Below are 56,177 nucleotides of genomic sequence, written 5' to 3' on the forward strand. Positions count from 1 at the left end.
CGCGGGCACCGGGCAGAATGCGCGCAAGATGTCGCTGCGCTCGTACGTCCTCGCGGCCCGCCTCGAGGAGGTCGCCGAATCGGCCTCGGTGCGGCTGCGGCGCATGTCCGGTGGCCGCTACGAGTTCGTGCACTCCGATGCGGCAGGCACGCACGGCAAGCGCGGTGGCCTCGGGCTCGACATCCACGACGAATACACCGGTGTGGTGCGGTCCACGAAGACCCTCTCGGGCGGCGAGTCGTTCCAGGCGTCGCTGGCGCTGGCGCTCGGGCTCGCAGATGTCGTCGCCGCCGAATCCGGGGGACTGGTGCTCGACACGATGTTCATCGACGAGGGGTTCGGCACGCTCGACGCCGACGCGCTCGACGCGGTGATGGGCGTGCTCGACGAACTGCGCGCCGGCGGCCGGGTGGTCGGCGTGGTCAGCCACGTCGACGAAATGCGTCAGCGTATCCCCAGCCGCCTGCACGTCGTGCGCGGCCGCGCCGGGTCCACGGTGGAGATCGCCGGCTGAGCCCGGCCGATCAGGCCGGGCCGGGCTCAGCCGGTGCCGGTGGCAGTGCCGGGGTCTCCTCGGTCGTCTCGAGTTCGTCCGTCGCAGCGCTGCGCTCGTCGATCTGCTCGCCGACGTAACGCAGCACCACCGCGGCGACGGCCGCGACGGGGACGGCGAGGAACGCGCCGATGATGCCGAACAGCGACGATCCTGCGGTGACGGCGAGCAGCACGACCACCGCATGCAGATGCATGCTGCGCGACTGCAGCACGGGCTGGAGCACGTTCCCCTCGAGCTGCTGCACCGCGATGATGATGACGAGAACGATGATCGCGGTGGTCAGCCCGTTCGCGACGAGCGCCACGAGGACGGCGAGCGCTCCGGCGACGAAGGCACCGACGATCGGGATGAACCCACCGATGAAGGTGAGGATCGCCAGCACCGGCGCCAGCGGCACCCCGAGGATGACCAGGCCCAGACCGATGAAGAACGCGTCGATGAAGCTGACGAGCGCCTGCGTGCGGATGAACCCGCCGAGGGTGTTCCACATCCGGATCAGCACCTCTTCCAGGTGCCGCCCGGCACGACCGCCACCGACGGCGTGCACCCACGGGATGAATCGCGGCCCGTCCTTGATGAAGAAGAACACCAGGACGAGGACCAGGCCGATCGTCACCAGCAGGGAACCGGCCGTGCTGACGCCGGTGAACACGCCGCTGGCGATGGTGGCGCCGCTCTCCTGGACCTTGTCGATCACGACCTGGGTCGCGTTCTCGAGCTGCTCGTCCTTCAGGTTGAACGGGGGGCCCTGCACCCAGTCCAGCACCTTGTTGATGCCGTCGGTGGTCTTGTTCGCGAGTTCCGGTGCCTGCGCCACCACCGACGGGACGATGCCCGCGATGATGCCGCCGACGATCGCGAAGAACAGGAACAGCGTCAGGCCGGCGGAGGCCGCGGGCGGCACGCCGCGCTTCATCATGCCGCGGGTGGGCGGCCACAGCATGGTGGCGACGACGATCGCCAGTGCCACGGGCAGGACGATCACCCACATCTTCTCGATGATCCAGCCGATGACCAGCGCGCCCGCCGCGATCACGACCAGCGCCGCCGACCACTTCGCCAGCGCCAGCCCGCCGGAGGCGATCAGCGTGGTGCGGTCCGGTTTCGGTGCCGGTGGCTTGCGCTCGGTGCTCTGCACATCGCTCAACGGACGGTCCTTCCGATGCTCTCGACGCCGCGGATCGGGCTCCGTCTGCAATCTACGGGAACGGCGGCTCGGGGGGCGGTTCACCGGCGCGAAACCCACGGATCGTGGCAGGCTTTCGGCCATGAAGAAGTTCACCGCCGTGCTGGCCGCGAGTGCCGCGGCTGTCGTGCTCGTGTCCTGCAGTTCCGGTGACGACGCGTCGAACGAGTCCGATGCGGCGCGCACAACGATCGGCGGGGCCGCCTCGAGCCTCGCCTCGGCCGCGTCGAGCGTCGCCGAGCGGGCGCGCGGCGCCTTCGACGAGGCGAAGCTCGCGACGTTCGTGGCCGCGTTCCGCACCGGCTACCCCAACCTCGCCGCCGACCGCGACGACGCCTCCATCGAGGCGATCGTCATCGAGACGTGCCCGCTGATCGACTCCGGCGCGAGCGATCAGGAGGTGATCGCCAAGGTCGGCGAGCTGGCGCAGAACGGGGACACCGCGCCCACCGAGGAGCAGGCCGGCCGGATCTCGCAACTCGTCCGTGTCGCCTGCTGACGACCGGGGCATCGGGTCGAGCTCCGCGACGCGATGGCAGTCCGAGCGTAGCGCCGACGACTCCCGCGCCTACATCGAGCGGTTCGCCGAACTCGCGCACGCGGGGACGGATCTGCACGGCGAGGCCCGGTTCGTCGACGTGCTCGTCCCGCGTGGCGCGCGGATCCTCGACGCCGGCTGCGGCACCGGCCGCGTCGGGCTCGAGCTGGCCCGGCGGGGCCATCGGGTGACCGCGGTCGATCTCGACCCGGTGCTCGTGGAGGCGGCCCGGTCGCACCCGGAGCTGACCGTGCATCTCGCCGACCTGGCGCAGCTGGATCTGCCGGGCCCGAGGTTCGATGCGGTGGTTTCGGCCGGCAACGTGATGGTGTTCCTCGCGCCCGGATCCGAGCGGTCCGTGCTCGGGCGGATCGCCGCGCACCTGCGCCCGGGCGGGGTGTTCGTCGCCGGGTTCACCACCGGCGCGGCATACCGTCCGTCGCAGTTCGCCGCCGACCTCGCGGCCGCCGGCCTGGTACTCGAGCAGCGTTTCGCCACCTGGGACCTGCGGCCGTGGCACGACGACGCCGACTGGCTGGTGGCCGTCGCGCGCCGTGCGGATGACGGGGGCGTGACCGCGACCCCGTAGAATATCGATTCCGTGAGCCTAACCCTCGGAATCGTCGGTCTTCCCAACGTCGGAAAGTCGACGCTGTTCAACGCGCTGACCAAGAACGAAGTGCTTGCCGCGAACTACCCGTTCGCCACCATCGAGCCGAACGTCGGCGTCGTCGAGCTGCCCGATCCGCGGCTGGAGCGGCTCGCCGAGATCTTCGGGTCGCAGCGCATCCTGCCCGCGACCGTGTCGTTCGTCGATATCGCCGGCATCGTCAAGGGCGCCTCCGAGGGCGCCGGGCTCGGCAACAAGTTCCTCGCCAACATCCGCGAGGCCGACGCCATCTGCCAGGTCGTGCGGGTGTTCGCCGACGACGACGTCGTCCACGTCGACGGCCGCGTCGACCCGCTCGCGGACATCGAGATCATCGAGACGGAGCTGATCCTCGCCGACCTGCAGACCCTGGAGAAGGCCCTGCCGCGCCTCGAGAAGGAGGCGAAGAAGAACAAGGAACTCAAGCCGCAGTTCGACGAGGCCGTCAAGGCTCAGGGCGTGCTCAACGAGGGCAAGACTCTGTTCGCGGCGAAGGACTCGCTCGACTTCGGTCTGCTGCGCGAGCTGAACATGATGACGACCAAGCCGTTCCTCTACGTGTTCAACGCGGACGAATCGGTGCTCACCGACGAGGCGAAGCAGCAGGAGCTCCGTGCGGCCGTCGCGCCGGCCGACTGCGTGTTCCTCGACGCGAAGGTCGAATCCGAGCTGATCGAGCTCGAGGCCGACGAGGCCCAGGAACTGCTCGAGTCCATCGGACAGACCGAGCCGGGCCTGCACTCGCTCGCCCGCGTCGGCTTCCACACTCTCGGCCTGCAGACCTACCTCACCGCCGGTCCGAAAGAGGCCCGGGCCTGGACCATCCCGCAGGGCGCGACCGCCCCGCAGGCCGCCGGTGTCATCCACTCCGACTTCGAGCGGGGCTTCATCAAAGCCGAGGTCGTCTCCTTCGAGGACCTCGACTCGGCCGGATCGATGGCCGAGGCGAAGGCTCGCGGCAAGGTCCGCATGGAGGGCAAGGACTACGTCATGGCGGACGGAGACGTCGTGGAGTTCCGCTTCAATGTGTAGAACCGCAGGTAACTGGCCTAATTCCGGTCCTCGGTACGCAGTGGGTACGCAGTAGCCTGAGCGGAGGCGGCGAACAGCGCGTCCGCCGCCTTCCTCGTCCGGTCGTTTGCGTCCGGCCATAGGTGGCTGTACGTGTTCAGCGTGACGGTGGCGGAATGGTGCCCCAATGCCTTCTGCACGGTCACCACATCGCACCCCGCTGCGATGAGTCCGGAGGCGTAGAAGTGCCGAAGGTCGTGCATCCGCAGCGCCGGCAAACCTGCTCCCTCTCTTGCCTTGCGCCAGCGGTAGCCGACGCTGTTCTGATGCCACGGATGCACTCCCGTACCGGGGAACAGCCACCGCGCCGGATCGGTGCCGGGCCGCCAATGCGCGATGTGCTGCGCCACCACCTCGAGGAGTCCGTCAGGTGCCGGGATGGCACGTTCGGACCCGTACTTCGGTGCCCGAATCTCGACAGCGTGCCCGTTCACGCGCTGTACCTGTCGCTGTACCCGTAGCTCTCGCCGGAGGAAGTCGACGTCCCCGACTTGCAGAGCCGCGGCCTCACCGAGCCGGAGGCCGGCGAACGCACACAGTGCCACGAACGCCCGGAAGTCATCCTCGGCATGTTCCATGAGCGCACCGACTTGCTCTGCTGTCGGAATGGTCATTGCCGCTTCGGCACGACGGACACGGGGGAGTGTGACCGCTTCGGCCGGATCGTGGGCGAGCATCCTGTCACGGATCGCTGCCCGGAGTACGGCCCGGACGTTGTTGAACCGGGTCCGGATTGTCGACGCCTGTAGGCCGGAGTCGAGCATGACCCGGACCCACGTCTCGACGTGCGACGGCCGAAGGTCTGCGAGCGCCACCCCGGAGAATGTGACGCTATTCGCTGCGAGGTTCATCGCGCGCACTGTCCCCGGCACCCAAACCTGTCGCGTGGACCATTCGCGGTAGTAGGAGCCGAACGTGACCTTGCCTTTGACCGGGTCTATGTAGGACCCGGTGACTTGTGATGCTGTGATCGTGTCGAGCCAGCTTTGAGCGTCGACTTTCCGATCGAACCGTCTGCTGTGTTCTCGGTTCTCGTCATCGACGTACCGGGCTCGCCACCGTTTGCCTGTGCCTGCCAGCCTGGACGGGCTTCCGTCGCGCTTCTTCCACAGGTCCTCGACGCCGGCGCGGCGGTTACGCTTCGGCCTCGTCATCGCTGTACTTCCAGTCGAGTTCTCGCGCACGGGACGGATGGCGCAGTTTACCGGCCAACTTGAGCGCCGCATCGTATGTGTCTTCCACGAACGCTGCGAAATCGTCCGCGACTAGGAGGTCTTTGAGATGTTCTTTTGACTCTTCGGGCGCAGAGAAGATGAGGTTGTCGATATCAACCTCACGCTCGCGTCCTTCCTCAAGGATCGGGATGAGGTTGTCCAGCCAGACTCGAGCCCGATTCCCGACCCATCGCATTCGATGATCTTCTGTCTCCCACATCTCATCGACGGGTAGGCCGAATGCGTCGGCTATCGCCTGGGCCTCGTCGAGCCGTATTGCTCGAGGCTTCTCCACGTCGCGCAGTTCGATCTTCGCTATGGCGGACGGGTGGAGCGAAATGCCTACCGTCTGAATGCGTTTCGCAAGATCTGCCTGTGTCCAACCACGCGCCTCGCGTTCGAGTCGGACACGTCTGCCGAACCGGTCCTCCGCGCTCTCTCTTCCCATAGGAGAAAACGGTATCACCTCCCCAAGGTTGCCAACAGCCGCAAAGTGTGCTTATGCTCTTTGAGGAAGATGAACTTCCCCAAGGAGGAAATCATGGAACGCACACACAGTGCCGTAGCCGCCGAGCCCGAAGAGTTCTGGCAAGCGAAGCAAGTCGCCCAGCACACCGGGATACCTGAAGGGACCATCCGCTACTGGGTTCACGTCGGCTACGGACCAAAGAGCTTCAAACTCGGTCGCCGGCGGGTCTGGCGTAGAAGCGTCGTCGAAGCGTGGCTTGCCGAACAGGAAAGCGCTGCCTGATGTCCGGCTACTTCGGTTCGGAGCCAACGTGTCGGCGCTGTGACTACCCGCGGCGCCTACACCACCTGCTCAACGTCGAACACGACTACGAATCGCAGAACAACGAGAACGCCCCCGGAGCGGCTGGCACCGACTCCGAGGGCACGAACCGCACCAACCCCCAGGAAGGAACAGATTCTTTGAACATTCTCCCAGACGCAGCCGAGTTAGTCGAAGCTGCCGCCGCGAACCACTGCACGGTCACCGCCGAGCAAGCCGAGAAGATCCGCGGCCGACTGTTCGAGGTCGCCGACAACGGATACAGCCGGGCCCAGCTCCTCGAGTTCGCCCTCTTCGGCGCCCAGTACGAGCACGAGACGAGCATCGCCGCAGCGGCCGCAGCGCAAGTCGACGAAATCCCCACTCCGCCCGGATTCGACGGACTCACACCTGACGAGTGGTTCCCCGACAACAACGGCCGCATCGTCCGATTCTGGGATCGCTACATCGACAATCCCGCCGGCGCCGTGAGACTCGTCGTCACCGACGAAATCACCGATGGGCGAATCGTCCGCACCGGCCCCGTCGCCCACGTCTCGACTGACGCCGAGTTGAACCGCGACGGAATCTGCTCCCTGATCGACGCACTCACCACCGCGGCACGCCTGCTCGCCGATCTTGGGGAGGCGAAGTGAGCACCCTCGAGCTGGTCCTCATCGTCACCCTGTTCACCGAGAACATTGCCCTGTTGCTCGCACCGATGTGGGACACACCCCACCGCGACCGCGACTCATTCGGCGAAGCGGCACAGCACTCGATGAGGAGGCTCCGCTGATCTTCTGACGCGCTCAAAGGAACCCGCACGGAACCTCACTGAACGCAGATCGGGCCGGAAGCTACCGGCTCCCGGCCCGATCACCCACAGAAAGGGTGCTCAATGCCCCTCAACAGTAATGCATCTGGGACCGATAAGGCGCTCGCCGGCGCCCACCGCGACGCGATGACCCTCGCCCGCCAGTGGGTCGCTGGACTCACCGAGGGGGCGACCTTCACCGCGGCACAGATGGGACCGAATCTGCCCGACTACGCCGACGACAAGCCCTGTCGCCGTGGTGCCCTCATTCGTGAGTTGAACCGCCGCGGGTACATCGAGTTCCACGGTTACGGTCCTCGTGCCGCTGATGACGATTGGGACGCTCCGGCGCGTGTGTGGCGCCGCACCGGCAAGGCATTCGAGGAGTCTGCGGCGTGAAGTCATTTCATCGCGTTACGGACGCCTTCAGATCGCACGGTCTGAATGTCAGGTTCGTCAGCGACACCAAAGCTCACGCGCAGGCACCCGGGCATTCGGATGCTGACGAATCCGTCTATCTGACATGGCAGGACGGCCGGACCGGCATTCACTGTTTCTCTGCACCGGGAACCGAGAAGGAAATCCTGGAGTCGGTCGGTCTCACCTGGGCCGACCGATGGGATGAGCCGATCACCACTTACCGGTACCCTGACGGCCGAAACGTCGTCCGGGAACCCCGCAAGGATCGAGTGAGCCCGAAGGGCAAGGTCTCGAAAGCCATCAGGCAGGACGGCAACACGAAAGGTTCGGCGCTGTACCGGGCCGACAAGATCGCAGCACTACCCCCCGGCACTGTCGTCGACCTTTGCGAAGGCGAGCCGGACGTACATGCCGCACTTGCTGCCGGGGCGCATGCCACCACGAACGCCAACGGCGCATGCAATCTCCACAAGGCCGACCTCACGCCCTTGTACGGGAAGGTGGTCAGGGTCCACCAGGACAACGACGATGCGGGCCGTCAACGTACCGCGCAGGCCGTAGAACTGCTGTCTCGGCACGCCGAGGTCATCGTTGTGCAGGCGAAGGCAGGGAATGACCTGTCCGACCACCTTGCCGCCGGATACGGACTCGACGAATTGGTGCCCGTCGACATGCCCGGTGCCGAGCCGCGACTGAGGGTATGGAAGGCAACCGAACTCGAAGCGGCTCGCCGCGTCGAATGGCTCGCCAAACAACGCATCGTCGCCGGCGCCGTGAACTACATGCTCGGACCCGAAGGCATCGGCAAGAGCCTGTTCCTGGTCTGGCTGATCGCACTCATCACCACCGGCAAACCGTTCCCCGCGTTCGGTATCCCCGCCCGTGATCCGCGGTACGTCGTGCTGGTCCTCACCGAGGACGACTGGAGCACGATTGCCCGCCCGCGCCTTGAGGTGGCCGGGGCCGACCTGAACTATATCCGCGTAATCTGCGCCGAAAGGGACGGCTCCGGCTCCCCGGTATTCCCGCGAGATATGGATCTAGTGGAGCAGGCTGCGACCGATGCCGCCGTGGTGATCGTCGACGCCTGGGCCGACACCCTGCCCGGCAGCCTGTCGGTCAAAGACCCCCAGCAGGCCCGGCAAGCGCTGCATCCGTGGAAGGAACTCGGTACCCGCACCGGGGCCGCGGTGCTGCTGTCAGGCCACACGAACCGGGAGAAGGGCGGCAACGTCCGCAACTCCTACGGATTGACCGGAGAGCTGCGGAAGAAGGCCCGACTGACCATCCTTGCCCAGCCAGACCCCGAGGACGAGACAGTGATGGTGATCGGGCCGGAGAAGACGAACCTGGCACCCCAGGTGCCGGCATCGAAGTTCCGCATCGAATCCGTGCCGGTGTTCGAGCCGACCGAGGACAGCGACGGCACCGTGCCGCGCCTGATGTGGATCGGCGATGCGGAGCAGTCGGCTCGGGAGATGTTCGCTGATGCGGCCGAGTCCGACATGGGCGAGGACGGCACCGACCGGGGGACGGCCGAAGAATGGCTGCGACGGTATCTCACCGACAAACCCGGCGCGGACTCTGCCGAAGTGAAGAAGGCCGCGAAGGCGGCCGATATTGCGGAGCGAACCTTGCAGCGGGCTCGGAAGAAACTCGGTATCAAACCCCGCCTCGAAGGCAGTCCGCCTCGCAGCTATTGGGAGCTTCCATCTGTGCCACTACAGGCCCATGCCCCAGAAGGTGGCACAGATGGCAAAGATGGCAAAGACGCAGGTCAGGCATCTGTGCCATCCCCTCAGAGTGGCAACTATGCCATCTGTGCCACCCCAGGAGAGATAGGGGCGAACGCTGGCGCAGATGCGTCAGTGGTCACCCACGTCCGCCCCTCGGCTGCCCTGAGGGAGCGAGCCGAGGCGCTCGAGAGGTTCTGCCCGGAGTGCGGAGAACTCCTGCCCGCCGGAATCGTCCGCCACCTCGAGTGTGTCCTCGCGAAGACCAGGAGGGGCGCATGAGTCGCAAACACCCCGCCGCCCAGCTCGCCGCGAAAGTGGTCGACGGTCGCCTGTTCGGCGCCGCCTGCGTCGGTCGGCACGCCCTGTTCGACGCCGAGATCCCCGGCGAAACCTGGGAACAACGCGCCGCCCGAATCACCATCGCCGCACAAATCTGCTCCACCTGCCGAGTCCGCCGCCCCTGCCGCGACGTAGCCGACGAACTCGGCACCTACGCAGAAGGCGTGTGGGCAGGCCGAGACACCAAGGAGACCCCGTGAAGCTGCACGCCCGGAACGTGAGCCCGCGCATCACCGTCGACCTCGGTGCCCGCCGCCCCGTCCTGCTCCGCATCGCAGGACTGTTCCTAGCGATGAGCCCCGAGGAAGCCCTCACCCTCGCCGACCAGCTGCACGACGCAGCAATGGAACCCGAAACCATGCCCCAGGAAGGAACCCCATGGAACCCGACGACCGCGACTTCCTCGCAGACCTGTTCCGAGACGACCATCCCCGCGACGTCGTGCCCGGATCCGGCCTGACCCGAGAAGATGTGCTCCGTATGGACGCGATGACCGGCAGGGCCGTCACCGCCACCTACCCCGGCCAAGTCCTCACCGACCTCGACGGTGTCCCGATCGGAGTCGAACCGAGCCGCACCGAGCAAATCACCTTCGGGGGAGTGGCATTGACCCTCCGTCAGCTCGCCGAACTCGACCTCACCCCCGAGGACGTGCCCAACGTCCGCATCCTGCCCGACCCCAAGTGAAAGGAACCATCATGACCGAACAGCAGACCGACCAGAACACCGACGACACCGCCGAGGTTGTCGACCAGACCGACACCCCCGAAACCGAAACCACCGAACCGGCTCCCGAGGTCGACGAAGGCAAAGAAGCCGCGAAGTACCGCCGGCGGCTCCGCGAAACCGAGAAGGAACGCGACGCCCTGCTCGAACAGGTCGAAAACCTCCGGCGCGCAGCGATCGACAGCGAAGTCGCAAGCAAGCACCGCATCCCCACCGAGGGCTTCTGGGCAACCGGTGTCACCGTCGATCAGCTCCTCACCGACGACGGCACCATCGACCCCGCGAAGGTCGCCGCCACCGTCGATGACGCCGTGACCCGACTCGGTGTCAGCCACCCCAGGAACGGCAACATCGTTCCCCGCGAAGGCAACAACCCGCGGGTCCGTGCCAGCGACCGATGGACGAACGCCTTCACCGCGAAGTAATTGGTACCCCGGCCCGGTATACTTGCCTTGAACGCAGGTACCGGGCCGGGAGCCCGACCCGCGGACACGGAAGCCCCAGGAGGGCCGATCGGACAGGCCAGGTGCCGCCCGAGCGAAATCACCATCATCGCCGGCGGCTTTCATGCTGCCTGAACCGAAGGAATCCATCATGGCTACTGAAACCACACTCACCAGCGCCAAGGCCTGGTCCCCGGATATCACCGCGTTCGCCGCGTCCGAAGTCATCCCCGACGCCCTGGTCCTCCAGACCTCCACCGTCACCGGCCGCATCGAAGGCGACGAACCCGCCGTGCGTGTCGCCTACGTCGACGACGCCGCGGCCCAGTTCGTCGCCGAAGGCACCGAGATCCCCGAGGATGATCCGGCGCTGTCCGAAGTCCTCGTGCACACCGGCAAGGTCGCCCAGCTCGTGCGCCTCTCCCGGGAGCAGTACAGCCAGACCGGCACCGCACAGATGCTGTCCGAGAGTGTCCGCCGTGCTGTCATCAAGAAGGCCAATGAGGCGTACATCGCGCAGGCCGCCCCGGTCGCTCCCGCGGTCACCCCGCCCGCCGGACTGCTCAACGTCACCGGCATCGAAGCGGGCGGTGCAGTCGCCGGGGACCTCGACGCCCTGGTCGACCTGATTGCCACCCTCGAGGGCAACGGCGCCACCCCCACGCACATCCTCCTCGCGCCCGACGCGTGGGCTTCGCTGCGGAAGTTCAAGACCGCCACCGGGTCGGCACAGACCCTCCTCGGGGCCGGAACCACCGACGCCACCAAGAGCCTGCTGGACCTGCCCGTGCTCGTCTCGTCCGCGATGACCGCCGGTACCGGACTGGTCATCGACAAGAGTGCAGTGGTCTCGGCAGTCGGTGAGGTACAGCTCGCCGTGTCCGATCAGGTGTATTTCAACAGCGACAGCATCGGGCTGCGCTGCACGTTCCGGTTCGGCGCCAACCTCGTGCGCCCCGACCGGGTCGGTACCTTCACCGTCACCAACCCCGCCTGACAGGAGGGCACACGATGGCCGCGGTCACCCTCAGCATCGACGACCTGACACCATTCGCCCCGGATATCGACCCGGGCAAAGCAACCGCGATGATCGAGGACGCACTCGCAGTCGCGGCCATCGTGGCGCCCTGCATCCTCGAGGACACCTTCACCGCCGCCGGCGCCGCCAAAGCAATCATCCGCGGCGCACTCCTCCGCTGGCACGACGCCGGCACCGGCGCTGTCGTCTCACAAGCCGCCGGGCCCTTCACCCAAACCATCGACACCAGCACCACACGCCGCGGCATGTACTGGCCGAGTGAGATCACCCAGCTACAGAAGCTCTGCCAGACCAGCGGAGCCCGCGCCTTCAGCATCGACACCGTGCCAGCCGAGACGTACCCGAACGTGCATCCGTTCCTACTCGGCTAACCACAGACCTCCTGCGTGCTGCTTCACGCAGGAACACCCGGCCCGACCCGAGCGTGTCCTCTCAGACTCTCGGGCCGGGCCGGACCCACGTCCACACCTGCCCGGCCCCTCCCGCCACACCCCAGCTCCCGCCATCCTCGGCTTAGGTGAGGTCTCTCTCTACGCTTTTTTCCCACGGCACCCTAGACAGCGGGAGAGAGCTGGATAGGTGCACCCGGCCCCGTCCCTCCACCCCCTGACCTGGACCATCCTCGGCTTAGGGCCGATATCCCCCCGCGTACCCCCCGCCCAGGGCATGGCACCGTTGGACCACCCCGCGGCGCTGCCTCCGGTTTACGCAGCCGCCCCCTCTGTCGTTTTTCCACCACCCCCCCAGGGGGTGTCTTTGCCCCTGGCGGTCACCCCCCGCCCCGGGGTGCAGCGGACCACCAAAGGCGTAGCTGGGCGCCTCGGGTACGGGTCTGGGGATTCTGGGGGGGAAGCGGGGGGAGATGGGCGGTAGGCCAAGGGTCCGCCGTGTCACCCCCGGGTAGGGGTGGACGCCCTGGGGGCGGGCAGTGCTCGCGTGGCTGATAGGGGAGCAGTCTGGGGGCGGCTTCGGTACGCAGTGGGTACGCAGTAGATCCGCACGGACCCCACCGTGCCCAACCGTGCCAACGGGGAAGTGTGCAGGTAGACAGCCGTTTCCGTCATGAGCCAGCGACAGTAAACGCCCAGCACCGAGTTCCGCTTCAACGTCTAGAGGCCACGGCATCGGTGGCACCGGTGTTTGCCGTCGCCTCCACCAGGGTGCCGAGCGCGACGCCGCCGCGCACGCGCAGCGCTCAGCGCCTCGGTACGGGTGCCTCGCCCAGCGTCCGGCGGGTGACGAACCTCCGCGGCGTCCCCGACAGCGGATCTCTGAACTCCAGCTCCCGCGCGAGCAATTGGAGGGGGAGGGAATGATCGTCCGGGGCTTCGGGCAGTAGGTCGGGATACCAACGGTCGCCCAGGATCCCGGCGCCGAGCGCTGCCAGATGCACCCGCAACTGGTGCATCCGTCCGGTGCGTGGACGCAGAACCGTATGCAGCACAGCACGTCCGGAGGCGCTCACGCCGGTTCCGCGCACCTCGACCGCCGTCTCGGCGTTGGGCTCACGGAAGTTGTCGACGACCACCCGTAACTCGCCGCGTCGCGCCTCGATGTGGTTGCGGTAGACGAGGGGCAACGCCCGCCCGGTAAGCGCCGGTGCGTCCGGGTCCCACCCGGGCGGTCGCGCCGACACCGCCTCGTAAACCTTGACGACCCGCCGCTTTTCGAACAGCGACTGGTAGGCGCCGCGCGTCGCGGGGCGGGCCGAGAACATCACCAGGCCGGCGGTCGCTCGGTCGAGTCGATGGATCGGTGTCAGGTCCGGGTTGTCGAGGCGGGTCCGCAACCGGACGAGCGCGGACTCGCGCAGGTATCGTCCGCCCGGGGTGGTCGGGAGGAAGTGCGGTTTGTCGATCACGACGAGATCGTCGTCGACATGCAGGATCTCCTCCTGGAACGGCATCGGTTCCTCCACCGGCAGATCGCGGTAGTACCAGATGAACCGGTGCGCGCCCAGCGCGGTGCCACGACCGATCGGACTGCCGTCGGAACCCACGATCTCGCCGGCGTCGAACCGCCGGTACAGGTCGTCGGCGTCCAGGTGGTCGAACCTCGCGACGACGTACGCGGCGATCGTTGCCCACGGACCCGACGCCGGGACGCGCAGGCGCGTCGGTCCGATCCCGTCCTTGACGGGAAGCGGTGAGGGCATCGGCACGCCCGTCATCATCCCACCGCCTGCCGGCTCGTCCGCGCCGCGGGTCGGGCCGAGACGTGGGTGGGACGGTCCGGCCCACAAGCGATCGCCGGGCCCCGCGGCGCGGAACCCGGCGATCTGCTGCGACGGTCGATCAGTGGAGCCCGACGACCTCCTGGGCGATGGCGGCCAGGCGGGTCTGGGCGGCCGACACGACGCCGTGCCGGTTCTTGTGGGCCTCCTCGTATGCGACGATCGTGCGCACGTCGGCCGGTTCGGTCAGTTCCTTGACCTCGGCGACCGCCTGGGAGACGTTGAGGCTGTCGTAGTCGGCGATCGGAAGTTCCTCGGCGGAGAGGATGCCGGTGGCGCTGCGCGCCGTGTGGATGGCCCGGGCGGTCCCGTCCGCGCCTTCGCGGCGGGTGATCCGTTCGGCGGTCTCGAGCGCCGCGTCCCGGCTGGCCGTGAGGGTCTTGGTGGCGACGTCGCCGGCATGTGCGCCACGGGCCAGCAGCGACCCCAGGGCGGGCCGGGTCGAGCGGGCGGCGTCGATCGCGCGGTCGATGCCGCGCGTGGACCACATCAGCGGGACGTTGACGATGCGCACGGCCGCGCCGGCGGCGGCCTGCAGCGGGGTCCGTCGCAGCGCGGCGGGCCCGCCGAGGGCGTCCTCGGCCAGGACGGTGGTCAACCACTCCACGGTCGCGCTGTGGGCGGTGATCAGACGATCGGCCAGGCCGACGACCGCGGGGGTCTGGGCGGCCGTGGCGAGGGCCTTGAGGTAGCGGGCGCGGTCGAGAAGCTGGTGCTCGAGCGCGAGGTCGCCCAGGAGCGCCTCGTCGAACGGCTGGGCCTGTTCGGCCATGGCCTTCACCGCGGCGGCGGCGCGGCCGACGAACGGGCCGATGACGTCGGGCAGGCCGCCCAGTTCGCGGATGGTGCGTTCGATGGCCTCGGCGCGGTCGCGGCCGTTGGCTGCGTTCTCGGTCAGTTCGCGGCGGACCGCCTCGGTGCGGGCCTGGGCGATCCGGGTCTCGGCGACCTGGATCTCGGTGTTGGTCAGGTCGAGCAGTGCTCGCAGCTGGGTGAGCAGCGTGGCGGTGTCGGTCTTGGTCATCGTGCGTTCGCTCCTTCGGTCGATGTCATCGATGGGGCTCACCGACGTGACATCGTTCGGCTACCCGGCACCTACTGGCGGGTAACACTGTGTGAGGGAGAACACATCCGAGGGGCGCGTGACCTGCGTCCGGGTCCGGCACCGGCAGAAGGGACGGGGATCAGTCCGCGCGCGACAGCACCGCGACCAGGAACCCGGACCCGTCGGTGAACGGGCGCAGATCCCAGGTCGAGAGCTTCAGGTCCACCGCGAGACCGCCGGCCGCGGCGTCGGCGAGGAACTGCGGGAACTCGTAGCCCCGGTCCGCGCCGAACCCCACGACCGCCCGACCCGTCGGGGCGAGATGACGGGCGAAGCCCGCCAGGACCGCACCGCGAGTGGAGGGCGCCAGGAAGGTCATCACGTTGCCCGCGCAGACGATGACATCGAAATCGGCCGCGACACCGCGGGCCGGCAGATCCAGTTCGGCGAGATCGCCGACGAGCCAGGTCGGGCCGGGATGGTCCTGTTCCGCAGCAGCGATCAGGACCGGATCCACGTCGACGCCGACCACCACGTGACCGGCATCGTGCAGATAGCCACCGATCCGTCCCGGGCCGCAGCCCGCGTCGAGGACTCGTCCGCCGCGGTCGAGCATGGCGTCGACCAGCCGGGCTTCGCCGACGATGTCCTTGCCTTCCGACGCCATCGTCCGGAACCGCTCGACGTACCAGGTGGAATGTGCGGGGTCGGCCGCGGTGATCTCTTCCCACTGGCTCGGGGTGCGATCGCTCATCGTCGTTCCTCCTCGATTCGGCCGTGCGGTGGACCGCAGTCCCCGGCGCGGCGGGCCGTAGACCCGGCACGGCGGGCCGCAGTCACCGTATGCGGTCACCTTAGGCACCCGGGGTGGAGCTCTGTCGAGCGCACCCGCCGGCGCTCCGGCTGCGCAGACCCGTTCGATGACCGGTCACCTGCCGGGACCGGTTGACATCCGTGTGCCCGACCGCGAACGTGCAGTGGACGAGTCCGGCAGACGCTGCGCGGGTGCGCGAGTCCGGCTCACCTGTCCTCCGTACAGAGGAGTGCGATGTGAAGTCCGACTCCCGGCCCGGCGAGCCCCGCCGGTATCGCAGGGGCCGCACCCACCGCCTGGAGAACGTCGTGATGAGCGCGTTGGTGCGGGCCGGCGTCGTCCCGCATTCGTACCTGCTGACCACGCGAGGGCGTCGCACCGGCCGCACCCGCGCCAACCCCGTCACCGTCGTCGAGCATGCGGGCCGGCGCTGGCTGGTGGCGCCCTACGGTGCGGTGCCGTGGGTGCTCAACGCGCGCGCCTCCGGCCGCGTGGGCCTGACCCGCCGCTTCCGCACCCGCCACTACACGATCCGAGAGGTGCCGGCGCACGAGGCCGGCCCGGTCCTGCGGACGTACGTCGGCGTCGCGTCCGCCACCCGGGACTACTTCCGGGCCGGCCGCGACGCCTCGACGGAGGAATTCGAGGCGGAGGCCGACCGCCACCCGGTATTCGAACTCACCCCGGACCGCCGGCCCGAGAACTGAACGGTGGCGGACGACGGACGCGCTCGGCTGCGTCGGCCCCGATTCCCGACGGGGAGGTGCCCGCAGTTCTCGAAGAGGGACTGCGCCCGCGCGGAGATGCGGTCGCCGAAGCGCCACTACCGGCCCTGTTATTCGTTCGTGATCGAATGTTGCCGTTCGGTGATGTGAGTGAGGGTGGGAACGTCACCGGAGGGAGGAATGCTCGTGCACGGCAGGCTCACGAGTATCAGCAGCAACGGTCGAGCGCGGCCGTGCGGTGCGCACGAGGTTGGGACGTGACCATGGCGACCACACCGGCAATCCCCGAGATCTCCGGCGAACGGGCTGCATCGCTCGTCGAGAGTCCGAGAGTCGGGTGGATCCTGCTCGCGCTCTTCGGTCTCGGCGGTGGCCTGGTGGCGGCGTCGATCGCCGGGTCGCTCCTGATCGGGGTGTCGGTGGTGGTGCTCGTCGGCGGCCTCGCCGCGGTGCTCGTCGCCGCCGTCTGACCCCGGTCCCGGCTGGGGAAGGTCGGGACCGGTCCCTCGTCCGGCCTTTGCCGGGCAGGTCGCCCGTGCGACGCTGGGCACATGGTGTTCGTCCTCGCCGATCCCTCCCGGCCCGCGGTTCCCGGGGCCGCGGGTCTGCAGGTGACGCCGTTCTGCGCGCCGGTGCGCCGCCTCGACTCGGGTGCGCTCGCCGCGGTGGAGGTCCAGCTGCGCGGACCCGCAGACGGGCCGCTCGCCACTGCAGAGTCGCTGCGGGCGGCGGCACGGACGATGAGCGAGAAGCGGCACCTCGACTGCCTCAAGTGGTCCGTCGCGCAGTCGAGACCGATCCGGAACGTTCCCGCGCTGGTGGCGATGGACCTCGAATCGGTCGAGACCCTGGACGTCCCCGACGCGGAAGGTTTGCGGCGCGACGTCGTGGTGATCACCGAGGAGTCCTTGATCGCCAATCCGTCGCGGACGTTGCGTGCGGTGGCCGACGCCCGTCGCAGCGGCAAGGTCGTCGCGGTCGACGACGTCGGGTCGCGTCCGCAGTCCCTGGCCCTGCTGCCGCTCGTCGAACCGGACGTGATCGTCCTGGCCCCGCGGCTGTCGGCTCGTCGCGCGGACGACGCCACGGCCCGTGCCGCGCACGCCGTGGCCGCGCAGGTCGAACGGACCGGTGCGCTCGTGATCGCGGACGGCGTCGACTCGGAACCGTGCCGGCGACGGGCCCTTGCGCTCGGGGCCACCTACGGGCTCGGGGCGCTCTATCCCGCAGTCGACGCCCCGGAACAGCTCGCGGAAGAGAAGGTCGATCCCTTCCCGTCCACCCCCGTCCGCAGCGACCTCGCCGCGGAGGCGAGCACACCCTTCGCGATCGCCACGGAAGGGCGCCGGCCTGTGCGCAGCCTCAAGCGCCTCCTGGTCGCGATGAGCACCAGTCTCGAGCAGCAGGCCGGGGCCGCGGGGGCGGAGACCATCGTGCTCGGCACGTTCCAGTACGCGCGGAACTTCAGTGAGCGCACCCGTGCCCGCTGGCAGTACCTGGCGGAGCGGATCGCGTACGCCGGCGTGTACGGCGTGGGCCTCGGCCCCTGTGCGGAGGCGGGCATCCACCACGCGTCGCTCGACCCGGACGACCCCCTGGTCGAGGAGTGGAACGTCGTCGTCCTCGGCCCGTACTTCGCGTGCGTCCTGTCGGCCGTGGACCTGCATCGGGGCACCGACGACCTCGATCGCGAGTTCGACTACGTCGTCTCGTACGACCGCGGCACCGTGGTGCGATGTGCCCGTTCGATCCTGGACCGGTTCACCTCGGCGTAGGACGGCTCGGCGCGGGATCGACGAGGACCCCCGGGTTCAGAATGCCCGCCGGGTCGAGAACGGACTTGGCCGCCTGCAGGACCGCGGCGAACGTGTCGGGACGTTGGCGGTCGTACCAGGGCCGGTGATCCCGGCCGATCGCGTGGTGGTGGGTGATCGTGCCGCCGGCGGTCAGCAGCGCCTCCGACACGGCGGCCTTGATGTCGTCCCACTGCGCCACCGTGCTGCCCCACCGGCCCGCGGCGTAGATGCCGAAGTAGGGGGCGGGGCCGTCCGGGTACACGTGGCTGAACCGGCATGCGACCACCCCCGTCGCGCCCGCCCGGCGCAGTGCCTCGTTCGCGGCGTCGTGCACCGCCTCCCGCAGGGTGTCGAATACGTCCCAGGTACAGGAGGTTTCGAAGGTCTCGACGATCATCGACCGGGCGGCCAGGGCGTCGCGCAGGTACGGCATGCGCAGGAACGACGACCGCCACCGCCCCGCGGCGTCCGTGTCGGTCCCGTCCCCGGACGAGTGCCGCGGCGGTTCCGGCAGCGTGCCGCCGTGCTCGCGGCACAGGTCGACTGCGCGGTCCGACCATGCATCCACGGGGTGGTCGGCGGACTCGAAGGCGAGCAGGAGGACACCGCCGGGGGACGCCGTGCCCGCGTTGACGAACGCCTCGACGGGGTCCAGCAGCCGGCAGTTGGCGGGCTGCAGCCCCGACTGGGCGACGGCGCGCGTCGCGGCCACCGCCGCGCCGTAGTCGGCGAAGTGCACCGAGGCGTCGGCTCGCCACCGGGGGCGAGGCTGCAGCCGCATCCAGGCCTCGGTCACGATTCCGAGCGTCCCCTCGGAGCCGAGGAACAGGCGATCCGGTGACGGACCCGCTCCCGAGCCGGGCAGGCGCCGCGACTCGCACGTGCCCGCGGGGGTGACGATCCGCATCGACTCGACCAGATCGTCGATGTGGGTGTACCCGGTCGCGAAGTGACCTCCCGAACGCGTCGCCAGCCAGCCGCCCAGGGTGGAGAACTCGAAGGACTGCGGGAAGTGGCGCAGCGTCAGACCGGACGGCCGCAGGCCGTCCTCGAGCGCCGGGCCCAGGGTGCCCGCCCCGATGCGGGCCGCCCGGCTCGTGGGGTCGATCTCCCGAACCCCCTCGAGGCCGGTGAGATCCAGGCTCACCACACCGGCGAAGTCGCCGTCCACTCGCGGCTCGACACCGCCGACGACGGAGCTGCCGCCGCCGAACGGGATCACCGCGACGCGCGCCCGGGCACACCAGTCCAGCACGTCCACGATCTCGGTTTCGCTGCTCGGCCGCACGACGAGGTCGGGCGGATGGCGCAGGTCGCCGAGCAGGTTCCGGACCACGTCCCGGAACGCGCGGCCGTGGGTGTGGGCGGCCCGGTCCATCGGGTCGGAGGAACACAGCGGTGCAAGGGAATCGGGCGCGGCGATGCGCGCGGGCGGCAGTCCGAGCGACCGGACGTCGGGTGGTGGGTGGTCCGTCAGGTCGGCGCCGGGCAACAGGGCCGAGGCACGTGCGATCAGCTCCTGCAGTTCCGCGCCGCGTACCGCGTCCTCGACGGTGCCCCAGCCCCACCACGAACGCGTCCGCGTCATGACGCCCGCATCGCGGTGCGCGGTCTCACGACGTGGCCTCGGGCGCCGACAGCACGAGGTCGGCGGTGGTGGTGAAGCCCACGGGTCCGCGCGGAGCCCGTCCGGAACGTTCCAGCATCAGATGCGCGGCCCGGCCGGCCAGGCGCAGCGTCGCGATCTGATTGCCGAAGAACGGGCCGGTCGCGCGGGTCCACTCGACCGGCACCGGGGGCACCTCCGACACCCGACCGAGCACGAAGCGCACAGCCCGTTCCATCGCCCGGCTCCACGAGACGCGGAACACCGCCCGGACCGCGGCGGGCACATAGTTGTGCAACGGCGAGCAGGTCAGCTGGAACACCCGGGTCGACATCGGATCCGGGAACCGTGCCTGCGCGACGTAGGCGTGGTGCACGTCGCCCGAGAGCACGCAGATCGTGGCCGGCGGACGGCCGGACGGTCCGGTGCAGCGGCCCCGGCCGATCTCCGCGAAGAGCCGGGCGAGCCGGTCGAACGAGTCGCGGAACGCCGCCCAGTGCTCGAGGTCCGCGCCGCGGCGGACGATCTCCGCCCAGCCGGCGACCCGTTTTCCGCGCACCCCGGCGGCGAGCCGCTCGTCCCAGGACTCGAGGTCGTGCAGCGCCCGCGGCAGCAGCCAGGGCAGCGACGTCCCGACGAGCAGGTGGTCGTAGTCGCCCTCCGTCTGCCGCTCGATCCAGGAGAACTCCGGGTCCGAGACCATCTCGCGACGCCCGCCGGCCAGGATCCGGCCGCAGCGCGAGTCGATCACCAGCAACCGGACGTTCCCGAGGTCGCGCCGGAAGGACCACAGGGTGCCCTTCGCGCCGTCGGCCTCCTCGTCCGCGGCCGACGCGAATTCCCGCAGCAGCGGCTCAGCATCCCCGTCGCACTTGCGGACGCGCTGGTACAGCTCGTTGCCCGCGAGCTCGGCGGGATCGAGGTTGCCGAGGTGCTGGTACACCCAGTACGACGCGAGGGCGCCGACGATGCGTTCCTCCCACCACGAGGTGGCTTCGACCTCGTCGCGCCAGGACTGCGAGGTGTTCCAGTCGTCGTGCACGTCGTGGTCGTCGAAGATCATCGAGGTGGGGACGGTGGACAGCAGCCAGCGCACGTGGGGGTCGGACCACGACTCGGCGTAGAGCCAGGTGTACTCCTCGTAGTTGCGGACCTGCGGGCCGGGAGGCTCGTCGAGGTCGTGGCGCTCGCGGACCCGCTCGAGGGTCTGGGCGGACAGTTCGTCGGCGTAGACCTGGTCGCCGAGGAGCAGCAGCGCGTCGGGCCAGCGGTCCGGTGCCCGGGTCGTCATGCGCTGCGCGTACGCGTCGAGCGCGTCGGCGCCGAGCTTGTCGTCGTTCTCGGTGGCGGCCGTGGTGGCGAACCGGCACGAACCGAAGATCAGTTCGAGGGGGCGGCCGGTGCCGAGGGTGCGGACGACGGACGCCGGGAAGTCGGGGGGCGGCCAGACCGGATGTCCGTCGAGGCGGACCTCGTACGGAGTGGTCGAGCCGGACTCGAGGTCGTCGATCACCACCAGTGCGTAGTGGTGACCGGCAACGGTCCAGGTGTGTTCCCGGTGGCCGAGGATCTCGACGGTGCACGGGTCCGACGTCTCCACCCACACGGTGGCGTCGCGGCGACCGACGTGCCGCAGGACCGGACCCAGGACGAGTTCTGCCATGGCGCCACCTACATCGGAGTTCGGCTCGGCGTTACAGCCATGCGCACGAGCCTACTGGCGCGCGGGGTCTGCGCGGTCCGGCTCGGCCGATTCGTCGTCGGGGGTGGTGCCGGGTGCCGATGCGGAGGATGGTGAGGGGTGCCGGGTGACCGGCGGACAGATGCGCACTGCGAGGGGAACGGAGCGGAGCAGTTGAGTACTCAGCCCAGGTCCGAGGACCCACTGGAGAACATCGACGAGGACACGAAGCGCCGGGCATCGGAGCAGGCGGAGGAGATGCAGCGCCGGTACGAGCCGGGGGCGCGCCCCACGGTGACGCTGCCCGGAACCGGGGGGACGGTGTCGGGCACGGCGTTCGCCGACATCGTCGAGACGGGGAGCGACGAGGTCGACGAGGAGGGCGACACCGCCCCCGGCCGGTGATGCCCGCAGGCCGTGGCACCCGCACTGCGGGTGCCGGGCGCGGTCACGTCCGGGCGAGCAGTGCGTCCAGTGCCGCGTAGCTCTGGCCGAGACCCTCGGCCATGCCGGAGTTCAGCATGCCGTCGCGTTCCTCGGAGGTGTGGAACTGCGAGACGGTGACCACGCGGGTGCGGCCGTCGCCGAGGTCTTCGAACGTCGCGGTGTCGATGGCGACGTACGCCGGCATGCCGTCCCATTCGAAGGACTGGACGATGCGGTCCTTGGGGGTGATCTCCCGGAATCGCCCTTCGAATCCGTGGGCTTCACCGTCGCTGTGCTCGACGAACCGCCAGTGTCCACCCCGTTCGAACTCGAAGCGTTCGACGTCGAGGCGGTTGCCCCGGCCCCACCACCGGGCGAGCAGCTCGGGGTCGGTGTAGGCGGCCCAGACGCGGTCGCGGTCGGCGTCGAAGACGCGCTCGACCCGGATCTCCCGCTCGTGGGGAGTCGTGACCGTAAGCGGGGCAGAGGGATTCGTGGTTGTCATGGCGTTCCTTTCGTTCGGTCGAGGAACTCCGCAAGGCGGTCCATGCGGCCCTCGATCATCTGCTGGTGGTCGCGGATCCAGTCCGCTTCGTGCTCGAGTCGGTTGATGCCGAGCCGGCAGTGGCGCACGCGGCCCTTCTTCTCGGTGACGACGAGACCTGCCTCCTCGAGGAGCCGGACGTGTTTCGTGATCCCGGTCGGTGTCATCCGGTACCGGGCGGCCAGGTCGCTGATCGAGGCCGGTCCGGCGCGCAGATCCTGGAGGATCCCGCGCCGGGTCGGGTCCGACAGCGCCGCGAACGTGGCATCGAGACTCGAATACTGAACCATCAGGTTCAGTGTTGCAGGGCTGCGGAGCCCTGTCAACGGTCCCGACCGGCCGATACTGTGCAGTTCATGCCGAAGTCCTTCGCCTTCACCACCGAGCTGGACCACCACGTCCGCGACGTGCACGCGGTGCTGCTCGACGAGCGGTACTGGCTCGACCGGGTGGCGGACCGGGCGAGTGCCACCGCGATCGTCGAGGAACCGCACGGTCCGGGCAGTGTGCGGGTGACCGTCACGGACCGGTCCGAACCCTCGGATCTGCCGTCGATCGTGCGCGGCGTGCTGCGCGGGCCGCTGATCGTCGAGCGCACCGACGAATGGGGTCCGCTGGTCGACGACGTCGCCGACGGGCTGCTGTCCGGAGGCGCCACCGGCCTGCCGGTCGCCCTCGAAGGACGATCCCGGCTGCGGACGAGCCGCACCGGTGGGACGTACGTCGACGTGCAGGGGCAGGTCGTCGTCCGGGTCCCGCTCCTCGGCGGCCGGATCGAGTCGATGGTGCACGGGATGGTCCAGCAGATCGTCGAGCACGATCGGATCGCGATCGCGGCGTGGCTGTCGCGCTGACCTGCCCCGACCGGTCCGGCAGCGCGCGTCGCGCGGCCGCCGCGGCGAGCGCTGTCGCCGGGATGTGATAAGCCGGTGCAGGACCGGAACACACCGAGCGACGAGGGGACCCGCGTGCTGACGCTGCACCGCGCCGAGCGCGCCGACACCCTGGCCGCCGCTCTCGCCGAGTTGCTCGTCGTGCCCCTCGCCGACCCGTTCGCCCGCGAGATCGTCGCCGTCCCCGCCAAGGGGGTCGAGCGGTGGCTGACGCAGCGGCTGTCGACGGTGCTCGGCGGCACCTGCGGTGACGGTGTCGCCGCCAACATCGACCACCCGTCGCCGGCACGGCTGGTGGACGAGGCGCTGGCCGCTGCCACCGGCCGGACGGCGGCGGACGACCCCTGGCACCCCGACCGGATGCGGTGGACGCTGCTCGACGTCGTCGACGACTGCCTCGACGAACCGTGGTGCACCGTCCTCGCCCGGCACCTCGGCCGCGACGGCGTCGATCACCGCGCCGGTCGACGCTACGCCACCGCCGCCCACCTGGCCGACCTGTTCCGCAGCTACGCGTCGCAGCGCCCGGAGATGCTCGTCGACTGGGCCGCCGGGCGCGACACCGACGGCACCGGCCACGACCTCGCCGAACACCTCGTGTGGCAGGCCCGGCTGTGGCGGCGGCTGCGCGAGCGCCTCGGCGACGACAGTCCCGCCGAGCGGCTCACCGCCGCCTGCACGCGGTTGCGCACCGACCCGGAGCTCGTGGACTGGCCGGCTCGGCTGTCGCTGTTCGGCCCCACCCGGCTCACCGTCGCCCAGTGCGCGGTGCTGTCCGCGGTTGCCGCGAACCGTGATGTGCACCTGTGGATTCCGCATCCGAGTCCGGCGATGTGGGAAGGGCAGGCGGCCGCGGCGCCGGTTCGTCGTCGCGCCGACGACCGCAGTGCCCTCGTGGTGCAGCACCCCCTCCTGGCGAGCCTGGCCCGGGACGTGCGCGAACTACGCGCGCACCTCGCCGGTCCCGGAGTCGCCGACGTGCACCACCCCGGCGGGACCGGCCCCGACACGCTCCTGGGGCGCCTGCAGGACGACCTCCGGGCCGACCGGCCCCCGGCCCGCTCCGCCGCCGCCGACGGCACGATCCGCATCCACGCCTGTCACGGTCCGGCGCGGCAGGTGGAGGTGCTGCGCGAGTGCCTGCTGCACCTGTTCGCGGACGATCCGAGTCTCGAACCCCGCGACGTGGTCGTCATGTGCCCGGATGTGGAGACCTACGCGCCGCTCGTGCAGGCCGCATTCGGCCAGGGTGCCGCCCGGCACGACACCTCCGGGCACCCGGGACACCGGCTACGGGTGCGTCTCGCCGACCGCGGCCTGCGCCGCACCAACCCGGTGCTGGCGGTCGTCGCGACGCTCGTGGGGCTCGCCGACGCACGGGTGACCGCCAGCGAGGTCCTCGACCTCGCCGGGGCCGCGCCGGTGCGCCGGCGGTTCGGCTTCGTCGACGACGACCTCGAACGGCTGCAGGAATGGACCGCCGCTGCCGGGGCCCGCTGGGGCATCGGCAAAGGGCAGCGGAACGCCTTCGGCCTCGGGGACTTCCCGCAGAACACGTTCGGCACGGCCCTGGACCGGATCCTCCTCGGCACGGCCGCCGACGAGTCGCAGAGCGAGTGGCTCGGACTCACGCTCCCGCTCGACGACGTCGAGAGCAACGACATCGACCTGACGGGACGGTTCGCCGAGTACATCGACCGGCTCACGGTGGCACTGCACGGCCTGCGCGGTCCCCAGCCGGCCGCGCAGTGGGCCGACGCCCTCACCCGCGCACTGGATCTGCTGACCGATGTCGATCCCGCCGACGCCTGGCAGCTCACCCAGGCTCACCGGGAACTCGCCGCCGCCGTCGAGCACGCCGGGCCGGCGCCGCTGCGGCTGGCCGACGTGCGGGCCATGCTGACGGCCCGGCTCGCGGCACGCCCGACGCGCGCGAACTTCCGGACCGGCGAGCTGACCGTGTGCACGATGGTGCCGATGCGGTCGGTGCCGCACCGCGTCGTGGTCCTGCTCGGCCTCGACGACGAGAGCTTCCCCCGCTCCGCCCACATCGACGGCGACGACGTGCTGGCAGTGAATCCCTGCCTGGGGGAACGTGATCCGCGCAGCGAGGACCGGCAGTTGCTGCTCGACGCCGTCATGTCGGCGGGGGAGACGCTGCTGCTGTTCTACACCGGTGCGGACCCGGTCACCGGTGCCCGCCGCCCCCCGGCGATCCCGCTGAGCGAACTGCGCGACGTGGTCGAGACGATGGTCGGTCCCGACGGCATGGCCGAGCTCCTCACCCGGCATCCGTTGCAACCGTTCGATCCGCGCAACTTCCGGCCCGACCGCCCGCTGAGCTTCGACCGGGCCGCACTCGCGGGGGCGCGCGCCGCGCAGCACCCGGCGAAACAGCGTCCCGGACTGCTGCAGCGGCCGCTCACGCCGGCCGCGCGCAGCGACGTCGACCTGGCCGACCTCGTCGCGTTCGTCACCCACCCCACCCAGGCGTTCCTGCGGCAGCGCCTCGGGGTGCGGGTGCCCGATCGCGACGAGGACATCGCCGACGCCCTCGATGTCGGCCTCGACCCGCTCGCCCGGTGGGACCTCGGCGACCGCATGCTCGAGGCGCTGCTCGCCGGCACGGACCCCGCGGACTTCCGGGCCGCCGAATGGCGGCGCGGCACCCTGCCGCCGTACCGGCTCGGTGAACTCGCGCTCGACGACGTCGCCGCCACCGTGGACACCTTGGTGGCGGTGTGCCGGCCGATCTACACGGGACCGGCCGACACCGTTGACGTGAACGTCGACCTCGGGGACGGCCGGCGCCTGACCGGGACGGTCGGCGGGGTCCACGGCGCCGTCGTCGCCCGCAGCACCTTCTCCCGCCTGGCGCCGAAACACCGCCTCACCGCCTGGGTGCACCTGCTCGCCGTCGCCGCGTCGGACCGGCCGGGGCCGTGGCAGGCCGTCACCACCGGCCGTGGGCGGTTCCGCGGCACCCCGGCCTGGCGGTCCACGATCAACGCCCCGGCCGACCCCGTGGAGCAACTCGCCCGCCTCGTGGACCTGCGCGACCGCGGGTTGCACGAGCCGCTGCCGACCGCCACCGCCGCCGCCGCGGAGTACGCCGAGCGCCGCCACCGCGGCAACTCCGTCGAGATGGGACTCGACGCCGCCGCCCAGGAGTTCGGATCCACCTACGGCGAACGCACCGACCGCCACCTCGCCTACCTGTACGGCCCCGACGTGACGCTGCGGGACCTGACCTCCGTCGCCGCCCGCGACGACGAGCAGACGTGGCACGGCGAGCCCACCCGATTCGGCGCCCTCGCGCGACGCCTGTGGGAGCCGTTGCTGTCCAACGAGATCCAGGGGCGGCCGTGACCCGAACCGTGTCCGAGTTCGACCTGCTGGGGACGCTTCCCACGGGCACCACCGTGCTCGAGGCCAGCGCGGGAACCGGCAAGACCTACGCCCTCGTCGGCCTGGCCACCCGGTTCGTCGCCGAGGGCACGGCGGAGTTGTCGGAGTTGCTGCTGGTGACGTTCAGCCGCGCCGCGACGCAGGAGCTGCGCGAACGCACCCGGGACCGGTTCGCCGCCGCCGCGCGGGCGCTGGCCGATCCGGACGCCGCCCGCCGCCATCCCGACGAGCTGATCCGGCACCTCGCCGCCGGCGACGTGGCCACGCACCGGCGCCGGCTGCTGCGGGCGCTGTCCGACTTCGATGCCGCCACCATCGCCACCACGCACGGGTTCTGCCAGCGCATGCTCGACGAGCTCGGCACCGCCGGGGAACGCGACTCCGCCGCGGTACTCGTCGAGGACGTCGACGACCTGACCGCCGAGGTCGTCGCGGACCTGTACCTGCGGCGGTACGGCCGCGCGGATGCGGCACCGATCTCACACGCGGAGGCGGCGGAGGCCGCGCGTGCCGCGATCTTCGACCCGCAGGCCACGCTCGCCCCCGAGGGCGCCGACGGCACGCCCGCGGGTGAACGCGTCGAGTTCGCCCGGGCCGTGCGGGCCGAGGTCGACCGCCGCAAACGCCTCGCGGGTCTGCGGGACTACGACGACCAGCTCTCGCTGCTGCACGCGGTGCTGACCGATCCCGGGCACGGCGAGGCCGCGTGCCGCCGCATCGGCTCCCGATTCCGGGTCGTGCTCGTCGACGAGTTCCAGGACACCGACCCGCTGCAGTGGGAGATCCTGCGCAGCGCGTTCCACCGGCGCACGACCCTCGTCCTCGTCGGCGACCCGAAACAGGCCATCTACGCGTTCCGCGGCGCCGAGGTGCTCAGCTATCTCGGCGCGATGGAGTTCGCCGACGAGCACCAGGAACTCGTCCGCAACTGGCGCAGCGACGGGAACCTGCTCGCGGCCCTCGACCACCTGTACGGCGGTGCGGCCCTGGGGGATCCGCGAATCGTGGCGCATCGGGTCGAGGCCGCGCAGCCGCCGTCCCGGATCACCGGGGCGGTGCCGCTGCGGCTGCGGCACCTGCCGCGTGCCGGGGCCGGTCCGTGCGGCGCCTCCGGTTTCCCGAAGGCACCGGCGTTGCAGGCCCGGGTGGCACGCGACGTCGCGGCCGACATCGCGGCACTGCTCGGCGGCGAGGTCACCGTCGACCTCGGCGCCGGCCGGCGACCCGTCGAACCCGGCGACGTCGCTGTCCTGGTGCGGACCAACGCGCAGGTCGCCCTCGTGCACGGCGCCCTCACCGGCGCCGGGATCCCGGCCGTGCTCGCGGGCGGAACCAGCGTCTTCGCGACCCCCGCCGCGCGGGAATGGCTGCGGGTGCTGCAGGCGCTCGAGCAGCCGCACCGACCCGACCGGGTGCGTCTGGCCGCCCTGACCTCCCTGATGGGGCACACCGCCGGGGACGTCGACACCGGCGGCGACGAGCTCGTGGCCGCGGTCGGCACCCTGCTGCGCGAGCTGGACCTCGTGTTCGAGCGGTCCGGCTTCGCCGCGCTCTTCGAGCGCCTCGCCGCGTCCTGCGCCCTCGAGCCGCGACTGCTGGGCTGGCCGGGCGGCGAACGGGAACTGACCGATCTGCGCCACCTCGCGCAACTGCTCGACGAGACCGCGGCGGCCGGCGCGCTCGGTGTCACGGCGCTGACCCGCTGGCTGACCGAACGGATCGCCGAGGCGGGCACGGCCCGTGCCGACCGCAGCCGCCGGCTCGACAGCGACGCCGCCGCGGTGCAGGTGCTGACCGTCCACGCCAGCAAGGGCCTCGAATTCCCCGTGGTCTACGTGCCGTTCGCGTGGGAGTCGGGCGTGCGGTCGAAACCGGACCGGCTCCTGCTCCACGACGACTCCGGACGCCGGATCCTCGACGTCGGCGGCGAGGGCAGCCCCGGATACGGGGAACGTCGCCGGCGCCACGACGACGAGGTTGCCGGTGAGGAACTGCGGCTGCTGTACGTCGCGCTGACCCGCGCCCGCTGTCACCTGGTGCTGTGGTGGGCTCCCGGATACAGCACCCCCGGCGCCCCGCTGCACCGTCTGTTGTTCGGCCGGGCACCCGGCACGTCCGACGTCGCCCCCAAGGCCCGCGTGCCCGAGGATCCGATCGTGGCGCAGCAGCTCGCCGCGTGGGCCGACCGAGCCGCCGGCTCGGTGTCCGTCGAGGCCGTCGGCTCGGCGCCGATCCCCACCGTGACGTGGGTGCGCCCGCGTGAGGCCGTCGTGGACCTCGAGGCGGCGCGCTTCGACCGCGAGCTCGACGACGCCTGGCGGCGCACCTCGTACACCGCCCTCACCGCCGCCGCCCACGACGAACCCCAGGTGCGGACGGAGACCGAGCAGCCGGTGAGCATCGACGAACCGGAGGAGCCGCCGCTGCTGCCGGCCGACGCGGGCGAGGGCATCGAGTCCCCGATGAACGCCCTGCCCGGTGGGGCGGTGTTCGGCACCCTCGTGCACGCGGTGCTCGAGGTCGTCGACACCGCCGCCGCCGACCTCGGCGCGGAACTGCTGCGCTGTTGCCGCGACACCGTCGCCGAACAGTTCTCCGACGTCGACCCCGAGGAGCTGGCGACGGCACTGCTGCCGGTCCTGCGGACCCCGCTCGGTGGGGACGCGGGCACACTCGCCGACATCGCCCCGGCCGACCGCCTCGCCGAACTCGACTTCGAGCTGCCCCTCGCCGGCGGGGACGATCCAGTCGCCACCACCGTCACCCTCGACGGTGTCGCCCGGTTGCTGCGTGCGCACCTGCCCGCCGACGACCCGTTCGCCTCGTACGCCGATCTCGTCGGCACCCTCGAGCCCACCCCGCTGCGCGGCTATCTCACCGGCAGCATCGATTCGGTGCTGCGGATCCGCGGCACCGAGCCGCGGTTCGTGATCGTCGACTACAAGACGAACCGCCTCGGGCCGGAGGAGCTCACCACCGCCCACTACACCCGGGACCGGATGGCGCAGGAGATGCTGCGCGCCCACTATCCGATGCAGGCGCTGCTGTACGCCGCCGCCCTGCACCGGTACCTGCGGTGGCGGCTGCCCGGCTACGACCCGGCGGTGCATCTCGGCGGCGTGCAGTACCTGTTCGTGCGCGGCATGGTCGGTCCGGAGACCCCGGCGGGCTGCGGTGTGTTCGACTGGACGCCGCCGCCCGCCCTCGTCGCCGCACTGTCCGATCTGTTGGCAGGCAAGGAGATTCCGTGACCAACGCCCAGGTGGCCCAGCGCGGCAAGGGTGCCCTGCGGGTCTTCAACGAGGCCGGGGTGCTCGCGGCCGCCGACGTGCACGTCGCGCTTCGGCTCGCCCAGCTGGCGGGGGAGACCGCCGAGGAGGTGCACCTCGCCACCGCGCTGGCCGTGCGCGCCGTGCGCGCCGGTTCGGTGTGCCTGGACCTGACCCGGCTGCGCGAGATCACCGTCGACGAGTCCGCCGAGGTGGACCTCGCGGCGCTGCCGTGGCCGGACGACGACGCCGTCGTCGCCGGCTTGCGGCGCAGCCCGCTCGTCGTCGGCGGCGACCGCGGCCCGCTGCGTCCGCTGCGCCTGGTCGAGACCGCCGACGGTCCGCTGCTGTACCTCGACCGCTACTTCCGTCAGGAGGAGGCGGTCCGGCGGATCCTCGACGCCCGCGGGCTCGGTCATCCCGTCGTCGACGAGCCGGCGCTCGAGCGGGGACTGCGCGAGTTGTTCCGCGACCAGCACGACCCCGGTCGTCCGTCCGCCGCACCGGACCGGCAGCGCATCGCCGCGGCGCTGGCCGCCACGGGGTGGACCACGGTGATCGCGGGCGGGCCGGGCACCGGCAAGACCCACACCGTCGCCCGGATACTCGCGCTGCTGACCGCGCTGCACGGTCCCGCCCTGCGGATCGGACTGGCCGCGCCCACCGGCAAGGCCGCGGCCCGGCTGCAGGAATCCGTCCGCGAGCAGGCCGGGCCGCTGGGCCTGCGCGCCGACCTGACCGCGATGACCCTGCACCGCATGCTCGGCTGGCAGCGCGGCCGCACCCGGTACCGCTACCACGCCGGCAACCACCTGCCCTACGACGTCGTGGTCGTCGACGAGACGTCGATGGTGTCGCTGACCATGATGTGCCGGCTGCTCGAGGCCGTCCGCTCCGGCACCCGGCTGATCCTGGTGGGCGACCCGGACCAGCTGACGTCGGTCGACGCCGGCGCCGTCCTGGCCGACCTCATCGCCCGTCCCGTGACCGCGGCGGGAAACCCCGTCCTCGGGCGCGTCGTCGCAGCCGACCTCGATGCCGGCGACGACCCCGCCGAGGCGTCGCTCTCCGCGGGTGAGCGGAACCGGTTGCGCGGCGGCGTGATCCGGCTCAGCCGCGGCCGGCGGTTCGGCGGCGACATCGCGCACCTCGCCGTCGCCGTGCGGGAGGGCGACGCCGACGCGGTGATGCGGATCCTCGACGGTGGTGGCCCCGAGGTGTCCTTCCACGCGCCGGACGACCTCGAGGCCCTGCGGCGCGACGTCGTCTCCACCGCCGCGACCGTCACCGCCGCCGCCGTCGCGGGCGACGACGTGACCGCGCTCGAGAAGTTCGAGACGCACCGCCTGCTGTGCGCGCACCGGGAGGGGCCGTACGGGGTGCAGTGGTGGGCGCGGCGGGCGATGGAGTGGATCGCCGCCGACACCGGCCGGCGGCTCGACACCGAGCGCTGGTACCCGGGGCAGCCGCTGCTCGTCACCGCCAACGACCACGAGACCCGCATCTACAACGGCGACACCGGCGTCGTGGTCGTCGATGCGGACGGCGAACCTGTCGCGGCGTTCGCGCGCGGCAAGGAGCCGTTCCGGCTCCACCCCAGTCGGCTGTCGGCCGTGCAGACGGTGTACGCCATGACGATCCACCGCAGCCAGGGCAGCCAGTACGGCACGGTCTCGGTGATCCTGCCCCCACCCGAATCCTCGCTGCTGACCCGCGAATTGCTGTACACCGCGATCACCCGGGCGCGCGGTCACGTGCGCCTGATCGGCACCGAGGAGGCGGTCCGCGCCGGGGTCGGGCGGCGGGTGTTGCGAGCCAGCGGACTGCGCCGGCAGCCGCGCGCCTGACTCCCGCGCGGGTGGCCGAATGTCACATCGGTTCGATCGGATCGAAGCGATGTGACATCGGGCCGACCGGCGCGCGGTGCTCGACGAGGTGCCGGACGACGTGCCCGGCGTCCGCGCCGGCCCCGCCGACGAGCATCGAGCGGAACGACGACTGGAAGCACAGGCCGGTGAAGTACAGGCCGGGAATGGTGGTCACCACCCCGTGCTCCTCGAGCGGCCAGCCGTCCGGGCCGAGCACCGGCAGCTCGATCCAGTCGTAGGCCTGACGGAAGCCGGTGCACCACAACACGTTCGTCACGTCGAGGACGCGACCGCCGGCGAGGACCGGGCGGCCGTCGACGACCCCGGTGACCCGTTCGGTGATCCGTTCGACGCCGAGCGCGGCGAGGTCCTCCCGCTTGACCCGCAACAGCGGTGCGCCGTGGCGGCGTTCGAGTTCACGTACCTTCCGGCCGAGCGGGGTGCGTACGGAGAGCACGTGGCCCCACGCGAACCACACGATCGGGAAGAGCACCCGCATCCGGCGGCTCTCGAGCCGCACCGGGAGCTGTCCGGTGTCGCGGCCGCACAGGATCGTCGGATGGGACGTCGCCACCTCGTAGGCGAGGTCGCCGCCGGAGTGGGACGCGCCCACCACGAGCACCGGGCCGTCGGTCAGCTGCGCCGGATTGCGGTACTCGCTCGAGTGCAGCTGCACGATCCGCGGGTCCAGCTCGGCCGCGAAGTCCGGGATGCTGGGGGTGCGGCCGAACGTGCCGGTGGCGACGACGACGTTGCCGGCCTCGATCCGCATCTCGCCGCAGTCGAGGACGAAGCGATCGCCGTCGCGCGACAGCCGTCGCACGCGGGTGCCGCCGCGAACGGGCAGCTCGAACCGCGCGGCGTACGCCTCGAGGTAGTCGGCGACGTCGTCCTTCGTCGGGAACCGGTGCGGATCGCCGGGGAACGGCATGCCGGGCAGGCCGTCGTATCCGGCGGGGCTGTACAGGCGCAGCGAATCCCAGTGGCTGCGCCAGTTGTCGCCGATCCGCCGGTTCGCGTCGACGATCAGGAAGGGGCGCCCGTGCCGGGCGAGGTGGTAGCCGGCGGACAGCCCCGCCTGGCCTGCGCCGATCACGACGGTGTCGATCCGTCGGGGTGCACTGTCGGTGGTCATCGGAACTCCCGGGCTCGAGGGGACTGGACGGATGACGTTAGGCGCCGCCGGCATCGGCCGCGTCGGGCGAAGTACGCAGCCGTCCGCGGACCCGGATGGGTAGTTCTGTGCAGCTCAGAGCAGGTGGTGCTCGTACGCGTATGCCGTCGCGGCCGCCCGGGACGACACGTCGAGCTTGGTGAAGATGTTGCTCAGGTGCCGCGCCACGGTCTTCTCGCTCAACACGAGTTCACGGGCCACGGCGCGGTTGGTCTTCCCCGTGGCGACGGCCCGCAGCACCTCGATCTCGCGGGTGGTCAGCCGGCCCCGCGCGGCCGGGCGCCCCGGCCTCCGCGCGAGGTCCCGCAGGTCCGGCTCGGCGTGCAGGTCCCGGAACGTCGCCGCCGCGGCCTCGTACTCGAGCCGCGCCGTCTCGGCGTCGCCGAGCGCGTCACAGCACCGGCCCTGCAGCACCCGCACCCGCGCGCACTCGTAGGGCGCCTCGAAGCCGCGCCAGAGCCCGCACGAGCGGCGCAGCCGGTCGAGGGCGGCGCGCGGTGCGCCCTCGGCGAGCAGGACGGCGCCGGTGACCTGCTCGGCGATCGCACTCAACGCCGGAGCGTCCTGTTCCCCGGCCAGCGCCGCGAGTTCGTCGGCGCTGCGGCGCGCGGCCGCGACGTCGCCGACGGCGAGCGCGATCTCCGCGTGGCCCGCCAGCAGCCGCGGACGATAGAGCGGAAGCGATTCGCCGAGCGCCCGCCGGATCCCGGCGAGCGCCGCGTCGGTGTCGCCCTGGCGCAGACGCAGCAGCGCCATGCCCGGCTGGATCTCGCGGCCGAGCCGCCCGGCGCGGCGGTAGGCGTCCTCGGCCTCGTCGAACTCGCCGCGCAACCGGTGCAGTTCGCCCTGTTCGTACAGGGCCATGCCGACGGCCGGTTGACCCGGTGGGTCCGACAGCCGCCGGAACGCGAGCCGGGCCAGGTCCATGGCCTCCGTCCAGGCGCCCTCGAGTTGCAGGATCTCCGCGCGGTGTACGAGGCACTGTCCCCGGAAGGGAACGAGGCCGGGCTGGGCGTCGCACCAGCGGCCGAGTGCCCGCGTCCATTCCCTGGCCCGCTGCAGCTCGAACGTGCCCTGGCAGGCCTCGATGACCGCGCAGTACACCAGTCCGGCCACGACCGGCGAGACCTCGTCGAGGCTCACGCCGACCATCACCTCGTCCAGGGTGCCGAGACCGCCGGCGACGTCGCCGAGCAGGATGCGGCACTGCCCGATGCCGAGGGTGCTCAGCGCGACGAGGTCGGCGTCGCCGCAGGCTCGGCCGATCGCCTGGGCGGCGGTGAACGAGGGCAGGGCGTCGGCCGGCCGGTTCGCATGCATGTCCTGCACCGCCGCCGGCAGCATCAGGAGGCCGCGTGTCGCGCAGTCCGGGCGCCCGGGCTCGGTCAGGTGCTGGGCCCGGGCGAGCCAGCCGCCGGCGCGCGCCACCTCCCCACGGTTCATCAGCAGGAAGCAGAGCCAGAACGCACTGAGTCCGGCCCGCTCGGGGTCGTCGGCGTCGAGATGCGCCGAGAACGCACGCTCGCACAGCGTCGCGCAGTCGTCGTCCCGGCCGACCAGATACGCCGACCGTGCGAACAGGTCGAGGTCGTCGGCGGTGAGGGGCTCGTGCGCGTCGGCGGTGCGGAACGCGTCGAACGCCCGCGTCCAGTCCCGCGCGTGGAACGCTGCCCGCGCGTGGTCGAGCACCGTCGACGTGCCCATCCTCGCTCCCTGCGGCGACCGAACGTGCACCGAGTGGTTGCCTGCGATCCTACGCCCACCGGCCTCCGGTTCCGGGGTGCGCAGTGGGAGGTCAGTCCGGCAGGCCGGGCCGGGTACGGACCGGTGCCAGACCGGAGACGAGGACGACGGCGGTGATCGTTCCGGCGGCCATGATCGCGGCGAGCACCACGATCTGGAAGCGTCCGGCCTCGAGCGGGGACACACCCCCGAAGATCGCGCCGACGAAGGCACCCGGCAGCGTCACCAGCCCGGTGGTCTTGGTCTGGTCGGTCGACGGGATCAGCGCCGAGTGGACGGCCAGTCGCGTGAGCTCGCGGGTGGACTGCCGCGGCGTCGCACCGAGCGCGAGCCAGCCCTCGACCGTGTCCCAGTTGTCCCCGGTCAGTTCCGTGAAGCGCCGCCCCGCGAGGGTCGCGATGGTCATCGCGTTGCCGACGACGATGCCGCCGATGGCCAGGACGTACCGCGGGGAGAACTCGATGGCGCCGGTGACGAAGACGATCGTGAGCGTCACGGCGATCCCGAGCGCCATCGCACCGGATACGAGGGCCACGTGCCCCGGGCTCCAGCCGATCCGGCGGGATGCGGTGGCAGCGGCGACGGTGAACATGACCAGCAGCGCGGCCCCCACCCAGACGGGACTCGTGATCACCCCGGACAGCACCACACTGATCAGGGCGAGTTGCACGGCGCCCCGCAGCACCGCGACCGCCGGCGCGAAGTGATGCGGGGCGCGGTAGCCCCACAGCACCGCGGTCGTCGTCCCGACGAGCAGGGTCACCCCGACGGCGGTGGGAACCAACTCCAGGGACCAGGTCACCCTCCGGAGGGTATCCGCCGGGGGACGGGGGTGGCCGAATGTGACATGCGTTCGATCAGATCGAAGCGGTGTGACATTCGGCCACACAGGGTGGGGGCGCTCAGCGGATCAGGTTCCCCAGGTCGACGGGGATCTGCGCGCCGGTGATGTACTTCGCCTCGTCGGAGCACACCCACGCGACGACGGCCGCGACGTCCTCGGGCTGCAGGATCTCGTAGGTCAGCGAGTTCATGTAGATCGGGCCCAGGGTGGTCGCGTACTTCGCGATGAGCGGGTGCAGGTCGCTGACCTTCATGCCGGTCTCCACGCCGGCCGGGTGGACGGTGTTGACCCGGATCCGGTGCTCGCCCAGTTCGTTCGCCATCGTCTTCGCCAGGCCGGTGATGCCGTGCTTGGTCGCGACGTAGTGGCCGGTGAAGGGGGTGCCCTTGAGCCCCGAGACGGAGCTGGTGAAGACGACCGCCCCGCCCTCGCCCTGCTCGATCAGGTAGGGCACGGCGGCCTTCGCGGTGTGGAACACGCCGGTGAGGTTGACGTCGACGGTCTCCCGCCACTGCTCGAGGGTGATCTCCCACGACAGCGCGCCCGAGCAGATGCCGGCGTTCGCGACCACCACGTCGAGGCGGCCGAGCTGCTCGACGCCGTCGGCCAGCGCCCGCGACAGCGCGTCGAAGTCCCGCACGTCCGCGGTCGTGGCGACGATGCGACGGCCCGTCTTCTCGACCAACCGCACCGTCTCCGCGAGATCCTCCTCCGTGGCGCCCGGGTAGGCGGTCGAGGCGAAGTCGGTGCACGCGTCGACCGCGATGATGTCGGCGCCCTCGCGGGCGAACTGCACGGCCTCGGCGCGGCCCTGACCGCGCGCCGCGCCGGTGACGAAGGCGACCTTGTTCTCGAAACGGCCGGCGGTCTCCATGCTTGCCTCCTCGGTGGTGTCGGACGCGGATTCTCCCGGTCCGAAGCGGGGACGGCAGCGCGGGTTCCGCTCACCGGGACCGCGGTCCGGAAGGCGCACGGTGTCCCGTGTCCGGCCGGGCGCCCCGTTCGGTTACCCGCTGGTAATAGAGCATGCGTTCTGTTATGGTCCCGCTGTGCCCCGGCCCCGCATCCACGACCTCGACGAGGTTCTCGACGCCACCGAGAATCTGGTGGTGGCCGGTGGTGCGAGCGCGGTGACGCTGCGTGCGGTCGCCGCGGCCACGGGGATGTCGAACGGGGCTCTGTATCACGCCTTCGGCTCCCGCGGTGGGCTGGTCGGCCGGGCCTGGTTGCGCGCGGCCCACCGCTTCCTCGACCTGCAGCGCGCGGCGGTCGACGAGGTTCTCGGCTCCGCGTCGACGCCGGACCGGGGGATCGACGCCGTCGTCGCCGCCGCCGATGCCCCCGCGGCGTTCGCCGCCCTGTTCCCCGAGTCCTCGCGCCTCCTGCTCACCGTCCGGCGCGAGGAGTTGCTCGGGTCCGACCCGCCGGCGGACGTCGCCGCAGAGCTGGGGCGGCTCGATTCGATTGTGGTCGCGCTGCTCGTCCGCCTGTCCCGGGCGTTGTGGGGCCGCGGCGACGCGCGCGCGGTCGCGGTCGTCGAGGACTGTGTCGTCGGTCTGCCGACAGGTCTGTTGCTCCGGCGCGGGCGTGTCCCCGACGCGGCCATGCGCCACCGTCTCGAGGCCGCGGTCCGCGCGGTGCTCGCCCTCGATCCTCCGCCCGCGCCATCCGGGCGCGGCGGCCACACGAAAGGCTCGCGATGACCGTCACTCTGACCTACCGGGACAAGATCGCCGTCCTCGACCTCGGCGACGACGAGAACCGGTTCTCTCCCGACTGGCTCGACACCGTCGACCGGCTCCTCGACGAAGTGCAGCAGAACGCGCACGCACTCGTCACCACGGCGACGGGGAAGTTCTACTCCAACGGCCTGGACCTGGAATGGCTGACAGCTCACGGTGATCGGGCGCAGTGGTACGTCGGCCGGGTGCAGGCGCTCTTCGGCCGCATCCTCACCTTCCCGCTGCCGACGGTCGCCGCCGTGGTCGGGCACGCGTTCGGGGCGGGTGCCATGCTCGCGATCGCGCACGACTACCGGGTGATGCGCGCGGACCGGGGCTACTACTGCTTCCCCGAGGTCGACATCCACATCCCGTTCACGCCGGGCATGGCCGCGCTGATCCAGGCCAAGCTGACCCCGCAGACCGCGGTCACGGCGATGACCACCGGTCGCCGCTACGGCGGTCTCGAGGCCGAGGCCGCCGGTCTGGTCGACCGCACGGCGGGCGCGGACGGCGTCCTCGACGCCGCCGTCGAACTCGTCACCCCGCTCGCGGGGAAGGACCCCGGCACCCTCGGTGCCATCAAGTCCACCATGTACGCGGCCGCGGTCGACGCACTCGCCCAGGGTCGGGCCTGACCGGTCACGAACTTCCGTGATGGGACGGAAGTGGTTGCTGCGGAACGGAATCCGTCCCCGGTAACAGTGCGCGCACCGCGTCGACGGTGTCCGCCTCGGCGGCGGTCTTGTCGGGGCGGTAGCGCAGCACACGGGCGAAGCGCAGCGCCACCCCGCCGGGGTAGCGGGGGCTGACCTGTACGCCGTCGAGTTCGATCTCCACGACCAGCTCCGGACGCAGGTACACGGTGTGCGCGTCGCGGCTGCGTTCGTGTCGCGGGAGCTCCTCGGTCTGCCATTGCAGCAGGGCGTCGGTCAGTCCCTTGAACGTCTTGCCGACCATGATCGGCTCGCCGCCGTCCGGATCCCGCGCGCCCAGATGGAGATTGGACAGGTAGCCGGTGCGACGGCCGTAACCCCACTCGGCGCCGAGTACCACCAGGTCCAGGGTGTGCTCCGGTTTGACCTTCTGCCAGGCGCGGCCGCGCCGGCCCGCCGCGTAGGGCGCGGTGAGGTCCTTGACGACGACGCCCTCGTGCCCGGCGGCGAGGGCGGCGTCGAACTGGGCGTCGGCGGTGGCCGCGTCCGGCCGCAGCACGCCCGGGATCCGATGGTTCGGCGCGACCCGCCGCAGAGCGTCGAGACGCTCGGTGGGCGGCGCGTCGAGCAGGTCGGTGCCGTCGAGGTGCAGGCAGTCGAAGAAGTACGGGTGCAGCATCAGCTCGTGCGCGGACTCGGCACCGAACCGGCTCATCGTCTCCTGGAACGGCCGGGGCCGGCCCGCAGGGTCGAGTGCCAGGGTCTCGCCGTCGAGCACGACCGACGTGCAGGGCAGCGTCGCGACCAGCTCCACGAGTTCGGGGACGCTGCGGGTGATCTCCCGCAACGTGCGGGTGAACACCCGCACCGTCCCGCCCCGGCGGTGCACCTGGATGCGGGCGCCGTCGAGCTTGTACTCGACGCTGACCTCGCCGCCGAACTCGCTGTGGGCACCGGCGAGGGACTGGGCCGGGGCGGCGAGCATGGGCCGGATCGGCCGGCCCACCTCCAGCCGGAAGGCGGCGAGCGCGTCCGCGCCGCCGCCGAGCCCGGCCGCCGCGGTTGCGGGCAGCCGGCCGGAGAGCATGAACGCCCGGCGCACCGTCTCGGCCGGCAGCCCGGCCGCGGCGGCCACCGCGTCGGTCATCACCCCGTCGAGCGCGCCCTGCCGCAGGTCGCCGGTCAGCAGCCGCACCAGGAAATCCTGCTCCTCGGCGGTGGCCGCGCCGAGCAGACCGGCGAGCAGTTCGCGCCGCCGCCCCGTCGAGCCGGTCCCGGACAGACCGGCGAGCTCGGTGAAGGCCCGGTCGACGTCGACGACGGTCAGCGACGGCTCCTCGGACGGGTCGATGCGGGATCCGGCGAGGGTGCGCCATCCCACGCCGATCCGGCCCTGACGTGGCTCACCCGCCAGCCACGACACCACGGGCTCGACCTCCCCGGGGTCGAGGACGGCGAGGAGGGCGCGCAGTTCCTCCACCTTGGCCCGCCGCGACCGGGTGGCACCGACGGCCTGCGAGGTGGCAACGATCGTCGAGAAGAGCACGCCCCGACCGTACCGACCACCGCCGGTTTCGGCGCGGGTGTACCGCCGGTTCCGGCGCGGGTGTACAGCCGGAGGGTCAGTCGCCGACGCGTTCACCGGTCGCCGGATGGAACAGGTGCACCGTGCCCTCCCGCTTGCGCAGCCGGATCGTGTCCGCCAGCCGGGCCGGGGTGCGGGTGAGCGAGCGTGCGACGAGGGGGGTGTCGCTGCGCGCGACGCGGGTGTACACGTACGACTCGCTGCCGAGTTCCTCGACGAGTTCGACGATGGTCTCGACGCCGTCGCCGTCCGTGATCTCGAGCTGTTCGGGCCGGATCCCGACGGTGACGGTCTCGAGTCCGGCGCGGTGCAGCGAGGCGATGCGGTCGCGTTCGACATCGACGACGGTGCTGCCGATCTGCACGCCGCCGTCGACGATCCGGGCGTCGAGCAGGTTCATTGCGGGCGAGCCGATGAACCCGGCGACGAATGCGTTGGCGGGCCGGTCGTACAGCTCGGTGGGGGAGGAGAACTGCTGGAGCTTGCCGCCGCGCAGCACCGCCACCCGGTCGCCCATGGTCATCGCCTCGACCTGATCGTGCGTGACGTACACGGTGGTGGTGCCGAGACGCCGCTGCAGCGCGGCGATCTGGGTGCGGGTCTGCACGCGCAGCTTGGCGTCGAGGTTGGACAGCGGTTCGTCCATGCAGAACACCTGCGGTTCGCGGACGATCGCGCGGCCCATCGCGACGCGCTGCCGCTGCCCGCCGGAGAGCTTGGCGGGTTTGCGGTCCAGGTAGTCGGTGAGGTCGAGCAGCTTCGCCGCCTGTTCGACCTTGCGGCGCCGCTCGTCGGCGCCGACGCCGCGCATCTTCAGCGCGAAGCCCATGTTCTCGGCGACGGTCTTGTTCGGGTAGAGGGCGTAGTTCTGGAAGACCATCGCGATGTCACGATCCTTCGACGGCACGCCGACCATGTCGCGGCCGCCGATGCTGATCGAGCCCTCGTCGATGTCCTCGAGCCCGGCGAGCATCCGCAGGGCGGTGCTCTTGCCGGAGCCGGACGGCCCGACCAGGACGACGAATTCTCCGTCCTGGATGTCCAGGTTCAGGGAGTCGACGGCGAGGGTGTCGGAGTTCTCGTAGAGGCACGACGCGTTGCGGTAGGTGATCTCGGCCATGACGGTTCCTTCGGAAAGTGAGTGGGGGAGTTACTTGATCGCGCCGAACGACAGGCCGCGCACGAGCTTGTTCTGGGCGAGCCAGCCGGCCAGGACGACGGGCAGCGCCGCCATCGTGGCGGCCGCGGACAGGCGGGCCCAGTACAGGCCCTCGCCGGTGATGAAGCCGACGAGGAACACGGGAATGGTCTGCGCCTGCACCGCCGTGAGGTTGACGGCGAAGAAGAACTCGTTCCAGGAGAAGATGACGCAGATCAGGGCGGTGGCGGCGATGCCGGGCGAGACGAGCGGCAGGATCACCTCCCGCACCGACGTCCACAGGTTCGCGCCGTCCATGCTCGCGGCCTCGAGCAGCTCGCCCGGCACCTCGAGGAAGAACGAGCGCATCATCCACACCGCGATCGGCAGATTCATCGCGGTGTAGAGGATGATCAGTGCCCAGATGTTGTCGAGCAGACCGATGTTCGCGACGATCACGTACAGCGGGATGATCGCGGCGACGATCGGCAGCATCTTCGTGCTGATGAAGAAGAACAGGGCGTCCTTGGTCTTGCGCACCGGCCGCAGCGACAGGGCGAACGCGGCGGGCACGCCGAGCAGCAGGACGAGGATCGTCGACACGCCCGTGGCGAACGCCGAGTTGAGCAGGCTGACACCGACTCCGGTGTCGAACACGGCGCGGAACTGGTCGAGGGTGGGCGTGAAGAAGAACTTCGGCGGATCGGAATAGGCGTCGGCCTCCTGCTTGAAGGCGGTGAGCACCATCCAGAACACCGGGAAGAAGAACCCCAGGGCGGCGATCCAGGCGACGACGCCCCACGGATTGGCCCTGCGGTGCTTGCGTTTCCGGGTTCGAACCGGGACGGTCTCCGGTGTGGGAACCTGTTGTGCGGTGGGGGCGGTGGTGCTCATCAGGCGGCCTCCTCCTTGCCGGTGAACGATGTGAAGATCAGCCGCAGCGCGACGGTGGCCACGACGATGGTGGCGACGACGACCACCACGCCCATGGCGGCGGCCTGGCCGATGTCGAAGCCGAGGAACGCGCGCTGATAGATGTAGAAGGGCAGGTTGGAACTCGCGGTGCCCGGTCCGCCCTGGGTCATCATGTAGATGGCGTCGAACGTGTTGACCAGGTGGATCGCGCCGAGCACGGCGCCGAGTTCGATGAACCGCCGCAGGTGCGGCAGCGTCAGCTCGCGGAACAGGGCGAAGGCGCCCGCCCCGTCGACCCGCCCGGCCTCGAGGATGTCCCGCGGCATCGACTGCAGACCGGCCAGGATGAGCAGCATCATGAACGGGGTCCACTGCCACACCAGGTTCGCCATCACCGCGGCGAGCGGGTAGCGGCTGACCCAGTCGATCTGCCCCACGCCGAACGGGGAGAGCACGAAGTTGACGATGCCGAACACCGGGTCGAACATCGCGGTCTTCCAGATCAGTGCGCCGGCGACGGGGGTGACGAGAAACGGGGTGATGAGCAGGGTGCGAACGATGCCGCGGCCGAGGAAGACCCGGTCGAGCAGCAGCGCGAGCAGCAGGCCCAGCACGACGGAGATCAGCACCGTGCCGACGATGAGGATCACGGTGTTGACCGCCACCTCGCGGAACTGACTGTCGCGGAAGACGTCCGCGTAGTTCTGCAGGCCGACGAAGCTGCGTGAGCCCGGGCGCACCAGGTTCCACGACTGCGTCGAGTAGTAGAGGGTGAACGCGAACGGGATCTGGGTCACCACGATCATGAAGATCAGGGCAGGCAGCAGGGGCCCGCGTCGGCGCCAGCCCTCCGCGCGGGAGACCGCGTCGCTCTTGGCGTCGCGCACCCGGCGGATGCGCTCCGAGTCGTCGGCGGTGGAGGCGCCGACCGCCAGGGTTGTCATCGCTGATCCTCTCGGTAGGTGGCGCCGACCACGTCGGCGTACTCCTGCGCCTGTTCCAGTGCCTCGGTGACGGTCTTCTGGCCCGCGATCGCGGCGCTGATCTGCTGGCTCACCCGGGTTCCGAGGTCCTGGAACTCGGGGATGGCCAGGAACTGGACACCGGTGTAGGGCACCGGCTCGACCGTCGGGGCCTCCGGCGTCGCGCTCTCGATGGACTCGAGGGTGAGCGGCCCGTATGCTGCTGCGGCCTCGCGGTATTCGGGGATCTCGTAGGTCGACAGCCGGCTGCCGGGGGGCACCCGCTCCCAGCCGAGGGTCTCCCCGACGGTGCGCAGGTACTCCTTGCTCGTCATCCACGAGACGAACCGCCACGCGGAGTCCGCGTTGTCGCTGTCGACGGGGATGCCGAGCGACCAGCTGTAGAGCCAGCCCGCGTCGTCCTTGACCCGGATCGGTGCCGGGGCGTACCCGATCTTTCCGACGACGTTGCTCGACGCCGGGTCCTCGAGGGTGGAGACCGCCGAGGTGGAGTCGTACCACATCGCGACCCGGCCCTGCGCAAGCTGCGTGGCGCATTCGCTGAAACCGCTCGTGGCGGCGCCGGGCTGGCCGTGCTCGCGGACCAGGTCGACGTAGAACTGCACCGCCTCGACGACCTCGGGGCTGGTGAGCTGCGCGTTCCAGTCCTCGTCGTACCAGCGGCCGCCGAAGGTGTTGATCACGGTGTTCAGCGGGGCGAGCACCTCACCCCAGCCGGGCTTGCCGCGCAGGCAGATTCCGGCGGTGTCGGGGGTGTCGAGCCGGGCGGCGGCGGCGGCAACCTCGTCCCAGGTGGGGGTGGGGGACAGGACGATCCCGGCCTGCTCGAACAGGTCCTTGCGGTACATCAGGAACGACGACTCGCCGTAGAACGGCACCGAGTACATGTCGCCCTCGTAGGACAGCGAGTCGCGCAGGGTGGGAATGAAGTCGTCCTCGTCGTAGCCCTCCGTCTGCCGGGCGTACTCGGAGAGGTTGGTCAGCCACCCGTTCGCCGCCCACTGCGGTGTCTCGTAGTTGCTGATCATCACCACGTCGAACTCGCCGCCGCCCATCGCGGTGGAGGCCGTGATCTTCGCGCGGGCCTGGTTCTCCGAGAGGGTGACGAACCGCAGGTCGATGTCCGGGTTCTCGGCCTCGAACTGGGCGGCGAGTTGCTGGGCGTCCTGCATCTGGGAGTTCGACACCATCGCGATGGTGACGGTCTGGTCGGAGGCGCCGAGCGAGCCGGCGCCGGCGCAGCCGCTGAGCGTGAGGCTGAGCGCCCCGGCCCCGGCCGCCAGCATGCGGGTGGTTCTTCTGGATCTGTTCACCGATCGTCGCCTCTTCTCCGGTCTCTCCGGTGGTGTCATCGGTCGAGTAGCCAACGTGCGCACTCGATGTCGCATACGAGCATGGTGACCAGGCCGCCGCGCAGCGCTCCCAGCGCGGCCTGGTGTTTGGCGGCCCCGCCGGTGACGAGGACCGCGGCCGGGCAGGCGCGGATGTCGTCGAGCGAGACCGACACGGCGCGACGGTCGAGATCCCCGCCCACGGCCGTGCCGTCGGCGTGGAAGAACCGTCCCGCGATCTCCCCGACCGCGCCGAGGTCGGTGAGGGTGTCGAGCATGGCGGTGTCGAGATAGCTGCCCTCGAACAAGGTGGTCGACGTGGACACCGCCCCCACACCGAACATCATCATGTCGGCGCGGCGGCCGACGTCCAGGGCGCGGGAGATCATGGAGTCGGCCCGCAGGGACGCGACCGTCGCGGGGTCGGCGTACAGGGGGACCGGGAGCCGGACCATCTTGGCCTGCAACTGTTCCGCGCAGCGCCCGAGCACGTACTCGGCGCCGGTCTGGTAGTCGGAGGTGGTGACGGCGCCGTCGAGCTGGACGATCGTCGCGCATGCGGCCCCGCCCGGCGGGAGGGCCTGCGCGACGGCCACGGTCTCCGGCCCCCACGTGAACCCGAGGGTGTCGGTCGCGCGGATCCGCCGGCTGATCAGGGCGGCGGCGGCCCGTCCGACGCCCGCGAAGCTGGCGGCCTCGTCGAGCGGTCCGGCTGCGTCCACCCCGTCGCCGACGACGACGGCCTCGAGCAGGCCGAAACGCTCCTCGAGCGCGCGTTCCTCGTCGGCGTGCAGGTCGTCGCGCAGGTTGGCCGGCACATTCACCTCGATGCGCACCAGGCCCTGGGCCCGGGCCCGGGCGACGAGCCGTCCCGCCGTCGGGCGGGAGACGCCCAGGCGCGTCGCGACCTCGGCCTGGGTGAGGCCGTCGAGGTAGTACAGCGTCGCGGCGCGCAACGCCAGGCGCAGATCCTCCGGTGCCGCGGTGGCCGCGGGCGGGTTCGTCGCGTGGGGGACGGTCACGTCATCTCCTGGGTCGGAGGGACTCGGGCCGGGGAACCGGCGAAGTCGGTGGAGCGTGAGCAAATGCTCATGGGTGCGTTCATCTGCTCAGTACGCTAGCATCGGCACTGTGACCCACACAACACCCCCGTCGATCCCGGAGCGCATGCGCGCCGCCGTCCTGGTCGAACCCGGACGGATCGAGATGCGCGAGCGCCCGGTCCCCGAACCCGCACCCGGCGACGTGCTCGTCCGGGTCACCACGGTCGGCGTGTGCGGATCGGACACGCACTACTACCGCGAGGGCCGCATCGGTGAATTCGTCGTCGAGGCCCCGCTCGTCCTCGGCCACGAGGCCTCCGGCACGATCGCCGCGGTCGGTGCCGGCGTCCCCGCCGAACGGATCGGGCAGCGCGTGTCGATCGAGCCGCAGCGACCCGACCCGACCACCGAGGAAACCCGGCGCGGTCGCTACAACCTCTGCCCGCACATGCGGTTCTACGCCACCCCACCCGTCGACGGCGCCTTCTGCGACTACGTCACCATCGGGGCGGAATTCGCCCATCCCGTCCCCGACGCCGTCTCCGACGACGCGGCCGCCCTCTGCGAACCGCTGTCCGTGGGCATCGCCGCCGTCCGCAAGGCGGGCGTCACCGCCGGATCCCGGGTGCTCGTCACCGGCGCCGGCCCCATCGGCATCGTCACCGCGCAGGTCGCCCGCGCCTTCGGCGCCACCGACATCGTCGTCACCGACCTCGACGCGGACCGTCGCGCGCTGGCCCGGAAGTTCGGGGCGACCACCGCCCTCGACCCGCGCACCGACGACGTCACCGACCTGCACGTCGACGCCTACATCGACGCCTCCGGCGCCCCCGCCGCGGTCGCCACCGCGATGCGGGCCGTGCGGCCCGCCGGCGCCGTCGTCCTCGTCGGCTCCGGCGCCGAGACGATGAACCTGCCGGTCCAGCTGATCCAGAACCGCGAGCTGGTCCTCACCGGCGTCTTCCGGTACGCCCACACCTGGCCGACGGCCGTCGCCCTCGCCGCCACCGGCCGCGTCGACCTCGACGCGATGGTCACCGCCCGGTTCCCGCTCGAGCGGGCGGCCGAAGCACTCGAATCCGACCGGACACCCGGCAACATCAAGACCGTCGTGCGGGTCCACCCCGGCGACGACACGTAAGGAGCCCCGACATGGACCTGGGGGAGAACGCCCTGACCGCCCTGCCCGTCCCCGGCCCGACGTACTCGCGACGCGACATCGGCGTCGGCATCGTGCATTTCGGGGTCGGTGGCTTCCATCGTGCCCATCAGGCGATGTACGTCGACCGGCTGCTCGAACGCGGCGCCCGCAACTGGGGCATCTGCGGTGTCGGCGTCATGCCCGGCGACCGCCGCATGCGCCACGCCCTCGCGGCCCAGGACGGCCTCTACACCCTGATCCTGCGCCACGCCGACGGCAAGTGGGAACCGCGGGTGATCGGCTCGATCGTCGACTACCGTTACGCACCCGAGGATCCCGAGGCGGTGATCGAGCTGATCGCAGCGCCCACCACCCGCATCGTCTCGCTCACCGTCACCGAGGGCGGCTACAACATCCGCCACGACACCGGCGAGTTCGACGTCGACGACCCCGCCGTCCGCCGCGACGTCGAGCACCCCGACGCGCCCGCCACCGTCTTCGGGCTCGTCACCGCCGCCCTCGGGCGCCGGCGCGAACGCGGGCTGCCGTCGCCGACGATCATGTCCTGCGACAACATCGAGGGCAACGGCACCGTCGCGCGGCGGGCCTTCACGTCCTTCGCCGCGCTCGTCGACCCCGGTCTCGCCGACTGGATGCGCGAGCACACCCGGTTCCCCAACTCGATGGTCGACCGCATCACCCCGGTCACGACCGACGACATCGCCCCCGAACTCGACGCCCGCTTCGGCGTCCGCGATCGCTGGCCCGTCGTCGCCGAGCCGTTCACCTCCTGGGTGCTCGAGGACGACTTCTCCTGCGGCCGGCCGGCATTCGACGAGGCGGGGGTGCAACTCGTCGACGACGTCGCCCCGTACGAACTGATGAAACTGCGCCTGCTCAACGCGAGTCACCAGGCACTGGCCTACTTCGCGCACCTGTGCGGCTACCGCTACGTGCACGAGGCCGCGCAGGACCCGTTGTTCGCGGAGTTCCTGCTCGAGTACATGGACGCCGAGGCCACCCCCACCTTGCGTCCGGTGCCCGGCATCGATCTCGCGCAGTACAAGCGCACCTTGATCGAGCGCTTCGCCAACCCCGAGATCCGCGACACCGTCGCCCGGCTGTGCGCCGAATCCTCCGACCGCATCCCGAAATGGCTGCTGCCCGTCGTGCGGGAGAACCTCGCGACGGGCGGGTCGGTGCGCCTGGCCGCCGCCGTCGTGGCCAGCTGGGCCCGCTACGCCGAGGGCACCGACGAGGCCGGCGAACGCATCGAGGTCGTCGACCGGCTCGCCGGCACCCTCGGACCCCTCGCCCGCAGCCAGCGCGGGAATCCGACCGCCTTCCTCGAGAACCGCTCCGTCTTCGGTGATCTCGCCGACGAGCCGCGGTTCGTGGACGCCTACCGGTGGGCGCTCGACTCCCTGCACCGCAACGGCGCCCGCGCCACGCTCGAGGCCCTCCGCAGCAGGGTCGGATCGTGAACGGGCACGTCCTCGTCCTCGGCGAGGCCCTCGTCGACATCGTCCGGCGCGGCCCGGCCCGGCTCGTCGAACACGTCGGCGGCAGCCCGCTCAACGTCGCCGTCGGCCTCGGCCGCCTGGGCCGCGACGTCGAATTCGTCACCCACATCGGCGACGACGACCGGGGCCGCCGCATCGTTCGCCACCTCGCCGACTCCTCGGTGCGGCTCGCCGCCGGCAGCAGTACCGCGCCGCGCACCCCCACGGCGACCGCCACCCTGGACGAGAACGGCGCCGCCACCTACGAGTTCGACCTCGAGTGGCAACTGCCCGATCCACGCCCGGAGCCCGGCGCGGGGCACGTGCACACCGGGTCGATCGCGGCCCTGCTCGAACCCGGCTGCGAGGCCGTCGCCGCGCTGCTCGACCGGTACGTGCCCACCGCGACCATCAGCTACGACCCCAATGTCCGGCCCGCCCTCGTCGGCGACGACCCGCGCACCCGCGACCGCATCACCCGCTTCGTCGCGGGCGCCGACGTCGTCAAGGCCAGCGACGAGGACCTGCGCTGGTTCGCCCCCGACCGCGACCCCCGCGACGTCGCGCAGGAGTGGCTCGCCCTCGGCCCGGCGCTCGTCGCGGTGACCCTCGGCGCGGGCGGTGCCGTCGCCGTCGCGCGGTCCGGCGCCGTCGACGTCGCCGCGCACCCCGTCGAGGTCGTCGACACCGTCGGCGCCGGCGACGCATTCATGGCCGGTCTGCTCGACGCCCTGTGGACGCAGGAACTGCTCGGCGACCGCGAGGGCCTGCACGGAATCGAACCGGACGCGCTGCGCGCGGCCCTCGACGTCGCCGCGCGCACCGCGGCGCTCACCGTCGCGCGCCCGGGTGCGGACCTGCCGACCCGCGGGGAGCGGGACGCCGACCCGAAGGAGCAGAGGTGACGCTCGTCGCCGGGATCGACTCGTCCACCCAGTCCTGCAAGGTGCTCGTCTGCGACGCGCGCACCGGTCACGTCGTGCGGGAGGGCCGTGCCCCGCATCCCGACGGCACCGAGGTCGACCCGCGCGCCTGGGCGGACGCCCTCGACCGCGCCGTCGCCGCCGCGGGCGGGCTCGACGACGTCGCCGCGGTGTCGGTCGGCGGCCAGCAGCACGGGCTGGTGACCCTCGACGAGACCGGGACGGTGGTGCGCCAGGCGCTGCTGTGGAACGACACCCGCTCGGCCGCGGCCGCCGCCGACCTCGTCGCCGACCTCGGCGGCGGGCAGGCGTGGGCCGACGCCGTGGGGGTGGTGCCGCTCGCCGCGATCACCGTCGCCAAGGCGCGCTGGCTCGCCGACCACGAACCGGGCCACGCCGACCGCGCTGCGGCACTGTGCCTGCCGCACGACTGGCTCACGTGGCAGCTCGCGGGAGCCTCCGGCGTCGGCGCGCTCGTCACCGACCGCAGCGACGCCAGCGGCACCGGCTACTACAGTGCCGCCGACGGCTCCTACCGCACCGACCTGCTCGACCTCGCGCTGCGTGGCCGCCGGCCCGTGCTGCCCCGGGTGGCCGGACCGGCCGAACGGGTCGGGGAGACGGTCGCGGGCGCCGCACTCGGACCCGGTGCCGGGGACAACGCCGCCGCGGCCCTCGCCCTCGGCGCGCACGAGGGCGACGTGATCGTCTCCGTCGGCACCTCGGGCGTGGTCTCGGCCGTCTCGGCCACCCCGAGCCGCGATCCGTCCGGGCTCGTCGCCGGCTTCGCCGACGCCACCGGCCGGCACCTGCCGCTCGTGTGCACCCTCAACGCGGCGCGGGTCCTCGACGCCACGGCCGCGCTGCTCGGGGTCGACCACGACGAACTGTCGCGGCTCGCGCTGTCGGCCCCGCGCGGCGCCGGCGGTCTCGTGCTGGTGCCGTACCTCGAGGGCGAGCGCACCCCCAACCGGCCCGGCGCCACGGGCGCGATCCACGGCCTGCGCCTGACGAATTCGACACGGGAACACCTGGCGCGCGCGGCCGTGGAGGGACTGCTGTGCTCGCTCGCGGACGGTCTCGACCACATCACCGCGCAGGGCGTGCCGGTGCGGCGGGTGCTGCTCGTCGGCGGCGGCGCCCGTTCCCGGGCGCTGCGCGAACTCGCGCCGGGCATCCTCGGGGTCTCGGTGGAGGTGCCGGAGCCGGGCGAGTACGTCGCAGCCGGCGCGGCCCGGCAGGCCGCCTGGGTGCTGGCCGGCGGCACCGAACCACCCCGGTGGGAGGGTGGCGGCGTGCGGCGCTACGAGGCGGACCCGGTCCCGGCCGTGCGCGCCCGGTACGCGGAGGTCCGTGACCTCACGGACGGCAGCGACCTGACATCTCTTTCCGGAACCTGACACCGGTTCCGGCCGGCCGGAAAGGCTGTCGGCATCCCGAAACGGATGCACGCTCCGGACCGTGGCCGCGATGAGTTCCGGCGTCGGCCCGGGTCGATATCTGTGACGCCGACAGGGCGCCGTCATCCACCGAGCAAGGAGAAGGCGATGCCGAAGATCACCCCGTTCCTGTGGTTCGACACCGAGGCCGAGGAGGCCGCCAAGTTCTACACCAGCGTGTTTCCCCGCTCGCGCATCCTGAGCACCACGTACTACCAGGACACCGGGCCCAAGCCGGCCGGCACCGTCATGACCGTCGACTTCGAACTCGACGGCCAGCGCTACGTCGCGCTCAACGGCGGCCCGGAGTTCTCGTTCACCGAGGCGGTGTCGTTCCAGATCGACTGCGCCGACCAGGACGAGGTCGACCACTACTGGAACGCTCTCACCGAGGGCGGGGAAGAGAGCCAGTGCGGCTGGCTGAAGGATCGGTTCGGGCTGTCCTGGCAGGTGGTGCCGCGACGGCTCTTCGAGCTGCTCTCCGACACCGGCCCCGAGGTGGGGCGGCGGGTCACCGAGGCGATGCTGCAGATGCGCAGGATCGAGATCGCACCGCTCGAGGAGGCCGCCCGCGGCTGAACCGGCGAGCCCAGCGGGCACCGCGGCGGCGGTGATAGCTTTCGGTCGATGACCACGCGCACCGAGCGGCTCGACGAGCTGCCGCTGACCCGCAGACACGGCAGGCTGCTGCTCGGCTCCGGTGTGGGCTGGGCACTCGACGCCATGGATGTCGGGCTCATCTCCTTCGTGATGGCCGCCCTGGCCGTGCAGTGGAATCTGAGCGCGACCCAGCTGTCGTGGATCGGGTCGATCGGCTTCGTCGGAATGGCAGTCGGAGCCGCGGTCGGTGGGCTGCTCGCCGACCGGATCGGCCGGCGCCAGGTGTTCGCGGTGACACTGCTGGTGTACGGCCTGGCCACCGGCGCGGCGGCGCTCGCCGGCTCCGTCGCGGTGCTGATCGTGTTGCGGTTCGTCGTCGGCCTGGGTCTCGGCGCCGAGCTTCCCGTCGCGTCGACCCTCGTCAGTGAGTACGCGCCGCGCCGGCAGCGGGGTCGCATGGTCGTCGCGCTCGAGGCGTTCTGGGCGGCCGGATGGATCCTCGCGGCCCTCATCGGCTACTTCGTGATCCCCCTCGGCGACGACGGCTGGCGCTGGGCGCTGGCCGTGGGAATCGTCCCCACCCTGTACGCGGTGGTCGTGCGGTTCGGACTACCCGAATCCGTGCGATACCTCGAGCGCCGGGGCCGCTACGCCGAGGCGGAGAAGGCCGTGCGGTCCTTCGAGATGTCCGCCGGCGTCGCGGCGCCGACGGACGCGGAGGAGACGTCGCGTCCGGTGCTCACGGAGACGACCGCCGAGTCGATCTGGTCGCCGCGGTTGCGGCGGCGCACCGCCGCCCTGTGGACGGTGTGGTTCTGCATCAACCTCTCGTACTACGGGGCCTTCATCTGGCTGCCGAGCCTGCTGGTGAACCAGGGCTTCGACCTGGTGAAGTCCTTCCAGTACACGCTGATCATCACGCTCGCGCAGCTGCCGGGATACGCCGTCGCGGCGTGGCTGATCGAGGTGTGGGGGCGCCGCGCAACCCTGGCGAGCTTCCTCGTCGGCTCGGCCGCGGCCGCGGGCCTGTTCGGGCTGGCCGACACGCCCACCGAGATCGTCGCCGCCGGAATGGCATTGTCGTTCTTCAACCTCGGCGCCTGGGGGGCGCTCTACGCGATCGGACCGGAGCTGTATCCGACGTCGGTGCGCGCCGCCGGGACCGGCGCGGCGGCCGCGTTCGGGCGCATTGCGTCGATCGTGGCGCCGCTGCTCGTGCCCTGGCTGCTCACCGGCGGCGGCAACGCCCTCGTGTTCGGGGTGTTCGCGGCGGCGTTCGTGCTCGCCGCCGTCGCCGCCTTCACGCTGCCGGAGCGCAAGGGGCACGTGCTCGAGGCCTGAGCCCTACGCCCGGGCGGCCGGCGCCGGGCCGCAGGCCGCCGCCACCGCGAAGGTCCCGAGGGCCGTGCCCGTGACGAGGCGCTGGGTCCGCACGGCCCGCGGGGGCGTCGCCATGCGGCGCGCCGGTCAGCTCGACGACTCGACCCTCGCGGACGTCGTGTCGCACCTGCGGATGTCGTCGGGCGCGTAGCCCGCCGGCCCCCGCGCGTGCGCACGTCTCGCACCGATTCCGAAGGCAGTGCCACGGGATGTGCGCCCTCGGTGCGCGTGGAGTCATCCTTCTGTGCATTCCCAGCCATGTTCGCCCGCACTCCGGGGACCTAGTGTTCCAGATCACAAGCATCCGGCGGCGGGCCGTGCGCATCCGAGGCCTCCGCCGCGACCGAAAGGACGGACCTGGACGTGGCGTCACTGCAGACGGTGCAGAGGATCGGACCGGTGCTGGACCTGTTCACGGTGCAGCAACCCGAGTGGGGGGTCTCCGAGGTCGCGGCGGCGATCGACGTTCCCCGATCGAGCGCGCACGCTCTGCTGTCGAGCCTGGTCGACACGGGGCTGCTCCAGTGCCGCGCACGCGGACGCTACCGGCTCGGGTGGCGCGTCGTGGAGCTGGGGGAGACGCTGCGCGGCACCGTCGACGTCCGGTCCTGTGCCGCCCCCGTCCTCGAGCGTCTGGTGGAGAAGTACGGCGAGACAACTCATCTCGCGGTCATGGATCGATGGAACGTCCTCTACGTGGACAAGATCCTCGGCAATCACAACATCACCGTGCAGGGCGCCCGGGTCGGGACGCGCCTGGACGCGCATTCCACGGCGGTGGGCAAGGTGCTGCTTGCGCAACTCGAGGAGATCGAGGTGCGCCGGTACCTGGCCATGCGTCCGTTGCGGCGGCTGACACCGTCGACCACCACGAACCCCCAGGCACTTCTGGACGCCCTGGCCGGTGTGCGCTCGGCCGGCTTCGCTGCGGACCTCGGGGAGACCGTCTCCGAGGTGCACTGCGTCGCCGCCCCGGTGCGCGACGACCTGGGCTCCGTCGTGGCGGCCGTGAGCGTGAGCGTGCCCGCGACGCGCTTCGCCCAGCGGCGACCGCAGCTCGAGCGGGCCGTGGTCGGCGCCGCGCACGAGATCACCCGGGCGATCGCCGAAGCCCACGACTGCAGTCCCGTACCGCTGCGGGACGACCCGAGTGCCGCCGCTCTCGTGGAGGCGAGTCCGCGCGCCTCCTGATCACGATCCGACTGCACGAACACGACAAGCGAAAAAGAGGAGCCATGGACACCGCCGCCCACAAGGCCGCAGACCGACTGCTCGAGGTGTATCGCACGGGGGAGCCGATCGATCCGCTCACCCCCGATCATCCCGACGCGTCGATCGAACTCGCCTACCGGATCCAACAGCTGCAGGTCGAGCAGTGGACGCTGGCCGGCGATGTCGTCAAGGGCCACAAGGTGGGCTTGGCCTCCCGCGCGATCCAGCGGCAGATGGGTGTCGATCAACCCGATTTCGGGCATCTGACCGCGAGCATGTTCCACCTCGAGCATCAGCCGATCCCCGCCGGCCGCTTCCTGCAGCCGCGGATCGAGCCCGAGGTGGCGTTCGTGCTCGGCCGGCCGCTGGCCGGTCCGGGCGTCACCGCCGCCGAAGCTGCGCGGGCCGTGGACTTCGTGCTGCCCGCACTCGAGATCGTCGACTCGCGGATCCGGGACTGGAAGATCGGCATCTTCGACACCATCGCGGACAACGCCTCGTCCGGCGGCGTGATCCTGGGGAGCCGGCCGGTCTCCCTCGGTGACGTCGACCTGAGGCTGATCGGATGCACACTCCACATAGGCGGTGAACTCATGGCGACGGGAGCCGGCGGAGCCGTCCTCGGGTCCCCGCTCAACGCGCTGGTGTGGCTGGCCAACACGGTCGGCCCGCTCGGGGTCACCCTCGAACCGGGGCATGTGGTGCTTCCCGGCTCCATGACCAGGGCGTTTCCCGTGGCGGCGGGCAATTCCATCGTGGCGAACATCAGCGGGCTCGGCAGCGTCACCGCCGTGCTCGGCGGAAAGGACGAGAAATGAGCGACCAGTCGTGGAGCGCGGCCCGCGTCGCCGACGTGCTGCTGCGGGCGGAGGACACGGCGACCCCGCAGACGTCGATCCTCGCGGAATGGGACGGACTGGACCTGGGGACCGCGTACGCCGCGCAGGACATCGCGTTGCGCATGCGGCTCGCCCGCGGCGAGCGGCTCACCGGCGTGAAGCTCGGGGTCACGTCTAAGGCAAAGCAACGGCAGGTGGGCGTGGACTCGCCGTCCACCGCGTGGCTCACGGACAGGATGATCCTGCCGATCGGCGAGCCTGTCCCGCGCGAGAAGATGATCCACGCTCGCGCGGAGCCGGAGATCGCGTTCGTCATGGGCCGCAGGCTCGAGGGGCCGGGCGTCTCGGCCGCGACCGCGCTGGCCGCGGTGGAGCACGTGGTCGGCGCGATCGAGATCATCGACAGCCGCTTCTCCGGCTACCAGTTCTCGATGATGGACGCCGTCGCGGACAACAACTCGTCCGGACGGTACGTGACCGGTCCGGTCGGCCGCGCGCCGGAGGATCTCGATCTCGCCCTCGAGGCGTGTCTGCTCGAGATCGACGGCGAGGTGGTGGATTCGGCAACGGGCGCTGCGGTACACGGACATCCCGCGGAGGCGCTGGCCTTCGCCGTGAACACCCTGGCCGAGCGGGGACTCGCCATCGAGGCAGGGTGGGTGGTGCTCACCGGCGGCATGACCGACGCCGTGCCGGTGCAGCCGCGGGCGCGCATCGCCGCGCACTTCACCACCCTCGGCACCGTCACCGTGGCGGGAGGCTGACGATGCCGCTCATCGACGTGACGATCGCGGAGGGGCGCAGCCCGGACGAGCTCCGGAGGCTGATCCACGAACTGACCCAGGCGGCGCACCGGGCCCTGGACGCGCCGCTGCCCAACATCCGGGTGGTGCTGCGGGAGACGCCGAAGACACACTTCGCCGCAGGCGATGTGACGATCGCCGAGCGTGAGACACGGGCCTGAACGGTCCGGATATCCCGGACTGCGACAGCGCCGGCCGGCGACGACGTCGAGCATCGTGATCGAGCCGCATCGGGGCGGGGAAGCGGGATACACAAGGGAGACACCATCCCCTGCGTCCCCTGGAGAACCCGATGACGTCGAACCCACAGCGCGCCCTCACCCTGGTTGCCGAGCCCGAGCCCGGCTGCGAACGGGTGGCGGACCGGATGTACCACGACCTGCTTTCGCCACCGGAGGTGCAACAGGTGCGCGACCGCGTCCGGGACTTCGCCGCTCGGGCTGTCTCGCCGATCGCCGGCCGGATCGCCGGCGGGGACGAGCGCCTCGACGGGTTCCCCCGGGACGCGTTCGAGGCCATGGCCTCGAACGGTCTGTTCCGCCTTCCCTTCACCGCGGACGTCGGTGGCGACGGACTCACGCACCGCGCCACGGCCACCGCGGTGGCCGTCGAGGAACTGGCGTACTACTCCAACAGCGTCGCCGCGATCTACGACGTCCATTGCATCCTCGCCGGCACGGCACTGGACCAGGGCACCGAGGAGCAACGGCGCCGATGGCTGCGTGCCGTCGTCGACGGGGAGATCGTCGGATCGTTCGCGACGAGCGAGCCCGGTGCCTCGAGCGATCTGTCTCCCGAGGCGGTGCAGACCGTCGCGAGCCCGGACGGCGACGGGTGGGTGCTCACCGGCCGCAAGCGGTGGATCACCAATTCGGTCGTCGCCGGTGTCGTCGTCGTGCTCGCCCGGACCGGCGACAGCCTCACCACCTTCATCGTTCCCACCACCGCACCGGGCGTCACCGTCGGCACACCCGACCGCAAACTCGGCAACCGCGGGCAGATCACGGCCGACGTGATCCTCGACCGTGTTCCGCTCGGGCCGGAATCGGTGCTCGGGCGGGTCGGCGGTGGCCTGCGCGTCGCGCTCCGGACACTCACCTACGGCCGCATCGGAATCGGCGCCGCCGGCGTCGGCATGGCGCAGGCCGCCTTCGACCGGACCGTCGCGCATCTGAAGTCGCGGCACGCGTTCGGTGGTTCGCTGGCCTCCAAACAGCATTGGCAGTTCGTGATGGCCGACTACGCGGCAGATCTCGAGTCCGCCCGTAGCCTGTACCTGAAAGCGGCGCTCCGGCTCGACGCGGGGGAACACTTTCCCGAGCCCGAAGCGGCGATGGCAAAGCTGCGCGGAACCGACCTGGCGGCGCGCATCGCCCGGGATGCCGTGCAGGCGTTCG

The 56,177-nt window shown here is 71.1% G+C and carries 57 protein-coding genes (2 of these 57 running past the window's edge); 37 read left to right on the forward strand and 20 right to left on the reverse strand.

The genetic code is table 11. The annotated features are described in order from the left end of the window. A protein-coding gene (locus QNA09_RS05490) for an SMC family ATPase (protein WP_308072293.1) crosses the window boundary here: on the forward strand, positions 1–514 show its end. 2,462 nt of this gene lie to the left of the window's left edge; the window shows 514 of its 2,976 coding nt (coding positions 2,463–2,976); its start codon lies off the left edge, out of view; its stop codon occupies positions 512–514. A 10-nt stretch (positions 515–524) separates the two neighbouring features. On the opposite strand, the gene QNA09_RS05495 is transcribed toward QNA09_RS05490, so the two are convergent. Next, positions 525–1,694, reverse strand: a complete 1,170-nt coding sequence (locus QNA09_RS05495) for an AI-2E family transporter (RefSeq protein ID WP_010592853.1) — start codon at positions 1,692–1,694, stop codon at positions 525–527. Positions 1,695–1,824: 130 nt separating this feature from the next. Here QNA09_RS05495 and QNA09_RS05500 point away from each other — a divergent pair, with 130 nt between their 5' ends. The 3 genes from QNA09_RS05500 to ychF are packed head-to-tail and all read left to right on the forward strand — an operon-like array spanning position 1,825 to position 3,961. Beyond that, entirely contained in the window at positions 1,825–2,241 is a 417-nt protein-coding gene (locus QNA09_RS05500) for a hypothetical protein (RefSeq protein WP_010592852.1), read from the forward strand. Then, positions 2,228–2,869 carry a bifunctional 2-polyprenyl-6-hydroxyphenol methylase/3-demethylubiquinol 3-O-methyltransferase UbiG gene (locus QNA09_RS05505; protein WP_017680265.1) on the forward strand — a complete coding sequence of 214 codons (642 nt, stop codon included), beginning with the start codon at positions 2,228–2,230 and terminating at the stop codon, positions 2,867–2,869. The genes QNA09_RS05500 and QNA09_RS05505 overlap by 14 nt, the downstream gene beginning before the upstream one ends. A gap of 12 nt (positions 2,870–2,881) precedes the next feature. Further along, positions 2,882–3,961, forward strand: a complete 1,080-nt coding sequence (gene ychF, locus QNA09_RS05510) for a redox-regulated ATPase YchF (RefSeq protein ID WP_010592850.1) — start codon at positions 2,882–2,884, stop codon at positions 3,959–3,961. Between the two features lie 17 nt (positions 3,962–3,978). Here the strand turns inward: ychF and QNA09_RS05515 are convergent, their stop codons facing one another. Both QNA09_RS05515 and QNA09_RS05520 read right to left on the reverse strand, forming a co-directional pair. Beyond that, a complete protein-coding gene (locus tag QNA09_RS05515) occupies positions 3,979–5,154 on the reverse strand; it encodes a tyrosine-type recombinase/integrase (RefSeq protein WP_308072295.1) in 1,176 nt (391 codons plus the stop codon). Next, positions 5,135–5,662, reverse strand: coding sequence for a helix-turn-helix transcriptional regulator (locus tag QNA09_RS05520; RefSeq protein ID WP_308072297.1), 528 nt, complete (start codon positions 5,660–5,662; stop codon positions 5,135–5,137). Before QNA09_RS05520 ends, QNA09_RS05515 begins: the two co-directional genes overlap by 20 nt. 93 nt (positions 5,663–5,755) lie before the next feature. Between QNA09_RS05520 and QNA09_RS05525 the strand changes: the two genes are divergently transcribed. From QNA09_RS05525 to QNA09_RS05575, 11 genes are all read left to right on the forward strand, one after another. Beyond that, positions 5,756–5,965: a helix-turn-helix domain-containing protein gene (locus QNA09_RS05525; RefSeq protein WP_308072299.1), complete on the forward strand. Its 210-nt coding sequence runs from the start codon at positions 5,756–5,758 to the stop codon at positions 5,963–5,965. A gap of 179 nt (positions 5,966–6,144) precedes the next feature. Continuing rightward, positions 6,145–6,639 (forward strand): hypothetical protein, encoded by a 495-nt coding sequence (locus QNA09_RS05530; RefSeq protein WP_308072300.1) that lies wholly within the window; start codon positions 6,145–6,147, stop codon positions 6,637–6,639. Next, on the forward strand, positions 6,636–6,779 hold the full coding sequence (locus tag QNA09_RS05535) for a hypothetical protein (RefSeq protein WP_308072303.1): 144 nt from the start codon (positions 6,636–6,638) through the stop codon (positions 6,777–6,779). Before QNA09_RS05530 ends, QNA09_RS05535 begins: the two co-directional genes overlap by 4 nt. Before the next feature lie 102 nt (positions 6,780–6,881). Next, a complete protein-coding gene (locus tag QNA09_RS05540; RefSeq protein ID WP_308072305.1) occupies positions 6,882–7,196 on the forward strand; it encodes a hypothetical protein in 315 nt (104 codons plus the stop codon). Continuing rightward, complete coding sequence (locus QNA09_RS05545; RefSeq protein ID WP_308072307.1) at positions 7,193–9,232, forward strand: AAA family ATPase; 2,040 nt, start codon at positions 7,193–7,195, stop codon at positions 9,230–9,232. Before QNA09_RS05540 ends, QNA09_RS05545 begins: the two co-directional genes overlap by 4 nt. Next, the gene (locus QNA09_RS05550) at positions 9,229–9,492 is read left to right on the forward strand and encodes a WhiB family transcriptional regulator (protein WP_308072308.1); all 264 of its coding nucleotides are present in this window, start codon (positions 9,229–9,231) and stop codon (positions 9,490–9,492) included. The genes QNA09_RS05545 and QNA09_RS05550 overlap by 4 nt, the downstream gene beginning before the upstream one ends. Beyond that, the gene (locus QNA09_RS05555) at positions 9,489–9,752 is read left to right on the forward strand and encodes a hypothetical protein (RefSeq protein WP_308072157.1); all 264 of its coding nucleotides are present in this window, start codon (positions 9,489–9,491) and stop codon (positions 9,750–9,752) included. Before QNA09_RS05550 ends, QNA09_RS05555 begins: the two co-directional genes overlap by 4 nt. Then, positions 9,671–9,979: a hypothetical protein gene (locus QNA09_RS05560; protein ID WP_308072158.1), complete on the forward strand. Its 309-nt coding sequence runs from the start codon at positions 9,671–9,673 to the stop codon at positions 9,977–9,979. The genes QNA09_RS05555 and QNA09_RS05560 overlap by 82 nt, the downstream gene beginning before the upstream one ends. 11 nt (positions 9,980–9,990) lie before the next feature. After that, positions 9,991–10,443 (forward strand): hypothetical protein, encoded by a 453-nt coding sequence (locus tag QNA09_RS05565; protein WP_308072159.1) that lies wholly within the window; start codon positions 9,991–9,993, stop codon positions 10,441–10,443. Positions 10,444–10,612: 169 nt separating this feature from the next. After that, on the forward strand, positions 10,613–11,458 hold the full coding sequence (locus QNA09_RS05570) for a phage major capsid protein (RefSeq protein ID WP_308072160.1): 846 nt from the start codon (positions 10,613–10,615) through the stop codon (positions 11,456–11,458). A 14-nt stretch (positions 11,459–11,472) separates the two neighbouring features. Next, the gene (locus QNA09_RS05575) at positions 11,473–11,871 is read left to right on the forward strand and encodes a hypothetical protein (protein ID WP_308072161.1); all 399 of its coding nucleotides are present in this window, start codon (positions 11,473–11,475) and stop codon (positions 11,869–11,871) included. Positions 11,872–12,695: 824 nt separating this feature from the next. Here the strand turns inward: QNA09_RS05575 and QNA09_RS05580 are convergent. From QNA09_RS05580 to QNA09_RS05590, 3 genes are all read right to left on the reverse strand, one after another. Beyond that, entirely contained in the window at positions 12,696–13,673 is a 978-nt protein-coding gene (locus tag QNA09_RS05580; protein ID WP_308072310.1) for a pseudouridine synthase, read from the reverse strand. Between the two features lie 121 nt (positions 13,674–13,794). Then, positions 13,795–14,757: a hypothetical protein gene (locus tag QNA09_RS05585; protein WP_010592553.1), complete on the reverse strand. Its 963-nt coding sequence runs from the start codon at positions 14,755–14,757 to the stop codon at positions 13,795–13,797. A 160-nt stretch (positions 14,758–14,917) separates the two neighbouring features. Next, positions 14,918–15,532: a bifunctional 2-polyprenyl-6-hydroxyphenol methylase/3-demethylubiquinol 3-O-methyltransferase UbiG gene (locus QNA09_RS05590; protein WP_010592552.1), complete on the reverse strand. Its 615-nt coding sequence runs from the start codon at positions 15,530–15,532 to the stop codon at positions 14,918–14,920. Positions 15,533–15,828: 296 nt separating this feature from the next. Here QNA09_RS05590 and QNA09_RS05595 point away from each other — a divergent pair, with 296 nt between their 5' ends. The 3 genes from QNA09_RS05595 (at position 15,829) to QNA09_RS05605 (ending at position 18,092) form a co-directional block, all read left to right on the forward strand. After that, positions 15,829–16,299 (forward strand): nitroreductase family deazaflavin-dependent oxidoreductase, encoded by a 471-nt coding sequence (locus tag QNA09_RS05595; RefSeq protein WP_010592551.1) that lies wholly within the window; start codon positions 15,829–15,831, stop codon positions 16,297–16,299. Between the two features lie 281 nt (positions 16,300–16,580). Beyond that, on the forward strand, positions 16,581–16,787 hold the full coding sequence (locus QNA09_RS05600; RefSeq protein WP_029539881.1) for a hypothetical protein: 207 nt from the start codon (positions 16,581–16,583) through the stop codon (positions 16,785–16,787). Positions 16,788–16,868: 81 nt separating this feature from the next. Next, positions 16,869–18,092 carry a DICT sensory domain-containing protein gene (locus QNA09_RS05605; RefSeq protein WP_308072313.1) on the forward strand — a complete coding sequence of 408 codons (1,224 nt, stop codon included), beginning with the start codon at positions 16,869–16,871 and terminating at the stop codon, positions 18,090–18,092. Here QNA09_RS05605 and QNA09_RS05610 read toward each other — a convergent pair. Together QNA09_RS05610 and QNA09_RS05615 are read right to left on the reverse strand one after the other, a co-directional pair. Then, positions 18,079–19,701 carry an FAD-binding oxidoreductase gene (locus QNA09_RS05610; RefSeq protein ID WP_308072314.1) on the reverse strand — a complete coding sequence of 541 codons (1,623 nt, stop codon included), beginning with the start codon at positions 19,699–19,701 and terminating at the stop codon, positions 18,079–18,081. The two genes, QNA09_RS05605 and QNA09_RS05610, sit on opposite strands and share 14 nt — an antisense overlap. A gap of 25 nt (positions 19,702–19,726) precedes the next feature. Continuing rightward, complete coding sequence (locus QNA09_RS05615) at positions 19,727–21,382, reverse strand: alkaline phosphatase D family protein (protein WP_308072316.1); 1,656 nt, start codon at positions 21,380–21,382, stop codon at positions 19,727–19,729. Between the two features lie 192 nt (positions 21,383–21,574). Between QNA09_RS05615 and QNA09_RS05620 the strand changes: the two genes are divergently transcribed. After that, on the forward strand, positions 21,575–21,805 hold the full coding sequence (locus QNA09_RS05620; protein ID WP_026137637.1) for a hypothetical protein: 231 nt from the start codon (positions 21,575–21,577) through the stop codon (positions 21,803–21,805). Between the two features lie 43 nt (positions 21,806–21,848). Here QNA09_RS05620 and QNA09_RS05625 read toward each other — a convergent pair whose 3' ends face one another. After that, positions 21,849–22,331: an SRPBCC family protein gene (locus QNA09_RS05625; RefSeq protein WP_010592546.1), complete on the reverse strand. Its 483-nt coding sequence runs from the start codon at positions 22,329–22,331 to the stop codon at positions 21,849–21,851. After that, positions 22,328–22,660 (reverse strand): metalloregulator ArsR/SmtB family transcription factor, encoded by a 333-nt coding sequence (locus QNA09_RS05630; RefSeq protein WP_010592545.1) that lies wholly within the window; start codon positions 22,658–22,660, stop codon positions 22,328–22,330. Before QNA09_RS05630 ends, QNA09_RS05625 begins: the two co-directional genes overlap by 4 nt. A gap of 66 nt (positions 22,661–22,726) precedes the next feature. Between QNA09_RS05630 and QNA09_RS05635 the strand changes: the two genes are divergently transcribed. The 4 genes from QNA09_RS05635 to recD all read left to right on the forward strand — a co-directional run bounded on the left by QNA09_RS05635 (position 22,727) and on the right by recD (position 31,787). Further along, complete coding sequence (locus QNA09_RS05635; RefSeq protein ID WP_026137636.1) at positions 22,727–23,224, forward strand: DUF2505 domain-containing protein; 498 nt, start codon at positions 22,727–22,729, stop codon at positions 23,222–23,224. Positions 23,225–23,338: 114 nt separating this feature from the next. After that, a complete protein-coding gene (gene recC / locus QNA09_RS05640) occupies positions 23,339–26,632 on the forward strand; it encodes an exodeoxyribonuclease V subunit gamma (protein ID WP_308072317.1) in 3,294 nt (1,097 codons plus the stop codon). Beyond that, positions 26,629–29,922, forward strand: a complete 3,294-nt coding sequence (locus tag QNA09_RS05645; RefSeq protein ID WP_308072318.1) for a UvrD-helicase domain-containing protein — start codon at positions 26,629–26,631, stop codon at positions 29,920–29,922. Before recC ends, QNA09_RS05645 begins: the two co-directional genes overlap by 4 nt. Further along, positions 29,919–31,787: an exodeoxyribonuclease V subunit alpha gene (gene recD / locus QNA09_RS05650; RefSeq protein WP_302069007.1), complete on the forward strand. Its 1,869-nt coding sequence runs from the start codon at positions 29,919–29,921 to the stop codon at positions 31,785–31,787. The genes QNA09_RS05645 and recD overlap by 4 nt, the downstream gene beginning before the upstream one ends. 22 nt (positions 31,788–31,809) lie before the next feature. Here recD and QNA09_RS05655 read toward each other — a convergent pair whose 3' ends face one another. The 4 genes from QNA09_RS05655 to QNA09_RS05670 all read right to left on the reverse strand — a co-directional run bounded on the left by QNA09_RS05655 (position 31,810) and on the right by QNA09_RS05670 (position 36,443). Then, complete coding sequence (locus QNA09_RS05655) at positions 31,810–32,943, reverse strand: NAD(P)/FAD-dependent oxidoreductase (RefSeq protein ID WP_017680255.1); 1,134 nt, start codon at positions 32,941–32,943, stop codon at positions 31,810–31,812. 114 nt (positions 32,944–33,057) lie between these two features. Beyond that, the gene (locus QNA09_RS05660; protein WP_017680254.1) at positions 33,058–34,686 is read right to left on the reverse strand and encodes a LuxR C-terminal-related transcriptional regulator; all 1,629 of its coding nucleotides are present in this window, start codon (positions 34,684–34,686) and stop codon (positions 33,058–33,060) included. A gap of 91 nt (positions 34,687–34,777) precedes the next feature. Then, positions 34,778–35,527, reverse strand: coding sequence for an ABC transporter permease (locus QNA09_RS05665; RefSeq protein ID WP_010592536.1), 750 nt, complete (start codon positions 35,525–35,527; stop codon positions 34,778–34,780). 100 nt (positions 35,528–35,627) lie between these two features. Beyond that, positions 35,628–36,443 carry a mycofactocin-coupled SDR family oxidoreductase gene (locus QNA09_RS05670; RefSeq protein WP_301914931.1) on the reverse strand — a complete coding sequence of 272 codons (816 nt, stop codon included), beginning with the start codon at positions 36,441–36,443 and terminating at the stop codon, positions 35,628–35,630. A 175-nt stretch (positions 36,444–36,618) separates the two neighbouring features. Here QNA09_RS05670 and QNA09_RS05675 point away from each other — a divergent pair, with 175 nt between their 5' ends. Both QNA09_RS05675 and QNA09_RS05680 read left to right on the forward strand, forming a co-directional pair. Next, positions 36,619–37,272: a TetR/AcrR family transcriptional regulator gene (locus QNA09_RS05675; RefSeq protein ID WP_010592534.1), complete on the forward strand. Its 654-nt coding sequence runs from the start codon at positions 36,619–36,621 to the stop codon at positions 37,270–37,272. Then, on the forward strand, positions 37,269–37,928 hold the full coding sequence (locus QNA09_RS05680; RefSeq protein ID WP_010592533.1) for an enoyl-CoA hydratase-related protein: 660 nt from the start codon (positions 37,269–37,271) through the stop codon (positions 37,926–37,928). Before QNA09_RS05675 ends, QNA09_RS05680 begins: the two co-directional genes overlap by 4 nt. Before the next feature lie 4 nt (positions 37,929–37,932). Here QNA09_RS05680 and QNA09_RS05685 read toward each other — a convergent pair whose 3' ends face one another. From QNA09_RS05685 to QNA09_RS05710, 6 genes are all read right to left on the reverse strand, one after another. Continuing rightward, positions 37,933–39,492, reverse strand: coding sequence for an ATP-dependent DNA ligase (locus tag QNA09_RS05685; RefSeq protein ID WP_308072320.1), 1,560 nt, complete (start codon positions 39,490–39,492; stop codon positions 37,933–37,935). Positions 39,493–39,568: 76 nt separating this feature from the next. Beyond that, positions 39,569–40,651, reverse strand: a complete 1,083-nt coding sequence (locus tag QNA09_RS05690; protein ID WP_010592531.1) for an ABC transporter ATP-binding protein — start codon at positions 40,649–40,651, stop codon at positions 39,569–39,571. A gap of 30 nt (positions 40,652–40,681) precedes the next feature. Further along, the gene (locus QNA09_RS05695) at positions 40,682–41,563 is read right to left on the reverse strand and encodes a carbohydrate ABC transporter permease (protein WP_040275335.1); all 882 of its coding nucleotides are present in this window, start codon (positions 41,561–41,563) and stop codon (positions 40,682–40,684) included. Further along, complete coding sequence (locus QNA09_RS05700; RefSeq protein ID WP_040275337.1) at positions 41,563–42,528, reverse strand: carbohydrate ABC transporter permease; 966 nt, start codon at positions 42,526–42,528, stop codon at positions 41,563–41,565. Before QNA09_RS05700 ends, QNA09_RS05695 begins: the two co-directional genes overlap by 1 nt. Next, complete coding sequence (locus QNA09_RS05705) at positions 42,525–43,853, reverse strand: sugar ABC transporter substrate-binding protein (RefSeq protein WP_308072464.1); 1,329 nt, start codon at positions 43,851–43,853, stop codon at positions 42,525–42,527. Before QNA09_RS05705 ends, QNA09_RS05700 begins: the two co-directional genes overlap by 4 nt. 62 nt (positions 43,854–43,915) lie before the next feature. Beyond that, positions 43,916–44,920: a sugar-binding transcriptional regulator gene (locus tag QNA09_RS05710; RefSeq protein ID WP_010592527.1), complete on the reverse strand. Its 1,005-nt coding sequence runs from the start codon at positions 44,918–44,920 to the stop codon at positions 43,916–43,918. A 145-nt stretch (positions 44,921–45,065) separates the two neighbouring features. On the opposite strand from QNA09_RS05710, the gene QNA09_RS05715 reads away from it, so the two are divergent. From QNA09_RS05715 to QNA09_RS05770, 12 genes are all read left to right on the forward strand, one after another. Further along, positions 45,066–46,082 carry an NAD(P)-dependent alcohol dehydrogenase gene (locus QNA09_RS05715; protein ID WP_040275341.1) on the forward strand — a complete coding sequence of 339 codons (1,017 nt, stop codon included), beginning with the start codon at positions 45,066–45,068 and terminating at the stop codon, positions 46,080–46,082. A gap of 11 nt (positions 46,083–46,093) precedes the next feature. After that, positions 46,094–47,566, forward strand: coding sequence for a mannitol dehydrogenase family protein (locus QNA09_RS05720; protein WP_119699548.1), 1,473 nt, complete (start codon positions 46,094–46,096; stop codon positions 47,564–47,566). After that, complete coding sequence (locus QNA09_RS05725) at positions 47,563–48,489, forward strand: carbohydrate kinase (RefSeq protein ID WP_119699549.1); 927 nt, start codon at positions 47,563–47,565, stop codon at positions 48,487–48,489. The genes QNA09_RS05720 and QNA09_RS05725 overlap by 4 nt, the downstream gene beginning before the upstream one ends. After that, a complete protein-coding gene (gene xylB / locus QNA09_RS05730) occupies positions 48,486–49,907 on the forward strand; it encodes a xylulokinase (protein ID WP_119699550.1) in 1,422 nt (473 codons plus the stop codon). Before QNA09_RS05725 ends, xylB begins: the two co-directional genes overlap by 4 nt. A 147-nt stretch (positions 49,908–50,054) precedes the next feature. Next, the gene (locus QNA09_RS05735) at positions 50,055–50,525 is read left to right on the forward strand and encodes a VOC family protein (RefSeq protein WP_010592522.1); all 471 of its coding nucleotides are present in this window, start codon (positions 50,055–50,057) and stop codon (positions 50,523–50,525) included. 48 nt (positions 50,526–50,573) lie between these two features. After that, a complete protein-coding gene (locus tag QNA09_RS05740; protein WP_064065823.1) occupies positions 50,574–51,887 on the forward strand; it encodes an MFS transporter in 1,314 nt (437 codons plus the stop codon). Positions 51,888–51,951: 64 nt separating this feature from the next. After that, positions 51,952–52,077, forward strand: coding sequence for a hypothetical protein (locus QNA09_RS05745; RefSeq protein ID WP_263622808.1), 126 nt, complete (start codon positions 51,952–51,954; stop codon positions 52,075–52,077). A 212-nt stretch (positions 52,078–52,289) separates the two neighbouring features. Continuing rightward, on the forward strand, positions 52,290–53,117 hold the full coding sequence (locus QNA09_RS05750) for an IclR family transcriptional regulator (protein ID WP_010592520.1): 828 nt from the start codon (positions 52,290–52,292) through the stop codon (positions 53,115–53,117). Positions 53,118–53,161: 44 nt separating this feature from the next. Beyond that, positions 53,162–53,956 (forward strand): 2-keto-4-pentenoate hydratase, encoded by a 795-nt coding sequence (locus QNA09_RS05755; RefSeq protein WP_010592519.1) that lies wholly within the window; start codon positions 53,162–53,164, stop codon positions 53,954–53,956. Continuing rightward, the gene (locus tag QNA09_RS05760) at positions 53,953–54,741 is read left to right on the forward strand and encodes a 2-keto-4-pentenoate hydratase (protein WP_102030855.1); all 789 of its coding nucleotides are present in this window, start codon (positions 53,953–53,955) and stop codon (positions 54,739–54,741) included. The genes QNA09_RS05755 and QNA09_RS05760 overlap by 4 nt, the downstream gene beginning before the upstream one ends. A 2-nt stretch (positions 54,742–54,743) precedes the next feature. Continuing rightward, the gene (locus tag QNA09_RS05765; RefSeq protein ID WP_010592517.1) at positions 54,744–54,941 is read left to right on the forward strand and encodes a tautomerase family protein; all 198 of its coding nucleotides are present in this window, start codon (positions 54,744–54,746) and stop codon (positions 54,939–54,941) included. A gap of 131 nt (positions 54,942–55,072) precedes the next feature. After that, positions 55,073–56,177 carry the 5' portion of an acyl-CoA dehydrogenase family protein gene (locus QNA09_RS05770; RefSeq protein ID WP_010592516.1) on the forward strand. Its footprint extends 161 nt past the window's final position, so 1,105 of the gene's 1,266 nt are visible here — the first part of the coding sequence; it begins with the start codon at positions 55,073–55,075; its stop codon lies off the right edge, out of view.

The organism is Rhodococcus sp. AH-ZY2 (assembly GCF_030916465.1).
GTDB classification, from domain to species: domain Bacteria; phylum Actinomycetota; class Actinomycetes; order Mycobacteriales; family Mycobacteriaceae; genus Rhodococcus; species Rhodococcus ruber.

Excerpts from the sequence above, each read along its gene's own strand:
- QNA09_RS05605 (WP_308072313.1), top strand. The coding sequence starts at position 16,869 with ATGGTGTTCGTCCTCGCCGATCCCTCCCGGCCCGCGGTTCCCGGGGCC.
- QNA09_RS05735 (WP_010592522.1), top strand. The coding sequence starts at position 50,055 with ATGCCGAAGATCACCCCGTTCCTGTGGTTCGACACCGAGGCCGAGGAG.
- QNA09_RS05705 (WP_308072464.1), bottom strand. The coding sequence starts at position 43,853 with ATGCTGGCGGCCGGGGCCGGGGCGCTCAGCCTCACGCTCAGCGGCTGC.
- QNA09_RS05575 (WP_308072161.1), top strand. The coding sequence starts at position 11,473 with ATGGCCGCGGTCACCCTCAGCATCGACGACCTGACACCATTCGCCCCG.
- QNA09_RS05585 (WP_010592553.1), bottom strand. The coding sequence starts at position 14,757 with ATGACCAAGACCGACACCGCCACGCTGCTCACCCAGCTGCGAGCACTG.
- QNA09_RS05540 (WP_308072305.1), top strand. The coding sequence starts at position 6,882 with ATGCCCCTCAACAGTAATGCATCTGGGACCGATAAGGCGCTCGCCGGC.
- QNA09_RS05580 (WP_308072310.1), bottom strand. The coding sequence starts at position 13,673 with ATGATGACGGGCGTGCCGATGCCCTCACCGCTTCCCGTCAAGGACGGG.
- QNA09_RS05630 (WP_010592545.1), bottom strand. The coding sequence starts at position 22,660 with ATGGTTCAGTATTCGAGTCTCGATGCCACGTTCGCGGCGCTGTCGGAC.
- QNA09_RS05765 (WP_010592517.1), top strand. The coding sequence starts at position 54,744 with ATGCCGCTCATCGACGTGACGATCGCGGAGGGGCGCAGCCCGGACGAG.
- QNA09_RS05550 (WP_308072308.1), top strand. The coding sequence starts at position 9,229 with ATGAGTCGCAAACACCCCGCCGCCCAGCTCGCCGCGAAAGTGGTCGAC.
- QNA09_RS05700 (WP_040275337.1), bottom strand. The coding sequence starts at position 42,528 with ATGACAACCCTGGCGGTCGGCGCCTCCACCGCCGACGACTCGGAGCGC.
- QNA09_RS05570 (WP_308072160.1), top strand. The coding sequence starts at position 10,613 with ATGGCTACTGAAACCACACTCACCAGCGCCAAGGCCTGGTCCCCGGAT.
- QNA09_RS05610 (WP_308072314.1), bottom strand. The coding sequence starts at position 19,701 with ATGACGCGGACGCGTTCGTGGTGGGGCTGGGGCACCGTCGAGGACGCG.
- QNA09_RS05590 (WP_010592552.1), bottom strand. The coding sequence starts at position 15,532 with ATGAGCGATCGCACCCCGAGCCAGTGGGAAGAGATCACCGCGGCCGAC.
- QNA09_RS05635 (WP_026137636.1), top strand. The coding sequence starts at position 22,727 with ATGCCGAAGTCCTTCGCCTTCACCACCGAGCTGGACCACCACGTCCGC.
- QNA09_RS05755 (WP_010592519.1), top strand. The coding sequence starts at position 53,162 with ATGGACACCGCCGCCCACAAGGCCGCAGACCGACTGCTCGAGGTGTAT.
- QNA09_RS05715 (WP_040275341.1), top strand. The coding sequence starts at position 45,066 with ATGCGCGCCGCCGTCCTGGTCGAACCCGGACGGATCGAGATGCGCGAG.
- QNA09_RS05760 (WP_102030855.1), top strand. The coding sequence starts at position 53,953 with ATGAGCGACCAGTCGTGGAGCGCGGCCCGCGTCGCCGACGTGCTGCTG.
- QNA09_RS05670 (WP_301914931.1), bottom strand. The coding sequence starts at position 36,443 with ATGGAGACCGCCGGCCGTTTCGAGAACAAGGTCGCCTTCGTCACCGGC.
- QNA09_RS05690 (WP_010592531.1), bottom strand. The coding sequence starts at position 40,651 with ATGGCCGAGATCACCTACCGCAACGCGTCGTGCCTCTACGAGAACTCC.
- QNA09_RS05600 (WP_029539881.1), top strand. The coding sequence starts at position 16,581 with ATGGCGACCACACCGGCAATCCCCGAGATCTCCGGCGAACGGGCTGCA.
- QNA09_RS05500 (WP_010592852.1), top strand. The coding sequence starts at position 1,825 with ATGAAGAAGTTCACCGCCGTGCTGGCCGCGAGTGCCGCGGCTGTCGTG.
- QNA09_RS05720 (WP_119699548.1), top strand. The coding sequence starts at position 46,094 with ATGGACCTGGGGGAGAACGCCCTGACCGCCCTGCCCGTCCCCGGCCCG.
- QNA09_RS05515 (WP_308072295.1), bottom strand. The coding sequence starts at position 5,154 with ATGACGAGGCCGAAGCGTAACCGCCGCGCCGGCGTCGAGGACCTGTGG.
- QNA09_RS05565 (WP_308072159.1), top strand. The coding sequence starts at position 9,991 with ATGACCGAACAGCAGACCGACCAGAACACCGACGACACCGCCGAGGTT.
- QNA09_RS05615 (WP_308072316.1), bottom strand. The coding sequence starts at position 21,382 with ATGGCAGAACTCGTCCTGGGTCCGGTCCTGCGGCACGTCGGTCGCCGC.
- QNA09_RS05660 (WP_017680254.1), bottom strand. The coding sequence starts at position 34,686 with ATGGGCACGTCGACGGTGCTCGACCACGCGCGGGCAGCGTTCCACGCG.
- QNA09_RS05625 (WP_010592546.1), bottom strand. The coding sequence starts at position 22,331 with ATGACAACCACGAATCCCTCTGCCCCGCTTACGGTCACGACTCCCCAC.
- QNA09_RS05520 (WP_308072297.1), bottom strand. The coding sequence starts at position 5,662 with ATGGGAAGAGAGAGCGCGGAGGACCGGTTCGGCAGACGTGTCCGACTC.
- QNA09_RS05525 (WP_308072299.1), top strand. The coding sequence starts at position 5,756 with ATGGAACGCACACACAGTGCCGTAGCCGCCGAGCCCGAAGAGTTCTGG.
- QNA09_RS05560 (WP_308072158.1), top strand. The coding sequence starts at position 9,671 with ATGGAACCCGACGACCGCGACTTCCTCGCAGACCTGTTCCGAGACGAC.
- QNA09_RS05680 (WP_010592533.1), top strand. The coding sequence starts at position 37,269 with ATGACCGTCACTCTGACCTACCGGGACAAGATCGCCGTCCTCGACCTC.
- QNA09_RS05655 (WP_017680255.1), bottom strand. The coding sequence starts at position 32,943 with ATGACCACCGACAGTGCACCCCGACGGATCGACACCGTCGTGATCGGC.
- QNA09_RS05740 (WP_064065823.1), top strand. The coding sequence starts at position 50,574 with ATGACCACGCGCACCGAGCGGCTCGACGAGCTGCCGCTGACCCGCAGA.
- QNA09_RS05695 (WP_040275335.1), bottom strand. The coding sequence starts at position 41,563 with ATGAGCACCACCGCCCCCACCGCACAACAGGTTCCCACACCGGAGACC.